Source organism: Duganella sp. Root198D2, assembly GCF_001428585.1.
GTDB lineage: Bacteria > Pseudomonadota > Gammaproteobacteria > Burkholderiales > Burkholderiaceae_D > Rugamonas.
Window position 1 is genome coordinate 1 of record NZ_LMIC01000004.1, and the last position, 56,961, is coordinate 56,961.

A 56,961-nucleotide genomic window follows, 5' to 3' on the forward strand; every position below is an offset into this window, starting at 1 on the left:
TGTCCATAATTGAATTTGTGGGCACAACTGCTGTGCCAAAATTCGATCATGGATGGGGGCGATTCCTACGTCCAGACGGTGCTGGCTTTACGCTTACCCAGGAACAGGATTTTCCGGATTTTCTGCGAGAGGGAGATTCAAATACCTGAATGGCCAGCTTTCGATTACTCAAACGGGCCGGTCAAATCGCTACAACGTTTGGACTTGGTCTGACAGGTTCGTCCATAAGAAATGAAGATTTAGCTTGACCGTCTGCAACGGGGCGGAAGCGGCCATTCGCCTCTCCTTGAACGTGACCTCATGTAAGCCCAGGCATGGCGCAGACATTCGCAGCCATCGTTGAAGTATAACCTGGACGACACCCGAGGCGTGATCTTCACGTCGCGCAAGCAATGCAATATTGCTCTGCCGCAAACCCAAACGAAAGCTACCGCGCGGCCGGGATTCCATGTATAATTCACCGCTTGTGCGCTGCAACACATCAACGCAGCTGAAAATAACAACACAAATAGCAGCTTCGCGAAACTATCTGCCGCATTCCGAAACACTGGATGCCGCCTTAAAAGCCCCCCCGCCCTGCGTGTCGTAGTCCAATGACACCGTCCCGGCGCAAAGCTTTTGTGCCGAAATTTCTATACAAATAGAGTCGTTTCGTTCTGGTTTAGCGTAGCTTTTTTTCGCTTTTTACGAAAGATATACATGACTTTTGAAGCACTTGGTCTCAACACGTCCATCCTCAATGCACTGACCGAATCCGGCTACACCAAGCCGACCGGGGTCCAGGAGCAGGCAATCCCTGCGGCGATTGCGGGCAAGGACCTGTTGGTTTCCTCGCAAACCGGCTCCGGCAAGACCGCGGCCTTCATGCTGCCATCGCTGAACCGCCTGGCCGCAGACAGCTTCTCCGGCAACGCCGGCAAGACCGCAGCGCAGGAAGCGCAGTCGGCGCGCGCACGCGGCGAGCGCCCACGCTTCCGCCCTGCCCAGCCAAAAATGCTGGTGCTGACCCCGACCCGTGAACTGGCCCTGCAAGTCACCACCAACACCGCCAAGTACTGCTCGAACCTGCGCCAGATCCGCGCCGTGTCGATCCTGGGCGGCATGCCTTACCCGAAGCAGATGCAACTGCTGGCGAAGAATCCGGAAGTCCTGGTCGCGACCCCAGGCCGCCTGATCGACCATATGGAACAAGGCAAGATCGACTTCTCCCAACTCCAGATCCTGGTGCTGGACGAAGCCGACCGCATGCTGGACATGGGCTTCATCGACGACATCGAGAAGATCGTTGCCGCCACCCCTGCTTCGCGCCAGACCATGCTGTTCTCGGCAACCCTGGACGGCGTGGTGGGCAATATGGCCCGCCGCATCACCAAGGACCCGCTGACCATCCAGGTTAACAGCACCACCACCAAGCACGAAAACATCTCCCAGCGCGTGCACTTCGTGGACGACCTGTCGCACAAGAACCGCCTGCTGGACCACCTGCTGCGCGACGAAACCATGGACCAGGCAGTGGTCTTCACCGCCACCAAGCGTGACGCCGATACCATCGCCGACCGCCTGAACATCGCCGGCTTCTCCGCCGCCGCGCTGCACGGCGACATGCACCAGGGCGCGCGTAACCGCACCCTGGACGGCCTGCGCCGCGGTAACGTGAAGGTGCTGGTTGCAACCGACGTGGCGGCTCGCGGTATCGACGTGCCGAACATCACCCACGTGTTCAACTACGACCTGCCGAAGTTCCCTGAGGATTACGTGCACCGCATTGGCCGTACCGGCCGCGCAGGCCGCAATGGTGTCGCCGTTTCGCTGGTGAACCACGCGGAAAACATGCTGGTGCGCCGCATCGAGCGCCTGACCCACCAGCCGATCCCGGTCGAAGTGATCGAAGGCTTCGAGCCTAAGCGTGCAGCGCCTTCGCGTTCCGCAGCGCGTCCGGGCTGGAAACCAGGCGACGGCCGCAATGCCAAGCCGGGCCAGCGTTCGTTCTCGAACCCGCGTTCCGAAGGCAGCCACTATCGCAGCGAAGGCAATCCGTTTGCCGGCGAGCGTAAAGAAGGCGGCTTCCGCAACCGCAACGAAGGCGGCCAGCGTGCCGAAGGCGGTTTCCGTACCGAGCGCACCGATGGCGGCTTCCGCAACCGTAATGAAGGCGGCTTCCGCGCCGAGCGTCCAGCCGAAGGCGGTTTCCGCAATCGCGCCGACGGCGGTGGTTTCCGCGCTGAGCGTCCTGCAGAAGGCGGCGTCCGCAAGGAAGGCAGCGGTTTCCGTGAGCGCGGCGAGAGCACCTTCCGCAATCGCGACCGCGATGCCGGCGGTTTCAAAGGCCCACGTACCGATGCACCGCGCCGTCCATGGGGCGACCGCTAATCCTTAGCATGCAATAAGCAAGGCCGCCCGGGCAACCTGGCGGCCTTTTTTCTTTTGTACGTTACCGAACGGAGCCGCCTTGAAAACGGCGCGACACTGCGCCCATGAGAACAACCCTGATCGCCCTGTTAATAGCCAGCACGGGCGCGCATGCGGCCCAGGACTCGCCCTCCCCAACCGTGCGCGCCCAAGTGCTGCTGGACCGGGCCAACTTCTCCGGTGGCCAGATCGATGGCGCGGCTGGCAGCAATATGCGGCAGGCCCTGGCCGGCTTCCAGCGGGCGCATAACTTGCCGCAGACAGGCAAGCCGGATGACGCAACGCTGGCTGCGCTTGACGACGGCCAACCGGTGCTGGCCGAATACACCATCACCGATGCCGATGTCGCCGGGCCGTTCGAGCCGGTGCCCGAGGAAATGGCCGATAAGGCAAAGATGCAGGCGCTGGGCTACTCGAGTGCTGCCGAAGCCTTGGGAGAACGCTTCCACGCCAGCCCCGCCTTGCTGCGCAAGCTAAATCCAGGCAAGGATATCGAACAGGCGGGCACGCGCATCCTGGTGCCGAATATCGGCGGCGAGCGTCCCTTGCCGAAAGCCGCCAGCCTGGTGGTGGACCGCAGCGCCAGCACCGTGACCCTGCTCGATGCGGGCGGCAAGGTGATTGCGCAGGTGCCCGCCAGTACCGGCAGCGAGCATGATCCGCTGCCGATCGGACAGTGGAAAGTGAATGGCGTGGCACGCAACCCGCCCTTCCACTACAACCCGCAATTGTTCTGGGATGCGCGGCCTGGCGAGAGCAAGGCCACCATCCCGCCCGGACCGAACAACCCGGTCGGCGTCGTGTGGATCGACCTGTCGAAAGATCATTACGGCATCCACGGCACACCGGAACCCGCCAAGATCGGCAAAACGCAGTCGCACGGCTGCATCCGGCTCGCCAACTGGGACGCCGCGCGCGTCGCCGATGCCGTGGGGCCCGGGACGCCAGTCGTGCTTCAGGAATAAGGAGGCTGCCATGAGACCCATAGGCGCATTCGGTACCCTGATTGCCGGCATCGTCCTTGGTGCCGCGGGCACGCTGCTGTTGCTTAGCCGCGTGCCGCTCGATAACCGCGAGACCGCGGCCATTACGATTCCCGGCGACCGGCCAGCGCCTGTGACGCCGACGGTACCGGCGGCTAACTCCCCCGTGATCGAACCAGCGGCGACCGGACCCGCACCGGTACTCGCGCCGGCCCAGGCGGCACCTGTCGCTCCGCCGCAAGTGGCCAGCGCCGGCAAGGCGGGCGACTCCCTGGCCGGCATGCGCCCGGCCGATACCAGCGGAACTGGCGGCCTGGTAGCCAGCGGAAGCGGCAGCTCGCTCATGATCCCCGTGGCCGGCGTGAAGCCCGCACAAATCCAGGATACCTATAGCCAGCCGCGCGGTTCCGAACGCATGCATGAAGCGCTGGACATCCTCGCGCCCATCGGCACGCCGGTCTACGCGGTGGCGGACGGCAGGATCGCCAAGCTGTTCACCAGCAAACCCGGCGGCCTGACGATCTACCAGTTTGACCCGAACGAGAAATACTCCTACTACTACGCCCACCTGGACCACTATGCCACCGCGCTAAAAGAAGGCCAGCAGGTAAAGCGCGGGGAACTGATAGGCTATGTGGGCACCACCGGCAATGCCGATCCCGCGGCGCCGCACCTGCATTTCGCCATGTTTGAACTGGGCCAGGAAAAGAACTGGTGGCAGGGCAAACCGGTCAACCCCTACCCTCTGCTTGCTCACCAGTGACGGACGCGACCCGTGTCCATGTGCACGAACTGTGACGTCGGGTAGTAGCCAACGCCACCGCTTTTCAACGCCAGCGCGGCCTTGTGCAGCCGTTCCAGGTCGCGCCCCGGGATGCGCACGTCAATCGCCTTCCCTTCGATATGCATGCTGTGCTTCGCCACGCCGCCACTGGCCTCGGCCAGCTTCTGGTTGGACTCCGGCGAGCGATAGCCCGATATCACGTGGATCACTTCATGGTTACTGAACTGCGCGCTGACACGGTCGAGCAGCAGAATCAGCTCGGGATCGATGGCTGCGATCTTGTCGTTGCGATGGTCGCGCAGCAGGTGGTTGATATCCTGCAGCGCCTCAGGGATGAACTGTCCTTCGGCCCAGAACATGGTGCGCAGGGTTTCGCCGGTATGCGTGTTGTAGAAGCGCAGGCTACGCTCATGCGGCGCCGCAATGGCTGCGCGCGCCATCGCCGGCAACGCCAAGGCCGAAGCCACAGCGACGGAACTCTTGAGGAATGATCTGCGCTGGTTCATGACTGTAGTCTACCGCTGACACCGATATGAATGTTTTTATGGCGCGCGGCAAGAAGTTTCGATATACTTGATTACTCAAGCACTTTTCAATGATCAATCATGGATAACGCACTCGAATTCTGCCTGCGCCTTGCGCGCGCCCACGCCACCATCATTCGCCGCCTCGACACTGTGCTGGGCGGCCACCACGGCCTGAGTTTCAGCGACTTCATGCTGCTGCAAAGCCTCGCCAATGCGCCGGGCGGCCGCCTGCGCCGCGTCGACCTGGCCGACCGCCTGGGACTGACCGCTTCCGGCGTCACGCGCACCCTGCTGCCGCTGGAGAAAACCGGCTGGGTGGCACGCCAGGCCGACGAACGCGACGCGCGCGTCGGTTATGCCGTGATTACGGCCGCAGGGCACGCGCTGCTCGACAACGCCCAGCGCACCGCCAACGAATATGCAGCGGACCTGCTGCGCCACTCAAACGACGAAGAGCTGGCGCCATTGAACGCCGTTCTCGCCAACCTGATCGGACCCCAATAATGACTCCCAGTCCCAGCCTGAAATCCAATGCCAATTTCCGCTGGCTGCTCAGCGGCGGCATCCTGTCCATGCTGGGCGATCAATTCACGCTGATCGCCCTGCCCTGGCTCGTACTGAAACTCACCGGCGACCCGCTGTCGCTTGGCCTGGTGCTTGCCCTGTTGGGCGCACCGCGCGCCATCTTCATCCTGATCGGCGGCGCCGTGGTGGACCGCTATTCACCGAAGCGCGTGCTGATGCTGACCAAGCATGCCAGCGCCTTGCTGGTAGGCGCCCTGGCCGTGCTTGCGCTGACCGGCAACGCGACGCTGCCGCTGGTCTACGCACTGTCGCTCGGCATCGGCCTGGCGCAGGCGTTTGCTTTTCCGTCCGGCAGTTCAATCATGCCGCGCACCATTCCGCCGGAACTGCTGCAGGCCGCCAACGGCGCCACCATGGGCGTGCGCCAGGTCGGCATGCTTGTCGGGCCTTTGCTTGCCGCGCTGCTGCTGGCTATCGGCGATGCAGGCGATGCGACGGGCGGCATGCGCGCGCTCGGCCTGGCTTTCGCGTTCGACAGCCTGAGCTTCATGGCCTCAGCATGGACCTTGTCCCGCGTGGTGCCGCTGGGAGGAGCGAAGCCGCCGGTGCCGCAAAACGTGCTGCATGCGGTCGGCGAAGGCTTGCTGGCAGTATGGCGCGACGCGGAGATGCGCACTTGCTTCGCCTACTGGGGCCTGGTGTCGGTGCTGATCGGCGGCACCATGCAGGTAGCCCTGCCCGTGCTGGCCAAAGAGCGCCTGCATGATGGCTCCGCCTTCGGCCTGCTGATGGCCGCCCACGGCGCCGGCATGCTGGCGGGCATGGCATTCTCCGGCATGACCGCCAAGTACAACGCTGGGAAGCCGGTGCGTATTGGCCTGCTCGCCTTGTCGGTCGATGCCATGGCCGGCCTGTTGATCATGCCGCTGGGCCTGATCACCGCGGCGTGGCAAGGTGGTTTGCTCCTGCTGTCGCTCGGCGCGCTGGTGGGCCTGGTGCAGGTGGCCGTGTTCACCTGGATCCAGAAGCGCGTACAGCCGCAGATGATGGGGCGCATCATGAGCATCTTCATGTTCATCCTGTTCGGCCTGGCGCCATTGTCTTCGGCGGCAACCGGCTGGATCATGCAAAGCGCGACCCTGCCGCAAATGTTCTTCGGCGGTGGCGTAATCCTGGTGGTTTGCGCTACGCTTGCGTTGCTGTTCACGCCGATGCGCCGCATCGCAACCGCTGCTTAGGATCTCGTACATGGAAACAAAATGGCTGGAAGATTTTATCTCGCTGGTTGAAACGAATAGTTTCAGCCGCTCCGCGCAACTGCGCCACGTCACGCAGCCAGCGTTTTCGCGGCGCATCCAGTCGCTGGAAAACTGGCTGGGCATGGACTTGATCGACCGCACTTCCTACCCCACGCGCGTGACGCCGGCGGGTCTGGTGTTCTACGAGCAGGCGCTGGAAATGCTCAGCCAGATCAATGGCGTGCGCGAACTGTTGCGCGGCAAGCGGGCAGCGGCGCAGAACAGCATCGACCTTGCGGTGCCGCACACGCTGTCGCTGACCTTCGTCCCGAAATGGATCACGCAGCTGGAAAAGGAATTCGCGCCGATCAATTCGCGCCTGATGGCCTTGAACGTGCACGATGCGGTGCTGCAGCTGGTGGAAGGCGGCTGCGACCTTCTGCTTTGCTACCACCATCCGCGCCAGCCGGTGCAGCTTGATCCGGGGCGCTACGACATGCTGGTACTGGGGCGCGAGGCTTTGCGCGCTTATGCACGCTGCGACAAGGCGAAGCTGCCGGAGTTCGTGCTGCCGGGGCGGAAGACCTCGCCGCTGCCCTTCCTTTCCTACACCACCAATGCCTATTTGGGGCGCATGGTCGACCTGATCGTAGCGGATGCGAAGCAGGCTTTGCACCTTGAGACCCACTACGAAACCGATATGGCGGAAGGCTTGAAGATGATGGCGCTCGAGGGACGCGGGATCGCCTTCCTGCCTGAATCGGCAGTGACACGCGAGGTGAAACAGAAGCTGCTGGCGCCTGCCGATGGCGGGCGGGCGGAATGGGAAATCGAGATGGAGATCCGGCTTTATCGCGAGCGGCCAAGCACGGCGCGGCCTGGGAAAGCCATCGTGGCGCGTTTGTGGGAGCACTTGGCGGAAAGGCAAAAGCCCGCTTCGGCGAAACGGCGCGTGCCGGCTTCGGACCGCTAAAACCGGTAAACCAGTGTCAGACCCACAGGGTCTGACACTGGTTTACCGGTTTGTAGTTTTGGTTCAGAAACATGCCATTCCGACACGTTATGCAAATTTTGCATAACCGGATGCGCACTCGGCATTGGCTTCGGCTATTGCGCAGGAATAAGATTCGCCGCGTTACCGAACAACCTGAGCGAGTCACACAATGACCAACCACGTCTTGCCGTCTTACCTCAACGCTGAAGATCTCGGCCCTTGGGGCCAGTACCTGAAACAAATTGATCGCGTCACCCCTCACCTGGGCGGCCTGTCCCGCTGGGTTGAAACCCTGAAGCGCCCAAAGCGCATCCTCGTTGTCGACGTTCCGATCGAACGTGACGACGGCTCGATCGCCCACTACGAAGGCTATCGCGTTCAACACAATATGTCGCGCGGCCCTGGCAAGGGTGGCGTACGCTTCCATCAGGATGTAACCCTGTCGGAAGTAATGGCCCTTTCGGCATGGATGACGGTGAAAAACGCCGCCGTCAACGTGCCATACGGTGGCGCAAAAGGTGGTATCCGTGTCGATCCAAAGACCCTGTCCAAAGGTGAACTGCAGCGCCTGACCCGCCGCTACACCAGCGAGATCAGCCTGATCATTGGCCCGACCAAGGATATCCCTGCGCCGGACGTCAACACCAACGAACAGGTGATGGCGTGGATGATGGACTCCTACGCCATGATCGAAGGCAACCTGTCGACCGGCGTCGTAACCGGCAAGCCGATCTCGATGGGCGGCTCGCTGGGCCGTCGTGAAGCAACCGGCCGCGGCGTGTTCGTGACCGGCCGTGAAGCTGCTGCAAAGCGCGGCGTGGCAATCGCCGGCGCACGCATTGCAATCCAGGGCTTCGGCAACGTGGGCGGCATCGCTGCCAACATGTTCGCTGATGCCGGCTCGAAGATCATCGCAGTGCAGGATCACACCGGCACCGTGGTGCACCAGGGCGGCCTGAATGTGGCTGAACTGCACAAGCACGTAGCGGAAACCGGCGGTGTCGCTGGCTTCGCAGGTGCAGAAGCAACCCAGGACCGCGATTCCTTCTGGGGCATCGAGTCCGACATCCTGGTACCGGCAGCACTGGAACAGCAGATCACCGCCAAGAACGCCGGCCAGATCCGCACCAAGATCATCCTGGAAGGCGCCAACGGCCCAACCACCCCTGAAGCGGACGACATCCTGAACGAAAAAGACATCCTGATCGTTCCGGACGTACTGTGTAACGCCGGCGGCGTGACCGTGTCCTACTTCGAATGGGTGCAGGACTTCTCCTCCTTCTTCTGGAGCGAGGAAGAAATCAATGCACGCCTGACCCGCATCATGCAGGACGCGTTCAACTCCGTGTGGGAAGTGTCGCAAGAGAAGAAAGTCTCGCTGCGCACCGCAACCTTCATCCTGGCCTGCACCCGCGTGCTGGCCGCCCGCGAAGTTCGTGGCCTGTACCCTTAATCACACGCAAGCAGGGGCGCCCGCGTAGCGCCCTGCAGCATACGCCCGCACCGGCTAAACTGGCCTGTAGCGGGCGTTTTTCGCAGAACAAAAGGAGAAGTACAGAATGAGCAGTCTTGAACAAAAGGCACTGGAATATCACAAGGCCGGCACGCCCGGCAAAGTGGCCATTGCAGTGACCAAGAGCGTCGCCAGCCAGGAAGACCTGGCCCTGGCCTACTCGCCTGGCGTAGCGGCGCCTTGCGTGGAAATCGCACGCGATCCGGCACTGGCCTATGAATACACGGCCAAAGGCAACCTGGTGGCAGTCATCACCAACGGCACCGCGGTGCTGGGCCTGGGCAATATCGGCGCACTGGCCGGCAAGCCGGTCATGGAAGGCAAGTCCATCCTGTTCAAGAAATTCGCCGGCATCGATTCCTTCGACATCGAACTGGACGAAACCGATCCGGACAAGCTGGTCGATATTATCGCAGCCATGCATCCGACCTTCGGCGGCATCAACCTGGAAGACATCAAGGCGCCGGAGTGCTTCTACATCGAGCGCAAGCTGCGTGAACGCCTGAGCATTCCGGTGTTCCACGACGACCAGCACGGCACCGCGATTGTGGTCGGCGCGGGCATGCTGAACGCCGTTGAAATGACCGGCCGCGATATCGCCGAGGTGAAGATCGTCTGCTCCGGCGCCGGCGCAGCGGCCATCGCCTGCCTGGAACTGCTGGTGGACATCGGTGCACGCCGCGAGAACATCTTCGTATGCGACTCCAAAGGCGTGCTGAGCAGGGCCCGCAACCTGACCGGCGAGAAAGCCGACTGGGCGCAGGACACTAATGCCACCACCCTGTCCGACGTGATGGAAGGCGCAGACGTGTTCCTCGGCGTATCCGGTCCTGGCGTACTGTCGCAAGCCGACGTGCAACGCATGAAGAAGCAGCCGATCGTGTTCACCCTGGCCAACCCGGAGCCGGAACTGCGTCCGGAACTGGTACGCGAAGTGGCACCGGACGCGATCATCGCCACCGGCCGCTCCGACTACCCGAACCAGATCAACAACGCGCTGTGCTTCCCATACCTGTTCCGCGCCGCGCTGGACACCGGCGCCACCACTATCAACCAGGAAATGAAGCGCGCCTGCGTGACCGCCCTGGCCGGCCTGGCGCACAGTGATGCCCGCTTCGGCAAAGACTACGTGGTACCCGGCCTGCTGGACGACCGCCTGCTGCCAACCGTCACCCCGAAGATCGCGCAAGCCGCGATGCGCAGCGGCGTCGCCCGGAAAGAGCTCGACATGACCGCCTACTTCGAACGCCTCGAAGCACTCGGCAAGCACCTTCTGTAATTAAAGTCGGGGTCAGCTCCGGCAATCGGACATTTCGCGCTGCGCGCAGCGCGAAATGTCCGATTGCCGGAGCTGACCCCGACTTTCATTTGTGGTGGGAGGCGATCCAGTCGTCGACTACACGCTCCAGCACCATCATCGGCAAAGCGCCGTGGCTCAGGACTTCATTATGGAAGTCCTTGAGGTCGAACTTGTCGCCCAGTTCGCTGCGCGCCTTCTCGCGTAATCCCAGTATCGACAGCATCCCCACCTTGTAGGCCAGCGCTTGTCCAGGCGAGACGATGTAGCGTTCCACTTCCGCGGTCGCTTCCTGTTCGGACATGCCGGTATTTTCCATCATGTATTCGATGGCTTCCTCATGCTTCCAGCGTTTGTAGTGAATGCCGGTGTCAACTACCAGCCGTGCGGCCCGCATCATGTCGTCGCGCAATCGGCCCAACTGGTCCAGCGGATCGGGGGTCAGGCCCATTTCGGAAGCCAGCCGCTCCGCATACAGTCCCCAACCTTCCTGGTATGCAGAAAAACTGATCACGCGGCGGAAAAACGGCACACCCTTCATCTCCTGCGCCAGCGATACCTGGAAATGGTGGCCCGGCATGACTTCGTGGAAGACCGTGCTGCGCATGCCGAACTTCGGCGTGTCTTTCAGCGAGCGCAAGTTCGCATAGAACACGCCGGGCCGCGAGCCATCCATTGCACCTGGTATGTAATAGGCGCTGGGCGCGGTTGCGGCCGATTCGATGGGGGCAGGACGCACTTCGATCGCAGCCTTGGGGCGCGTAGTAAATGCGCCGGCCAGCTTTTCGTCGGCTTCCTTCATGATGGCGCGATATTCGGCCAGCATTTCCTTGCGGCCTTCGTCGGTATCGGGATAGCGGTACTTCGGATCGCGCTGCAGCTGCTGCATGCGCTCGCCGACGCTCCCCTCCTCCAGCCCGATCTGGCGCAGCAGCCGGTCCATGATGCCGGTGATGCGGTCGACATCGGCCAGCCCCAGTTCATGCACGCGCTGCGGGGTCAGGTTGGTCGAGGTGTGATAGCGCACGCACCAGGCGTAATATTCGTCGCCGTTCGGCAGCGCCCAGGCGCCATCGTTGGAGTGCGCACGTCCTTGCAGGTCGACGAAATGGCGGATCAATCCGGCATAGGCCGGATACACGCTCTTCTGGATTGCGTCAGCCACGCCCTGCAGCAATTCATCGCGCACCTTCTCACTCATGTCGGACAGCGGAATCGCGTCAAGCTTGGACTTGAAGCTGGTGTACAGCATGTTCTCGCGCGCCGGTCGGCCGGCGAAGCCATGCATCTGCAACAGCACTTTCTCGACCAGGAACTGCGGCGGCAGGATACCGGCGGCTTGCTGTGCGCGCAGGCTCTCGATCAATTGTTCGAACTTGCGCGGGAATTTCTGCAGGCGGGCGATATAGCTTTCCGCTTCGCTGCGGTTGCTGACGCGATGTACGTCGTTCATGAATTCAGGCAGCGCGCTTTGCAGGCCGTGCACCTGGTTGACCGGAAATTCATGCAGCTGGAAGCGCTCGCCTTCCACCATGGTGCCCAGATAATAATGCAGCGTGTCGTAGGACAGCTGCGCCTCGCGTCCCAGCTCGTTGCGGTCATAGCGATCGAGCATGGCCAGGTTGTCCTTCATGTCCTGGAAGATCTCGTGCCGGCGCCGGGGCGATTCGTCGTCCAGCCGTGAGCTGGAAAAATCCAGCCAGCCCGGCAGCACGTGCAGGCGGGACATCATCTCCGGGCTCTTCAGCGCGGCCGCGGCAAAGCCGCGCATGTAAAACCACTCGAGCTTGAGCGGTTTCGAATACCACGTTTGCGTCAACAGCACGGCGCCGGCGCACAAGGCGGCAGTAGCACCGGTCAATCCCCAGACCGCGATTTTTTTGGCATTGATCTCCATGCACGAAATATTACAGTATCATGCCGCTTGGCCAGCCATCAGCTGGCGGATTTGATAACAGACCGGAGATCCCGAATGACCTTACGCCTGCTGGTATTGGGCGCCGCCATCGCTGCGGCTACCAATGCCGTTGCCGCCCCGCGCGGCCTGACCATCGAAGACCTGGCGAGCATGGACCGTGTCGGCAGCCCTGTGCTGTCGCCGGATGCAAGCCGCGTGGTGTACACCGTGCGCGCCACCAATATGGAAAAGAACCGCGGCATCACGCAACTGTGGATGATCGACCTGAAGGCCGCCAAGGCGGCACCGGTCCAGCTGACCCAGCACGATGCCAGTAGCAGCCAGCCGCAATGGTCCCCTTCCGGCGATGCCGTGTACTTCGTCAGCGGCCGCTCGGGTTCCGCGCAAGTGTGGCGCCTGCCGATGAACGCCGGCGGCGAAGCCGTTCGGATCACCGATTACCCGCTGGGCGTGGAGAGCTTCCGCCTGTCGCCAAAGGGCGACCGCCTGGCCATGGCCTTTGAAGTGTTCCGCGATTGCGCCGACCTGGCCTGCACCAAAAAACGCCTGGACGACAAGTCCAAGAACAAGGCCACCGGCATGCTGTACAACGAAATGTTCGTGCGCCACTGGGATACCTGGGCCGACGGCCGCCGCAATGTGCTGTACTCGGCGCCGATCGACGCCGCAGGCAAGGCAGGCGCACCGGTCAGCCTGAGCGGCGCGCTGGACGGCGACGTGCACTCCAAGCCTTTCGGCGACAACGCCGACTACCAGTTCTCGCCGGACGGCGAGAAGGTGGTGTTCTCGGCACGCGTGGCCGGCAAGGCCGAATCCTGGTCCACCAACTTCGACCTGTATGAAGTACCTGCCGCCGGCGGCGCTGCCCCGCGCAACCTGACTGCGGAAAATCCGGCATGGGATGCCAAGCCTTCCTTCTCCCCGGATGGCAAGACCATGGCCTACCTGATGATGAAGCGCCCGGGCTTCGAAGCCGACCGCTTCCACCTGGTACTGATGGATGTCGCCACCGGTAAGAAGCGCGTGGTAGCACAGGACTGGGACCGCTCGATCGCCGACTACAAGTGGCGCACCGACGGCAAGGCCCTGCTGGCCAACGCCGACGATATCGGCAACCACCGCCTGTTCTCGATCGATGCCGCATCCGGCAAGGTCACCGCGCTCACCGGCAAAGGCTACGCTGGCGAATTCGATACCCAAAAAGACACCGTGATCTCCGCCGCGGCCTCGCTGGGCGGCGCGGCGCAACTGGTCAAGCTGAAGACCGAGGGCGCCGAGCAGAAAGGCACCCAACTGACCTGGGCCAACGCTGATCGCCTGAAAGACGTCAAGATGGCGGAGTACGAACAGTTCTCCTTCAAAGGTGCGAACGGCGAAACCGTGTACGGCCACGTGATGAAGCCTTGGAACTACGAACCGGGCAAGAAATACCCGGTGGCCTTCCTGGTGCACGGCGGCCCGCAGGGCAGCTTCGGCAATAGCTGGAGCTACCGCTGGAATCCGCAGGTGTATGCCGGCGCCGGCTACGCTTCGGTGTTCATCGACTTCCACGGTTCGACCGGCTACGGCCAGGGCTTCACCGATTCGATCAGCAACGACTGGGGCGGCAAGCCGCTGGAGGACCTGCAGAAAGGCCTGGCGGCAGCCGTCGCCAAGTACGACTTCCTGGACGGCCAGAACGCCTGCGCCCTGGGCGCATCCTACGGCGGCTTCATGATGAACTGGATCGAAGGCAACTGGAGCGACGGCTTCAAGTGCATCGTCAACCACGACGGCGTATTCGACCAGCGCGGCATGGCCTACTCCACCGAAGAGCTGTGGTTCACCGAATGGGACAACGGCGGCACCTACTACGCCAACCCGAACGGCTACGAGAAGTTCAACCCGGTGCACCATGTGGCCAAATGGAAGACCCCGATGCTGGTGGTACAGGGCGACCTGGACTTCCGCATCCCGACCGCACAGGCACTGGGCACCTTCACCGCGCTGCAGCGCCAGGGCATCGAGTCCAAGCTGCTGGTATTCCCCGACGAGAACCACTGGGTGCTGAAGCCTGCCAATTCGATCCTGTGGCACCACACCGTGATCGGCTGGCTGGATGACCACCTGAAGAAGAAATAAAGAACCAGAGCCGCCTCCGGGCGGCTTTTTTCATTCAAAAGCGCAGGTACGGAAGCCGTTGAAGATATCGTCCCGTTCCGGCAGGTAGAAATTGCGGAACTTGGCCGAGCCTAGCCGCGACGGCGTGGCGAACGAAGCACCACGCAGCACCTGGTGGGTGCTGAACCACGGCGCCGAATACTCGCGATAGCGGTCGGCAGTAAAACCGGGATACGGCTCGAACGGCGACGCCGTCCACTCCCACAATTGCCCCCAGCGGAAAGCCGGATGGCCATGCAGGGCAGCATATTCCCATTCCATCTCAGTCGGCAGCCGGCGGTTGGCCCAGGCGCAGTAGGCCTGGGCCTCGTATAAGGACACATGCCGCACCGGTTCATGCGCCGCCAGGGTTGTGAGCCGGCCGAAGCGCATGGTGCGCCACTGCCCATTGTCGCGGCGCCAGTAGCGCGGTGCTGAACGCTCCTGCCGCAGCAGCCAGTCGGTGCCGGAATTGCTCCAGAATTCGCGCCGCTCATAGCCGCCGTCTTCCACGAAGTCGGCGTACTGGGCGTTGGTCACCAGCGTGGAATCCATGCGGAACGGCGCAACGTAGCAGGGATGGGCGAATTTCTCGTTATCGAAGATGAAGCCCCCCGTATCCGCTGCGCTCCCCAGTTGCAGCGTGCCGCCTGGGAAGCCAATGTCGCCCGGCGCACCGGAAGCTCGTTCGTCGTGGGTCAGGTGGGCCGGCGCCTGCAAGCCCAGGGTTTGCAAGGTATAGAGGAAGGCCTCGCCGTGCATATCCTCGTGGGCCAGCGCCAGCCGGTACGGGTACAGCGCTTCGTCCGTATTCGCTTCACGCGACAATTTGTCCAGGACGCGATCAAGCACTTCGTGGCAGTAGGTCTTGACACCGCCGGTAGTCGGCAGGTCGAGGCTCCAGCGGCTGCGGTGCGGCACCATATTGGAATCGAACCAGTCGTCGCCTTTGCGCAGCAAGGACATGTACAGCGCATCCGCCGGATGGCTGGAAATCGCTTCGCGCAACACGAACCATTCGGCAAACCAGGCGGTGTGGCCCAGCTCCCACAACGGCGGATTCACGATGCGAATTTGCGGCACGCGCATCGAGACATCCATGCCGGCGGCGGCAAAGCATTCGAAAAGGCTCAGCGTATAATGGCGCGCAGCCTGTAAGGCATCGGCAAGTTGCTGTGTTCGGGCGGTACGGAACGAGGCGTGGATGGCATTCATGGATCGATTGTAGCGATATTTGGGCAAAATACACCAGTGAGCAAGCAGACAATCTGCATCGTCAGCCCGGCGCTGGCACAAGCCAACAATGGCAACTGGCAAACGGCCCGCCGCTGGGCGCAATTCCTGCGCACGCGCTACCAGGCCGACATCGCTTCCGACTGGCCAGCCGCTGCGGCGCCGGACCTGCTGGTCGCACTCCATGCGCGCCGCTCGGCCGCAGCGCTGGCGCACTTCTGCGCAGCGTATCCCGCCCGTCCCACCATATTGGTGCTGACCGGTACCGACCTGTACCGCGACATCCGCAGCGACGCCGACGCGCAAGCCTCGCTGGAGCGCGCCAGCGCGCTGGTGCTGCTGCAGCCGGCCGGGCTGGACGAACTGCCGCCCCACCTGCGCGCCAAGGCCCACGTCATCTATCAATCGGCGCCGGCACTGCAGCCAGCGGTCCGCGCCGCGGCGCCGCAGCGTCACGAAATCCTGATGGTCGGCCACCTGCGCGAAGAAAAAGACCCGCGCACGTTCATGCTGGCAGCCGCGCACGTGACGGCCCGCACCGCCCGCCTGACACATATCGGCGGCGTTCTCGAACCCGCGCTCGGCGACGCCGCCACCGCGGCCAACGCAGCCTGGCCGGGACGCTACCAGTGGCTCGGTCCCCTGCCCCACGCCGACACCCGCCAGCGCCTGAAGCACGCCCACGCCATGGCCATCTGCTCGCGCATGGAAGGCGGCGCCAACGTCATCATTGAGGCCGTGACCAGCGGCGTTCCCGTGCTGGCCAGCGATATCAGCGGCAACCGCGGCATGCTGGGCGACGACTACCTTGGCTACTTCCCGCTGGGCGACGCGCAAGCACTGGCCAAGCTGATTGACAAAAGCATCAACGTCCCCGGCTGGTATGCAGAGCTGCAAGAACAATGCGCCCGCCGCGCCCGACTTTTCACTCCCGAAGCCGAGCAGGCAGCCCTGCTCGACTTGGTGGATAATCTGCTCCATACGAACTGAAAGACCCCATCATGAGCACTGAACCAATCAAACTCACCTCCTTCTCCCACGGCGGCGGCTGCGGCTGCAAGATCGCGCCGGGCGTGCTGTCCGAGATCCTGAAGAACACCAACGGCTTCCCGCTGCCGAAGGAACTGATGGTCGGCATCGAAACCGCCGATGACGCCGCGGTCTACAAGCTGAATGACGAGCAAGCGCTGATCGCCACCACCGACTTCTTCATGCCGATCGTCGACGATCCGTTCGACTTTGGCCGCATCGCAGCCACCAACGCCATCTCCGACGTGTACGCCATGGGAGGCACCCCGATCATGGCGCTGGCATTGGTCGGCATGCCGGTCAACAAACTGCCGATCGACGTAATCGGGAAGATCATCAAAGGCGGCGAATCGATCTGCAACGAGGCAGGCATCCCGATTGCCGGCGGCCACACCATCGATTCCGTTGAACCGATCTACGGCCTGGTGGTCCTGGGCCTGGTGCACCCGTCGAAAGTGAAGCGCAACGCCGATGCCAAGGCTGGCGACGTGCTGGTGCTGGGCAAGCCGCTGGGCGTGGGCGTGCTGTCCGCCGCCCTGAAGAAAGGCGTGCTGGGCGACGAGGGCTACAAGGCCATGATCGACAACACCACCAAGTTGAACAAGCCGGGCAAAGCTTTGTCCGAGCTGCCAGGCGTGCACGCGCTGACCGACGTTACCGGCTTTGGCCTGCTGGGCCACCTGCTGGAACTGGCGCGCGGCGCCAAGCTGACCGCCAAGCTGAATATGTCGCAAATCCCGCTGCTGCCAGGGGTCGAAAAGCTGGCGCATGACGGCTTCTTCACCGGCGCTTCCGGCCGCAACTGGGACGCCTACGGCAAGGACGTGCTGCTGTCGCCGAACATCAGCCAGCCGCAGCACACGCTGCTGACCGATCCGCAAACTTCCGGCGGCCTGCTGGTGTCCTGCGATCCGTCCAGCGTTGACGAAGTGCTGGACCTGTTCCGCAGCCACGGCTTCGAACACGCCGCCGTCATTGGCGAAATGGCCGCCGGCGAGCCGCGCGTGCAAGTGGCGGCGTAAGCCGCGACTCGCCGGCCGCAGTGCAGATAGCAACGGCCGGCAATCACTTTGACCTGGTTTCATTTTCAAAGTTCTAAAACAGGTTGCTATTTGGCAATTCGCATCCTATGATGGACTCATACCAGTCCCCTATACAAGCGATATGCTGCTCAATGAGCCACATGCCGTACCGATCCGCAAAGGACCTCCGCGGCCACAAGACGCGCTAGCCCCTTTCCTGGCTACCGCAAGCTCGTACGAAATGACGAGCGAGGACGATATTGGCGACGCCCTGACCCTGCTGGCTGCGAGCGGCGACGCGATCTCGATGTATGCGGCCGGCAGCCGCGACGTGGTACTTGGGCGCATCCTGTCGGTCGACCCGGAGTTGCCGCATTTTGTGATCGAGCTCAATGAAGGGGCAGTCCTCCCGCCCGGCAAGATCACTTTTGTCAGCTGGCTGCGCACAGCCAAGGTGCAGTTCCGCCTGTCCAGCCAGGAATGGGGTTCGGTTCCCGGCAAGCCGCAGCTCATCCCACTGACATTCCCGGAAACCTGCGCGATACTGGACCGGCGTGCTTCGGAGCGCATCGAGACGCCGCTGGGCGCCAACTTCATGGCCTCGTTCGTGTTGAACAACCATACCTACCAGCTGCCGATTTACGACCTTTCACTTGGCGGAATCGGCCTGCGCTGCTCGAAGCTCGAGGCGAAAGGCTTGCTCAAGGGCCGCAAGATCCCGGACGTTGTGCTGGAGCTAGGGGAGGATATCGAGATCGCCACCGAGCTGGAAGTGCGCTTCACGCGCGGTTTTCGCTCCTTCCTGCTGGGCGAACAGCTCCATATCGGCTGCATGTTCATCAACGTGGCGGCAGAGACGGCAGCCCAGCTGGCCGCGCAGCTGCCGCTGATTACCGCAAGCGGGAAGTAGCTTATTTCAGGAAGCGGAAGGTGGGCTCGATGTTCTTTGAATGGAGGAAGCTGACGATGTCTTCCAGCGCCGCATCCTTCAGCAGCAAGCCTGCCGCTGCGGACCCAGTTGGCGGCGCCTGGCGCAACGGCGGCAGGGCACCGCCACTGGACCGGCGCAGTTGATCGAGCGCTTGCGCGAACTGCGCAGGCCCGATGCTTTCCAGCCCTTCCAGCAAGGCGACTTGCCCCGCTTCCGGCGGCTGCATATCGAGTCCCTCGTCACCTGCGAATGACGCGCCCATGCCAGGGTGGATGAACGCCGCCCACTTGCCGCTGGCCTGGTCAAGGTATGGCGGCAGCGCGACGGCGCACGCATCGGCGTCAGCGCAAACCAGCTGCGCGAACACCTGCGCTTGCGCCAGCGTTACCGGTTTCTCCAGCGAGAGCCAGAGCCCAAACGCGCCCGCGCCGCAAATACTCACCGCAGGAGCCGGCAGGCCCAGCTCCGCCTGCAACGCATTCGCCACCGCGCACAGGCGTTCCCAATGCCCGGCCTCGCCATCCCCCGCCAGTTTCCTGAACGCCAGGGAAATGCTGCGCGTTCCGCCATCGGCAGGCGCAAGGAAAAGTCGGTTCAATTCTGCATTCAGCTTTTGCATCGGGATTTCGCAATCAAAACATCAAGGCCGTTATTCTGTCACAGACAGCGGAGCGCTGACCGGTGTCTGGTGCAGGATCACGCGGCTGTATGTGTCCTGCACGCCGGCGCGGTCGCGCAAGGTATCGATCAGCCGCAGCAAATGGGCCTGGTCTTTGCAGGCCACACGCAGCAGGCCATCGTAATTCCCCGTCAGCAGCGCCACTTCCAGCACGCCGGGGATGGTTTTCACGATTTCCTCAAACTCGCGGGTATTGCTACCAGACTTCAGTTTGACGTCGATATAGGCTTGCAAGTGCAGGCCAAGGGCGGCGTGGTCAATGCGGGCCTCGAAAGCGAGAATGGCGCCTTCGGCCACCAAACGCCGCACGCGATCCGCCACGGTATTCGCACTGAGGCCTACGCGCTCACCTAAATCCTTAAAACTTATCCTCGCATCATCGCGCAAAAGTCCGATTATTTCTCGATCAATCTTATTCATATTCGATTTATCCTCACTGTGACCGGCATTTTATCAGCATAAAACGCGAAAACATCGCAAATCACTGTCGAGATTTTTTCTTGACAAGGCCAAATCCGGTGCCTTACATTGGTCGACATGACCTCGCATTCGCACATTTCTGCACACCTGCCAGGCGCCCTATCCCTAGGGGCGCTACTACTGGCACGCGCCTGATTTCCCCTAGCAGCACCCTTCGTCGGCCGCCCTTGCGCCGCGTCCCGGTTTCCCAAAATTTGAAAAACACAGGAGTATCACCATGATGTTGAAGAACCCTGCCGCCAAATATCGTCCCTACCCGACCGTCGGCTTGACCGACCGCACCTGGCCAAACACCGTCATTTCCAAGCCGCCGACCTGGATGAGCACCGACCTTCGCGACGGCAACCAGGCGCTGATCGAGCCGATGAGCGTGGAAAAGAAAATCAAGTTCTTCGAGCTGTTGATCAAGGTGGGCCTGAAGGAAATCGAAGTGGGCTTCCCTTCCGCCTCGCAGACCGATTTCGATTTCGTGCGCAAGCTGATCGAAGAAGACCGCATTCCGGACGACGTCACCATCATCGTGCTGACCCAGGCGCGCGAAGAGCTGATCCGCCGCACCGTTGAATCCTGCATCGGCGCCAAGCGCGCGATCGTGCACATGTATAACTCCACTGCACCGGTCTTCCGCAAGGTGGTGTTCGGCGCGACCCGCGAAGAAATCACCGCGATTGCCACCAGCGGCACCAAGCTGGTAAAGGAGTTGCTGGCCCAGCATCCGGAAACCGACTGGACTTACGAATACACGCCGGAGTCCTTCTCCACCACCGAACTGGATTTCGCCAAGCACATCGTGGACGCGGTCTCCGCCATCTGGCAGCCGACCCCGGACAAGAAGATGATCGTCAACCTGCCGGCCACCGTCGAATGCTCGACGCCAAACGTCTACGCCGACCAGATTGAATGGATGTCGCGCAAGCTCGAACGCCGCGATTCCATCATCATCTCCGTGCATCCGCATAACGACCGCGGCACCGGTATCGCCGCCGCCGAATTCGCCGTCATGGCCGGCGCCGAGCGCGTGGAAGGCTGCCTGTTCGGCAACGGCGAGCGCACCGGCAACGTCGACCTGGTGACCCTGGCCCTGAACCTCTACACGCAAGGCGTGCATCCGGGCCTGGACTTCTCCGACATCGACTCCGTGCGCAAAGTAGTCGAGGAATGCAACCAGCTGCCGGTGCATCCGCGCCATCCATACGTGGGCGACCTGGTGTTCACCGCCTTCTCCGGCTCGCACCAGGACGCGATCAAGAAGGGCTTCGCCAAGCAGCAGGAAGGCGCGCCATGGGAGATCCCCTACCTGCCAATCGACCCGCAAGACCTGGGCCGCAGCTACGACGCCGTCATCCGCGTCAACAGCCAGTCCGGCAAGGGCGGCATGGCCTACCTGCTGGAACAGGATTACGGCCTCGAATTGCCGCGCCGCCTGCAGATTGAATTCAGCCGCGCGGTGCAGAAAGTGGCCGACCAGAGCGGCCTGGAAATCACCTCCGAAGGCATCCACCAGATCTTCGAAAGCGAATACCTGAACCAGGCCACGCCGTATGCCTACGTATCGCACAGGATGGTGGAAGACAGCTCCAGCGACGAGCCGGTGCAGATCGACATCAGCCTGCTGCACAACAAGGCTTCGATGTCGCTGCAAGGCGGCGGCAATGGCCCGATCGATGCATTCGTCGATGCGCTCGGCCTGGACGTCACGCTGATGGACTACCACGAACACGCGATCGGGCACGGCGCCAACGCCAAAGCGGCCTGCTACGTTGAACTGCGCCTGGATGGCGGCCCGACCCTGTTCGGCGCTGGCATCGACAGCAATATCGTCACCGCTTCGTTCAAGGCCGTGCTGAGCGCGATCAACCGCCAGATCGCACAGAAATCCGAAACCTCGGCTAGCATCGCACAAGCCGAGGCCTGAGCGGTTTCCCATTCGGGGCGGCCGCCTGCGCCGCCCCGAATTTTGTCTCCTTGCGGCCATTACCTATACTGGTAAATCGTTTTCCACGCCGCCGGAAGGAGCAGTCATGCGCATTGCCAACCTGAAGATCGGGACCCGCCTGGGATTGTGTTTCGCGATTGTCTTCGCCTTGATGGCAATGCTGATCGCCGTCGGCAGCCAGCGCCTCTCCAGCATCGGCGAGCTGAGTTCCACCATTATCGACAAGGACTGGGTCAAGGCGGATGCGGCGGCAACGGTCTCCGCCACCACGCGCGCCAATGCGGCACTGGTGCTGCAACTGCTGCTGGTGACCGACACCGCCCAAGGCGCGCAGCTGCGCGCGCAGGTGGACAGGAACAAGGCCATCATCACCGATGCACTGGCGAAGCTCGACAAGCTGGTGTACCGCCCCGCCGGCCGTGAACTGCTGGCGCAAGTGAGCAGCGACCGCAGCGCCTACGTGCAGTCGTTCACCGGCGTGCTCAAACTGCTCGCGGACGGCCAGCGCGAGCAGGCCACGCAACGCGCACTGTCGGAAACCATGCCGCGCCTGGCGAAGCTGCAGGCAAGCGTGGAAAAACTCGCCGACCTGCAGGACGGCATCGTCACGGCCAACGGCGCCGAAATCAAGCAGCACATCAGCTCCGCCCGCGCCATGATGATTGCCCTCGGCGTGTCGGCACTGGTGCTGGGTGCGGCCTGCGCGCTGTGGGTCACACGCTCCATTACGCGCCCGATCAACTATGCGCTGCAGGTGGCACGCACCGTCGCATCGGGCGACCTGAGCAGCCAGATCAAGGCTCAATCGCAGGACGAAGCCGGCCAGCTGCTGCATGCCCTGCGCGATATGAACGACGCGCTGTCGCAGATCGTCGGCCAGGTACGCAATGGCACGGTGGCGATCGCCTCGGCCTCCGGCGAAATCGCGACCGGCAACATGGACCTGTCGGCACGCACCGAGAACCAGGCCTCCGCGCTGGAAGAAACCGCATCTTCGATGGAAGAACTGACATCGACCGTCAAAGCCAATGCCGACAACGCGCGCGAAGCCGACAAATTGGCCAGCTCCGCCTCCTCCATCGCCCAGCGCGGCGGCGAAGTGGTGTCGCAAGTGGTGACCACCATGGGCTCGATCAACGACTCCTCGCGCAAGGTGGTGGATATTATTGCGGTGATCGACGGTATCGCGTTCCAGACCAATATCCTGGCCTTGAACGCGGCGGTGGAGGCGGCACGGGCCGGCGAGCAAGGCCGCGGCTTTGCCGTTGTGGCCAGCGAGGTGCGCAACCTCGCAGCGCGCTCGGCCAGCGCCGCCAAAGAGATCAAGGCACTGATATCCAGTTCGGTGGAACAGGTCGATGCCGGCGCCAAGCTGGTCGCCCAGGCCGGCGCCACGATGGAAGAAGTGGTGTCGGCGGTGCAGCGCGTGACCGGCATCGTCGCCGAAATCTCGCTTGCCACGCGCGAGCAAACGGACGGCATCGAACAAATGAACACGGCCATCATGCAGATGGACCAGACTACGCAGCAGAATGCCGCCCTGGTGGAGCAAGCCGCAGCGGCCGCCTCGGCCATGAGCGACCAGGCTGGCGAACTGGAAACCCTGGTCAGCCAGTTCCGCCTGGCAGGTGAAACGGCAGGGCGCAAGCGCCCCGCCCTGCCAGCGCAGCAACGCAACACGCCACGCCTGGCCAACGTGCGCGATGCATAAATCATTTCCGCACAGAAACCGACTGATGTATAATCGTGTACTTATAAACTGAGCAACAGGGAAATCACGCTAAACAAGGGTCCAGCAGCGACCCGTGATTTCGCAAGTTGTTGCTCAGGCAATGCCCGAAGCAGCGTGCTTGGCGCTGCAAACAGCCTCGGGTGAGCAACCAGCTTTGCCTCGAAATCAGCCATAATGCCAACACTGTCCGTAATCTGAATGCGGAAGTGTCCGTGCGATTTTTACGAATGATTTATAAAAATGAAACTGTCACTTAATATCTTCCAAAAAGTCCTGATCACCCTGCTCGTGGTCACCCTCGTGCCACTGTTTGCCCTTTGGTACCTGGGCAATTCTTCTGCTGAGCAGGAACTGACCACGAAGATTTCGGAAAACCTGATTGCCACCACCGACACCGTGGCGACCGGCGTCACCGGCTGGGACGACACCAATATGCGCGCAATGCGCCAGGCCGCCCGCCTGGACGACATCATCTCCATGAACACCGCGCGCCAGACCCCGATCCTGATGGCAACCGCCGCCTCCTATGAATGGGTCTACCTGATCCACACCCTGGGCGTGGACGGCATGGACGTGGCGCGTAGCGACGGCAACCCAATGCTCAACTACGGCGACCGCGGCTACTTCAAGGCCATCATGTCCGGCAAGGACGAAGGCCGCCTGGTAGCCATCGGCAAGACCAGCGGCAAGCCTTCGCTGAACATCGGCGTACCGATCCGCAATGAAAACCGCACCATCGTCGGCGTGTTTACCATGGCGATGGACCTGGGTGTGGTGTCCCGCACCGTAACCGACATCCGCATCGGCGAAACCGGCCACGCGATCCTGCTGGACGGCGACAAGAAAGTCATCGCCCACGGCGACGCAAGCAAGATCAAGTCCGCCCTGCAAGACTTCAGCAAGCACCCTGCCCTGCAAGTGCAAGGCATCACCGACGAGCCAAAAGTCTACATGGACGGCGACGTCAAGATGGTGGGCTTCGTACGCAACCTGCCACAAGGCTGGACCGTGCTGGTTGAGCAGCAATACGACGAAGCGTATGCCGCCATGTCGAAGATGCGCAGCGAAGCGCGCCTGCTGATCATCGTCGTTATCGTCCTGGTTGGCGCACTCGCATTCGTGCTGGGCAAGCAACTGACCCGTCCGATCAACCACCTGACCGACATCGCTGAGAGGCTGAGCAAAGGCCAGCTGGACGTGACCATTCCACAGACCAGCCGCGGCGACGAAATCGGCTCGCTGGCCCGTGCGGTGGAACGCCTGGGCGTGAGTATCCAGATGGCGATGGATCGCCTGCGCAAGAAATAATCGATAAAGGCGAACTGATATGGCACAGCCAGAGTTCACTCCTTTCGTAGAGTTACTCGACAAAATCGCCGGCTTCTGCGCCCAGGGCGACACCGCGACCATCATGCTGGTCAGCGATGACAACCGCATGGCGCAGATCCACCTCGATAACGGACGCATCGTGTTCGTCTTGTGCCGCGGCCGCCGCGGCCGTGACGGCCTGGACATCCTGCGCACCATCCAGAACGCACGGATGAGCCTGGATCGCCCGAGCGTTGGCAGCAACGAGCCGCTGCCGTGGTCGACCGAAGCGATTCTCGACTACCTGTACGGCAGCATCACGGAACTGCCGGAAGGCAGTTCGGCGTCGACGCTGCTGGCCGGCGTAGCGCGCCGCCCGGCAGCCGCACCGGAAGCGGCAAGCAAACCGGCTTCCAGCAAGCCGGCACTGTCGGCCGCGCAGCGCACGATTTTCGAAGAAACCCTGGCCACCTACATTGGCCCGATGGCCGCAATTGTGTGCGGGGATTATTTCGACGAGATCAGCGACCTGCGCCAGCTGACATTGAAACTGGCCGGCGAGATTGCCAACGCCGACCAGGCAGCCAAGTTCAAGGCAGAGATCGTACAGGCCCTCGGCATCCGCCTGTAACTCGCATCTAAAAAGTCGGGGTCAGGTCCGGCAATCGGACATTTCGCAAGCGAAATGTCCGATTGCCGGACCTGACCCCGACTTTTATTTTGCGAGGCGGATGCCGGTGAATTGCCAGCGGGCGCTGGCGGGGAAGAAGTTGCGGTAGCTGGCTCGGGCGTGACCTGGCGGGGTGGCCAGGCTGGAGCCGCGCAGCACGTATTGGTTCACCATGAACTTGCCGTTGTACTCGCCAATTGCGCCTTGTGCCGGGCGGAAGCCGGGGTATGGGGCATAGCTGCTGCTGGTCCATTGCCAGCGCTGGCCGAACATTTGCTGCAGCGCGCCGTCGCCGGCTGCATGCTCCCATTCCGCTTCCGTCGGCAGGCGGGCGCCGCACCAGTGGGCGTAGGCGTCAGCCTCGAATAATGAGATATGCATTACCGGGGCATCCATCGCAAGCGGCTGCTGGCCGTGCATTGTGAAGGCGCTCCAGCCTGCCCCCTCCCCGTCGTGCCGCCAGTACAAGGGCGCTTCAATGCCTTGCGCACGAATCCAGTCCCAGCCTTCCGCCAGCCACAGGGCTGGGTCGCGGTAGCCGCCTGCTTCAATGAAGGCGAGGTATTCGGCATTCGTTACCAGCCGCGTGGACAACTCGAACGGGGCAATGCAGGCCTTGTGGCGCGGCAGCTCGTTGTCGAAGCAGAAGCCGTCGCCCTGGTGGCCGATTTCTTGTACGCCGCCATCGAAGCGTTGCCAGGATTGGGCTGCGGCGGCGGGCGCAGCCGGTGCAGCAGCTGCCGGCAGGCAGGCCGGCGCCATCGGGTTCTGCGCCAGCAGGTGCTTGACGTCGGTGAGGATCAGCTCCTGGTGCTGTTGTTCGTGCTGCAGGCCAAGCGTCAACAGCTCGGCCAGGCGGGCATCGGTGGCGGCCAGCCGCGTCGCCAGCACGGCAATCCGGGCATCGACATTGGCGCGGTAGGCGCGCACTTCTGCCATTGAAGGCCGCGTCAGCAGGCCGCGCTGCGGCCGCGGGTGCTTGTCGCCGACGCCGTTGTAGTAGGAGTTGAACAGCACGCGGAACGCGGCATGGAATGGCTGGAATCCGGGTTCGTAACGTTCGAGGATGAAGGTCTCGAAGAACCAGGTGGTATGCGCCAGGTGCCATTTGACCGGGCTGGCATCCGGCATCGACTGCGCGCCGCAATCCTCGTCGGACAGCGGCTCGGCCAGCGCCATCGTCGCAGCACGCACTTGCGCGTAGCGCTCGGTCCAGGGACTGGCGTCACGCATAGGCTGCCGCGGCGTGCATCACTGCGAACCAGTGTGCATCGTCGGTCCAGGTGCCGTCGACGCGGAAGCCCGCCTCCCACAGCAGGCTGCGGAATCCATCGAGCGTGTACTTGTAGCTGTTTTCAGTATGAATGCGCTCGCCCTGGGCGAAACTGCGCTCGCCGCCGCACCAGTGCACGGCAAGTGCGCAGCGTGCTTCGAGGTGCATTTCGATGCGGCTTTCAGCATCATTGAAGAAGGCGACGTGGCGCCACTGCGCGGGATCGAAGTCGGTGCCCGCCAGGAGGTTCAGGTGGCGCAGCAGGTTCAGGTTGAAGGCTGCTGTGACGCCGATCGCGTCATCATAGGCCGCGTCCAGCACCGCCGGGTCCTTGACCAGGTCCACGCCGATCAGCAGGCCGCCATCGGCGCCGACGTTCTCACGCACCTGGCGCAGGAACGTCACCGCGTCGTGCGGCGTGAAATTGCCGATCGATGAACCGGGATAGAAGAACTGGCGGCGCGCGACCGGCACGGAAGGCGGCAACACCAGCGGCTGCGCCAGGTCCATCACCAGCGGCGTGATTTCGATGGCGGGGAAACGCTGGCGCAGTTGCGCCGCTGCCTGCTGCAGGAAATCGCCGGCGATATCGACTGGCACGTACTGGCTTGGCTGCAATAAGGGAAACAGGCTGGCGGCCTTGGCGCAATTGCCTGCGCCCAAGTCGACCAGGGTCATGCCGGGCCCGATGCGGGCTGCCATGTCGGCGCCATGGCGGGCGAAGATTGCCGCTTCGGTGCGGGTCGGATAGTACTCGGGCAGTTCGCAGATCGCTTCGAACAGGTGCGAGCCCAGGCTGTCGTAGAAATATTTTGGCGAGGTGGACGCTTGCGGCGCAAGCAGTCCGGCGCTGATCTCTGCAATAGTGGCCGCGTCACCGTGGGCGGTTCTGGTGGACAACACACTGCTCGTTTCCGGTGCGACCAGGCGAATCGCAGCCGTGCGTGACAAGGTCATGGCTCTGGCTCCAGGGACATTTTTGCTATCATAGCTGAATATCCAAGACCAGGTACCGCACCCACACGTGGCGTGCGGCTCGTCATTAACATAAATAAGGTCCCTCATGTCCATGTTTTCCCTCCGCACCATTCAATCGGCCCTGTTCGCAGCAGGTGTGCTGTTCGCCGCTGCCGGCGCCCAAGCCCAGCAGGTGCTGCGCGTTTCCGCCATTCCTGACGAAGCACCGACCGAGCTGCAGCGCAAGTTCAAGCCCCTCGGCGATTACCTCGAGAAGAAACTGGCGATGAAGGTCGAGTTCACTCCCGTGACCGATTACGCCGCTTCGGTGGAGGGCCTGGTGAACGGCAAGCTGGACATGGTCTGGTTCGGCGGCTTCACTTTCGTGCAAGCCAACCACATGAGCAAAGGCAAGGTCGTGCCGCTGGTGCAGCGCGTGGAAGATGAGAAATTCCGCTCCGTTTTCGTCACCACCAACAAGTCGATCAATTCGCTGGCCGACCTGAAAGGCAAAACCCTGAGTTTCGGATCCGAGTCCTCGACTTCCGGCCACCTGATGCCACGCTCCTTCCTGCTGGCAGCCAAGATCGATCCGGACACCGACCTGAAACGCATTTCCTTCTCCGGCGCGCATGACGCCACCGTGGCTGCCGTAGCCGGCGGCAAGGTCGATGCCGGTGCACTGAATATCTCGGTGTGGGAAAAACTGAACGAACAGAAGAAGGTCGATCCCGCCGTGGTGCGCGTGTTCTACACCACCCCGGCCTACTACGACTACAACTGGACCGTCCGTTCCGACATGCCGGAAGCGCTGAAGAAAAAGATCAGCGACGCCTTCCTGGCGCTGGACAGCGCCAAGCCTGAAGACAAAGCCATCCTGGACCTGCAGCGCGCGTCGAAATTCATCCCGACCAAGGCTGCCAACTACACCAATATCGAAGCGGCAGCCAAGAACGCCGGCCTGCTGAAGTAATCAATGTCTTCTGCCTGGTACGAACTGCAAGGCCTGTCGGTCCGCCACATCGGCGGTTCGCGCGGCCTTGCGCTGCAAGACCTTTCGCTGAACTTCGAGCCTGGCGAGCAGGTGGCGCTGATCGGTCCTTCGGGCGCCGGCAAGACGACCCTGCTCTCCACACTGGCTTGCGCCCACCGTCCCGATGGCGGCGGCTTCAAGGCCTTCGGCACCGATCCCTGGCAACTGACCGACGCCGGACGGCACGCGATGCGGGCGCGCCTTTTCCTGGCGCCGCAAACGCCGCCGCTGCCGCCGCGCCAGCGCGTAGTGACGGCCGTACTGGCTGCGCGACTGCCGCACTGGAGCCTTGGCAAGGCGCTGCTCTCGCTGTTCAAGCCCGCCGATCCGGAAGCGGCTTACCGTGCGCTGACCCGCTTCAACCTTGGCGACAAACTGTATTCCCGCGTCGACCGCTTGTCCGGCGGCGAACGCCAGCGCTGCGGCCTGGCGCGGCTGCTGCTGTCATCGGCGCAGGCATTGCTGGTCGACGAGCCGCTGTCGGCGCTCGATCCGGCGCTGTCGCAGCTGACGCTGAACACCCTGCAGCAGGAAGCGCGCGAGCGCAACGCGTTGCTGGTGTGCAGCCTGCACCAGGTCGACCTGGCGCTGGCCCATTTCCCGCGCATCGTCGCGTTGAAGAATGGCCGCGTCGCTTTCGACCTGCCGCGCGGCCAGGTCACGCAAGCCATGATCGACGAACTCTATCTCGGCGAACTGCCGCCGGCGAATTCGCCGCAGCCGGACGAGATGGCCGCCAAACTGGCCGTTGGGGCATGCCTGTAAGCGATGCATAACGTTCCTGCCGTTCCCCTCTCGCCCCTCCATCCGGATCCCGCATGGCGGCGGCGCCTGGCAACGATCGCCGTCGGCATCTTGCTGCTGTGGCCGCTGGTGGCGGCGACCGAGTTCTACCCCTGGACGCTGTTCGACATGCAAAGCCTGCGCGCCGCATGGCGTTTCCTGTCCGATTTCCTGCAGCCTGCGCATGACGCGGAATTCCTCGCCATGGTCGCGCGCGAAGCATGGAAGACGGTGGCCATTGCCACCTGCGGCCTGACGCTCGCACTGCTTGGCGCCATTCCCGCCACGCTGGTGGTCACCGAGCGCCTGTCGATTTCGCGCATCGGCGCAGGCCGCATCTCGGCCCTCCCACGTATCCTGCGCCAGCTGGTGCGCTGGCTGCTGGTCCTGCTGCGCAGCGTACCGGAACTGGTGTGGGCGCTGCTCTTTGTGCGCATCTTCAGCCTGGGGCCAACCGCCGGCGTGCTGGCCATCGCCCTGACCTACGCCGGCATGCTGGGCAAAGTGTATGCCGAGATCCTGGAGTCCACCGATCATCATGCCAGCGACGTGCTGCTGCAAAACGGCAGCGGGCGCCTGGCTGCCTTGCTGTATGGCGCCCTTCCTGAAGCGGCATCCGAATTGGTGTCGTACACGGTCTATCGCTGGGAATGCGCGATCCGCGGCTCCGTGATCATGGGCTTTGTCGGCGCCGGCGGCCTGGGGCAGCGCATGGATGAATCGACCAAGATGCTGGCCGGCGGCGAAGTATCGACCATGCTGATCGTGTTCGTGCTGCTGGTGGCCCTGGCGGACCTGGTGTCCAAATACCTGCGGCGGAGGCTCGGATGAACCATATGCCTGCGCCACCCGCGCGCAACTGGTCGGGCTGGCTGTTCGCCGCCGCGCTCATCGTCCTGGTGGTGGCCAGTTTCGCGACGCTGTCGCTCAAGCTGGGCGACCTGTTCACAATTGAAGCCATGCACAGCATGGGCGACTTCCTGGCTGGATTCGCCCCGCCGGAAATGGCCGGCGGCTTCCTGCGCAAAACCGGCATCGCCACGATAGAAACGCTGGCCATGTCGGCGCTGGGCACCCTGCTTGCGGTGGCGGGCGGCCTGCTGCTGGCGATCCCCGGCGCCGGACGTTTCGGCCGTGCGCCGCGCGCAGTGGTGCGCGGCATGCTCAACGTGCTGCGCTCGATCCCCGAACTGGTATGGGCCTCGATCCTGCTGGTGGCCGCGGGCCTGGGACCGTTTGCCGGCACGATGGCGCTGGCCGCCCACACGGCAGGCGTATTGGGTCGCCTGTTTGCCGACGCGCTGGAAAACGCGCCGCCGCTGCCGGAACAAAGCCTGCGCCTGAACGGCGCCACGCCGATGGCCGCCTTTTTCTATGCAACGCTGCCGCAGACGCTGCCGCAAATGCTGTCCTACACGCTCTATCGGTGGGAAAACAATATCCGCGCCGCCGCCGTGCTGGGCGTGGTGGGCGCCGGCGGCCTGGGACAAATGCTCAAATTCCACCTCTCCCTGTTCCAGATGGAGCGCGCCGCCACGGTGATCCTGGCCATGCTCCTGCTGGTGGCCGTGGTCGATGCCTTGAGCTTCGCGTTGCGCCGTTCACTGACCCGATAAACCATGCTCCAGCTAAGAAACCTCACCAAGAGTTATTCGAACGAACGACGCGTACTGGACCGGTTGAGCTGGACTTTCGAACCCGGCGAGTTCGTCGCCATCATGGGCGATTCGGGCGTCGGCAAATCCACATTGCTGAATTTGATTGCCGGCCTCGACCAGCCCGACCCCAGCGATGAGCCGGCGATCATCGTTGACGGCACGCCACTGGCATCGCTTGACGACGACGCGGCCACGCGCCTGCGCCGCGCCCGGATGGGTTTTATCTTCCAGGCTTTCCATGTACTGCCCCACCTGACCCTGCAGCAGAACATCGCCCTGCCACTGCTGCTGAACGGCCTGCCGCAAGGCCGGGAACTCGACATGCTCGATGCTGTCGGACTTGGCGGCCGCGGCCACGACTACCCCCATCAACTTTCCGGCGGTGAAATGCAACGGGTTGCAATAGCCCGTGCCTTGGTGCATCGCCCGGCCCTTGTGCTGGCGGACGAACCGACCGGCAACCTCGACCCCGACACTGCAAATTCCGTACTGCAACTGTTGCACCAGGAACTCAAATCCAGCGGTGCAACGACCATCATGGTGACGCATTCGCCGGCCGCCGCTGCGCGGGCCGATAAAGTTCTGCGCCTCACTAAAAATGGACTCAAAGTTACAACAGTCGTCAACCCTGCCACGCAATAAAACTCATTATTTTTCTCACAAATTCTTGGCTTTTTTGGTAAGCGGAGTATTATTTAATTAACTTGCTTCGTTATCAATACAACATGCAAGCCTGCTTTTTCTATCCACGTAGTTAACAACGTCAGGAGGAGCAAAAAATGAGCGTAAGGCAGAAGAAACTCGAACTAATCGAGGCAATGAACAGGGCTCGCGCCCTGGAACCATCCAGCTTCGTACCTAATAAACTGCTCGACACGCTAATCGAGAAGATGCACCTGAAGAATGACGCGGAGCTCTGCAGGGTGCTGGAAGTGCAACCACCTATCATCAGCAAGATCCGTCACCGCAAGCTCGCAGTCGGGGCCACCATCCTGTTGCGTATGCATGAGAAATCTGAGCTTTCTATCCGGGAGCTCAAAGAACTGTCGAATGCCTCAGTACACTGAGCTCAGTTCACGCTGAGATTGATGCCAGGCGCCGGCATCGCATTCACCGGCGCCGCTTCCGCCCTAGCGGTCCAGCCGTTCCCGCAACCGCTTCAACGCCGCCCTGAACGTCGCCGGCCTGTTGAACGCGCGTGACAGCACCAGCGCTCCCTGTATTCCACCTACGACTTCCTCCGCCAGCGCAGTCGCTTCCCTGCCTTTGTGCCCGGCGCGCGCCAATGCCGCCGCCAGCGCGTTGATCCACTCTTCAAAATAATCGCGCACGGCTTCGGCAAAGCGGTCGCGCTCATTGCCAAGCGCGAACACACCCACCAGGCACACGCGTTGCCCGGACAGGAAATAGCGCTCCACCTCCGCAAACATGGCGGCGATGCCCTGCCCTGCATCCGCGTTCTCACGCAGCGGCTCGAAGACATGCAGGCGAAACCACTGGTCGATTTCCTGCAGCACGGCAGCGGCCATCTCGTCCTTCCCGCCCGGGAAGAAGTGGTAGATGCTGCCCTTGCCCAGCTTCGTCCCTTCCGTGATGCGGGACAGGCTGGCGCCTTCAAAACCATAGGTGCGGAACACCTCGGCCACCAGGGGGATCACGTCTTCCCGTTCCGCGACAACGCGTGCCATGCTCAGAGCCCCAGTTCGCTCAGGCCTGGATGGTCGGCAGGACGCGGCCCGCTGCGGTCCCAGAAGAACTTGCGTTCCTCAGGTTTGATCGGGTGCTCGTTGATGCTGGCATGGCGGTGCTGCATCAAGCCGTTTTCGTCGAACTCCCAGTTTTCATTGCCGTAGGCGCGGTACCACTGGCCCGAATCGTCATGGTATTCATAGGCGAAGCGCACACCGATGCGGCTACCGTCGTGGGCCCACAATTCCTTGATCAGGCGGTAATCCAGCTCGCGCGTCCACTTGCGCTTGAGCAGGGCAACGATGGCGGCGCGGCCCTGTGCGAATTCGCTGCGATTGCGCCACCAGCTATCTTCCGTATAAGCGAGGGAGACCTTTTCCGGATCACGGGTATTCCAGCCGTTTTCGGCCAGCCGGACTTTTCCGATGGCGCTGGCGCGGGTGAAGGGTGGTACAGGTGCTCGGACTGACATGGTTTTATCCTTTCAAATGTACCGATCGGATCACTATTTACCGATCGGTACAACAAGGATAGCACGTTTTTCAAACGTTGTAGTGGCGGGCGTAGCGGCCGTCCAGGTTCGCCAGCGGCATCATCACGAACAGGTCGGCGCTTTCGAAATCAGGATCCCAGGCCGGCGCGCCGCAAATCCAGGCGCCGGAGCGCAGGTAGCCTTTCAGTAAAGGCGGCACCTGGGCTACGCGCGCGGACTCGACCTTCTCCACCGGGAACGGCAGGTGTGGCGTGACGCGATATTCCATTGGCGCCAAATGCTTTTCGTGCAATTGCTGGTACACGGCAACCGCGTTGTGGCCGCCGTCGGCCAGGCTGATGCTGGCGCAGCCGATCAGGTATTCGCATTGGTGGCGGCGCATGTATTCGGCCAGGCCGGTCCACAGCAGCATGATCACGCTGCCGCCGCGGTAATCCGGATGGATGCAGGCGCGGCCCGCTTCCACGATACGGCTGCGCAGGTGCTTCAGGCGACCGAGATCGAATTCGTTCTCAGAGTAGTGGCGGCCCAGTTTACGGGCGCCGGCGGGGTTCAGCAGGCGGTAGGTGCCGACCACTTTCAGGGTGGCGGTGTCGCGCACGATCAGGTGGTCGCAGGCGGCGTCGAATTCGTCGCAATCCAGGCCATCCGGTGTCGCCAGGGCGGTCAGCCCCTGGTTTTCGATGAAGACTTTATAGCGCAGGCGTTGGACTTCGCGCACTTCTTCCGGGGTGGCTGCCATGCTCAATGCCAGTCGCGGGGTGGAAACCCGCTGTTCGGCGGTAGCAATCGTCGTAGTTTGCATGCTTCGTCCTTTCTGTAGTGACGAAGCCAGTTTGCTGCTCTATTGCTGCACGAACATGACAACCATGTGTCAGCAATATGACTTGGCCTCCACCCCGCCCTCGGCCGCTGGCCGCCGCATACGCGGAAAGGACGGGGATTCCTACTGCGCCGCAACCAGCGACAGGCTGGTTGAAGTCGCGTCGGAGGCTTCCTGCTTCACAAAGTGGCCCAACTGCACCGGCTCTCCACAGGCTAGCAAGCGGAGTCCCCGCTCAAGTACGTTCATGGCACTAACCACGTCAGCGTGGTTTCGGTAGCTGCATGCAGTGCACTCGAAAGCGGCCTGCGTGCGGCGATTCGCTGACGACACGAAGCCGCAACATGGGCAAGTCTGCCAGTTTATAGGACAGTTGGCGCCTGAATTCGCCCCAGCCCTGGTCCATGATGCTACGGTTCAAGCCACGTTTTTGGATTCTCAACGCACACAATGGCGTGTTCCGTGCTGATTACCTTGCTGGCCTTATGCAGGAAGTCGCGGCGCATATTGGCGATACGCGGGTGCAGCCGCTGCACACGGGCCTTGCCCTTGCGCCAGTTCTTGCTGAACTTTACTTTGCGGCTGATTTGATTTTGATACCTCGCCAGGCGCTGCCGATGGCGTTTGAAACAGTTCGCGGGTTCGATGGGAGTGCCATCGCTCAGCGTCGCAAAGCGGACTATGCCAACGTCGGTCCCCACTGCCGACGTTGTCGCAATAGGCACGATGTCGACCTCGCGCTGCGTCAGGACGGAAACAAACCATTTGCCAGCAACGCGAGTGACCGTCACATTACGTACCGCACCCGGTACCGTTCGGCTTTTCCGGTACCGCAACCAGCCTAGTTTGGGGAGGAAGATCCTATTCTGCCCTTAACGACCGGGTTTGCCGCGCGCCGGATCAAGCCTTCTTCGGACGGCCGGTCTTCAGTTGCGGCAGTGAAGCCAGAACTTGCTTGAGCGTAGCCATATCCAGGCGGCTGATCAGGGCGACGCCAATGCGCAACAACTCGGATTTTTTGACTTCAATGCCGTTTTTCAAGCAGGTCTTCTTGACCTGGCCCAGCACCGCGTACTCGGACTCCGGCATGGTGAAGCTGTCGCGCACGAGTTTTTCCTTGTGCTGCTTGGCCGGTTTTTCCACCTTGGCCGCCTTGGCTGGCTTGGCGACTGGCGCCGTTGCTGCAGCAGGCTTGGCGGCGGCTACGCGTTTGGCGGCAGGCTTGGCGGCTGCAGGCTTGGCTGCTGGCTTGGTAGCAACTGCTGCAGTCTTGGCCGCGGCTGGCGCGCGCTTCGCGGCGGGCTTGGCGGCCGGTTTTGCTGCCGGTTTGGCGGGGGGTTTGGCGGCGGGTTTGGCGGCAGCTTTGGTTGCCGGCTTGGCGGCTGGAGCTTTGGCTTTCGTTGCGTTCATGGATACTCCATTATTGAATAATATAAACAGTATATACGATTATTACGCAACAGTACGAACGCCAAAATCCACGCCGATTTCGTCCCAGAACTCCTGCTCCTTCTCGATCAGGTAGGACAGGGTCGGATGGCTGGTGACGCAATCGCGCTTCAGTTCCAGGTCGATGCGATTCTTCATGCGCAACCGCACGGAGCGGTCGTCAACCTCTATGCGGCAATGCATGAACATGATGGCCAGCCGCAAGGCCACCACCGCCTTGGCGAAATCGCTGTCGGTCAAATGCTCGCTGACCTTGCGCAGGTTGCCTTTCTGGGCCAGGACCAGGCGGCCCATCAGCTTTTGCTCACGGGTGGTAAAGCCCGGCAGGTCGGCATTTTCGATCATGTAGGCGGAGTGCTTGTGGTAGCCGGTCTGCGACACCACCAGCCCTACTTCGTGCAACTGGGCACCCCAGGACAGGTGGCGCAACAAGGCATCGTTGGCAGGCTTCATCTGCTGGAACAGCCTGGTGGCCGCCTCCGACACGCGAACGCCGCGCTCGGATTCGGTGTGGAAGCGCGCCAGGAATGCGCCGACCGACTCGTCGCGCCGGTCGCGGCGGGTGGAACGCAAGTACAAGTCCCACATCACGCCCATGCGCAGGCCGGCATCGATCGGCTCCAGCTTTTCGATGCCCAATTCCTGCACCACCGCGATCAGGATCGCCAGCCCCCCGATGACGGTGCTGGCACGGTCCGGCCGCAGGCCCGGCATGTCGATCTTCGATACCTGGCCGAACTCGATAAAGCGCTTGCGCACCGCATTCAGGGCCGCCAGCGTAATGCCGTCGCCCAGCTTGTTCTTTTCGATGATGTCGCCGATGGCGCGGATAGTGCCCGAGGAGCCGTAAGCCCGCCTCCAGTACTGCGGATGGTAAGGCGGCGCCCCATCCTCGAAATGCGAGCGCGCCGACAGCACGGCTGCCTCAAAAGAACGGGCATCGACCCTGCCGCCTACGAAGAAGGAAAGGCTTTGCTTGACGCTGCCCACGCTGAACGACTCGACGCGCTCGATATCCAGCCCGCGCCCGAGGATCAGCTCCGTCGAGCCGCCGCCGATGTCGACCACCAGCCGGCTCTCATTCGGCTGCCCCAGCGCGTTGGCCACGCCCATGTAGATCAGCCGCCCCTCTTCCTCGCCGGAGATGATCTCGATCGGGTAGCCGATAGCCTGCTCCAGCTGCGGCAGGAAGTCCGCCGCATTGCGCGCCTGGCGCAGGATGGCGGTGGCGACCACGCGCACGCCGTCGAAGTCGTAGGCGGCCAGCGCCACGCGGAAATTCTTCAGGCAGACCAGCGCCCGTTGCAGCGCTTCATCGGTAAGGTTGCCGGCGGCATCCAGGCCGGCAGCAAGGCGGATTGGTTCGCGCATGCTGTTGAGCACGCGGATCCTGCCTCCATCGTGCTGGCCGATGGAGAGTCGAAAACTGTTGGAACCCAGGTCCACTGCGGCGTACATCGAGGAATCCATTTATATCGTTTATAACGAAAATGGTAGCACAGTACGCCCTCAGTGTTACGCAGTCATGACAAGGCCTCCAGGGACTGCGGCTGCTGCGGCTGCGGCGGCTGCGCCACCTGGTTTTCGCCGCGCACTTTCGCCGCTTGCAGGGCTTCGTCGGCGCGTTTGAACAGGCTGACCGTGCTGTCGTCGGCACGGATGGTGGTGACGCCCATGCTGGCCGTCAGCTTGATAATCGCACGCTCGGTCTTGACTGGCGTCGCCTCGATGGCGCGGCGGATGCGCTCCGCCACCATCATCGCGTCCTCCTGCCCCGTGCGCGGGAGCTGGATGGCGAATTCGGCGCCGCCCAGGCGGCCCATCAGGTCGGAATCGCGCAATTGCTTTTTGCAGGTTTCCACCATGGACTTCAGGGCCGCGTCGCCGGCGGCGTGGCCGTAGCTGTCGTTGACGCGCTTGAACTGGTCGAGCGCCAGGATGATCATGGCGGTGGGCAGGCCCGGGCGGCGCGCCAGCGCCATCCAGGTACCCAAAGCCTGGTAGAAGCCGCGCCGGTTCGGCACGTCCGTCAGCGGATCGGTGGTTTCCAGGCGCGCCAGGTCCATCTGCAGTTTCTCGCGCGACAGCAGCAGGTAGCCAAAAGCGTTCACCAGCATCATCAGGTAGAAGCCGCCGAAACCGAAAAGCTGCATCGCATTGGCGCTGATCCATGGCAGGCCGTCGGGGAAGGCCGCTGTCAGCAGGCCGCGCCCGGTGATCACCAGCGCCAGCACGAACATGGCGACCACCAGGTAGCGCCGCAGCATACTGCCGCCGCGCCAGGCGCGCGCCAGCGCCAGCACACCGGCGAGGAAGAAGAAGCCGACACACAGGGAGCCGAACGCAAGGCGCAGCGCCGGCGCGGTATCCAGGATGTGGAAGGCCAGCAGCACACCGACCGCCAGCGACAGCGCCGGGTACAGGTAGTTGCGCCAGCGTGGACGGCCGATACCTTCCCACAGTGCGCCGGCATCGAGCGCGAAGCCGGCCAGCAGCACGGCATTGGCCACCGGGCCGGCCAGCAACTCCGGCACCACGCCGCGGAAATACAACAGGGCCCAGCCCACCGCCTGGCACTGCTTCGCAATGGCCCAAGTGGACAGGGTCAGCGACTTCTTGCTCTCGCACTCGAAGAAAAACAGCGCCGCGCACAGGCTTAGGTTGCCCAGCGCGAGGGCGAGAACCAGGGTTTTGATATCCATTGCTTGGCGGACGGGCCGCGGTCAGACTTCGTGTTCGACGTTGCTACTGCCGTCGCCGATCTTGCTGGCCCAGGCTTTGGCGAAGAACTCTTTTTCATCTTCAGTTGGCATGTCGTGCCAGAACACGATCAGCGTGCCCTTGTGGTCATGCAGCTGGCTGACCTTTTCGATGAACTGCTGCTTGCCTGCGTGGTCGGCCAGTGCGGCCACGTAACCATACACGCGGGTCAGGCGCTCGATGCGATCAGGCTCGGTGAAACTGTTGGTCGCCGTAATGGTTGGATGGTCTAAGAACATTTATCGTCTCCAAGCTGCCTATGTTGGCAATGTACCTATAAAAGTTGCCGATGTAAACGCGAGCGCCCTGCCGCGCGGCTCATCCGGTACACTGGGGTGGAAACCGGAGCCCGGCAGCTTATCAGATCATCACGGCTCATAACAAGTTGACAAATGACTTCCATTCCCGACCACCGCCGCCCCCTGGTTCGCCGCCGGCGCGGCCGCCTGTCGCTGGAATTCACACCCGGCGAAGTGCAGAGCCAGATGGATCCGGCCGATCCGGACGCGCTGGTGCTGGCCTATGCCCGCGCCATGATGTGTTTTGTCCTGTTCAAACCGAACCCCAAGCATATCGTCATGGTAGGCCTGGGCGGCGGCTCGCTGGCCAAATTCTGCTATCGCTACCTGCCCCGCACCCGCATCACAGTACTCGAATTGCGGGCCGATGTCATCGCCCTGCGCGAACGCTTCGCCATCCCGCAGGACAATGAGCGCTTCCGCGTCATCCAATGCGATGCCGCCAAATACATGAAGGAGTTGAAGGACAGTGCCGACGTGCTGCTGGTGGACGGCTTCGACGCCGACGGTTTGCCGAACGTCCTGGCCACCGACCACTTCTACGCCGACTGCCGGCGCGCCCTGCGGCCGGACGGCGTGCTGGCTGCCAATGTCTTCAGCTACGACCCGAAATACCGCAGCGTGCTGGTACGGCTGTCGAATGCCTTCCACGACCGTATCTGCCAGTTCACCGGCATCGCCGGCAACAACCACATCCTGTTTGCGGTTCGACCCGGCCGCGCCCCGGGTGCGCCGGCCAGCGCCATGCAGCGCCGCGTGGCCGCCTGGGGCAGTCCGACGCCGGGGCTGGGTTTCGGCCTGGCCAATCGACTGTTGGCAATTTACACCGTTTCCCGCCTGCGCAAGAGAGTTTTGACGGGAGATTAATGAGTATTGCCCCAAAGCCATGAGAATTATGACAAACTACATTTTTTGAGCAAGGGACACCATGGCAGTTCGGCGCAAGGGACTATCGCACTACGCTGCAGCCGCACTCACGCTGGGCGCAGGCCTGGCGGCCAGCGCCATCCTGTTCGTCTCCGTCAGCGCCCTCGAATTCGGCAAGATGGAACTCGCTTTCCAGCAGCGCGCCAACGCCCGCGTGACGGCCATTGAACGCGGGCTGGCCGATGCCGAAGAAGTACTGAATGTGATCAATGAACTGTTCCGTACCGTGCAACCGGTCAGCCGCGAACAGTTCCATACCTTTTCAGAACCGCTGCTCAAGCGCTACCCCTTCATCCAGGCTTTCAACTATCACCGCGTGCTGGCGCATGCCGAGCGTCCCGCGTTTGAAGCATCGATGCAGGAGCTCTTCCCCGGTTTCCAGCTCACCGAGTTGTCGCCCGAAGGCAAAGCAGTGCCGGCCCCGGTGCGGCCGTATTACAACATCGTCGAATACCTGGAACCGATGGCGGGCAACGAGCCGGCGCTTGGCCTGAACACCGGCAGCAACGTGCAGGTGCGCGGCGCCATCGACCGCATCCTGCACAGCGGCCGGCCTTCCGCCACCGAGCAGCTGCAGCTGGCGCAGGACCCGGCGCAGCACAACAGCTTCATCATGATCATGCCGGTGTACCGGCCCGGCATGCCGACCGGCACACGCGCCGAGCGCCAAGCGGCATGGGCTGGCGATACCGCAGCCGTGATCCGCACACCCCACCTGGTGCACACCATCCTGCAGCAGAACGGCTTGCTGGACGACGCCAGCCTGGGCCTGAGCGTGTATGCCGGCGACCCGTCGGAAACCAGCACCCTGGCTTACCGCCGCGGCCCGGTGCCGGCCGTCCGCAAGGAACACTGGCTGCACCGCTGGCTCGATTTCGACTATCACAGCAGCGAGATGCGCAGCTTCGACGTGCTGGGCCGCACCTGGCATATCCGCAGCGACGACTTGCCGCGCCCTTTCCTGGCCGATCACCTTGGTTCGCTCGGCACCTTGCTGGGCGGCCTGCTGTTCAGCGCCCTGGCGGCAGCCTTCGTGCATACCCTGGTGCAGCGCTCGCGCGGCGTGCAGCTGCTGGTTGAAGCCCGCACTGCCGACCTGCAGCGTTCCAACCAGCGCCTGGCCGAAGACGTGGCTGCACGCAAGCGCACCGAGCGCGCGCTGCAGGAATCCGAGCACCGCTTCCGCCGCTTGCTGGCCCTGTCTTCCGACTGGTACTGGGAACAGGATACGCATTTCCGCTTCACCCACATCACCGGCGGCTTCTTTGAAAAAGGCCATGTGGCCAAGGAAAACTTCCTGGGCCGCACGCGCTGGGAGTGCACCCCGGAGCTGTACACCAGCAGCGCGGGGCGCGACCATATCAACAAGGTGCAGGCCCGCCTGCCCTTCTCCAATTTCGAATATGCCATCGTCGGCCACGACGGTGTCACGCGCTGGTTCAACACCAGCGGCGAACCGGTGTACGACGCGCAGGGCGAATTCAAGGGCTACCGCGGCACCGGCAGCGAGATCACGGAGCGCAAGGAAGCGGAACAGCGCATCCAGCATATCGCCCACCACGACGTGCTGACCGGCCTGCCCAACCGGGTGCTGCTGCAGGACCGCCTGCAGCAAGCCATCGCCTACGCCAACCGCAGCGGCCTGCCGATGTGGGTGATGCTGATCGACCTGGACCGCTTCAAGTTCGTCAACGACAGCCTGGGCCACAAGGCCGGCGACCAGCTCCTGCAAACGGTGGCAACGCGCCTGCAATCAAGCGTGCGCGAAAGCGATACGGTGGCGCGCCTGTCGGGCGACGAATTCGTGGCGATCCTGAGCCAGTACCCGGACGAGCAATTGTCGCCCGCCATCATCGAACGCGTGATGAAGGCGCTGGCGCAGCCGGTGCTATTGGAGGGCAAGGAATTCTTCGTCACCTGCTCCATCGGCGTCGCGGTCTACGATGCCGACGGCACGCCGGCGCAGCACCTGATCGAACACGCCGACATCGCGATGTACTCGGCCAAGAAACTGGGCCGCAACACCTTCCAGTTCTACCAGCCGGAAATGAACGACAAAGCGCAGGAACGCCTGCGCATCGAAAGCGCGCTGCGCAATGCGCTGGAACGCGATGAATTCGTGCTGCATTACCAGCCGCAGGTCGACCTGTCTTCCGGCGCCATCGTCGGCATGGAAGCCTTGCTGCGCTGGCAGCATCCGGAACTTGGCATGGTGCCGCCGGCGCGCTTTATCAGCCTGGCCGAAGAAACGGGCCTGATCGTGCCGATCGGCGCCTGGGTGCTGCGCACCGCCTGCCAGCAGGCGCGCGTACTGCGCGATGCCGGTTTCAAAGACTTGCGCATGGCTGTCAACCTGTCGGCACGCCAGTTTGCGCAGCCCGAACTGGTTTCCACCATTGCCGCCGCGCTGGAGGAAAGCGGCCTGCCGCCGTCCGCGCTGGAACTGGAACTGACCGAAAGCCTGTTCATGCACGACGTGGCGCAAGGCGTGAACCTGCTGCACGAACTGAAAACGCTGGGCGTGGCGCTGTCGATCGACGATTTCGGCACCGGTTACTCCAGCCTGTCCTACCTGCGCAATTTCCCGATCGACGTGCTGAAGATCGACCGCTCCTTCGTCCATGACATCGCCACCGATGCCGACGATGCGGCCATTGTGGTGTCGGTTATCGCACTTGCACACAACCTTGAGTTGCGCGTGATTGCGGAAGGGGTAGAATCTGAAGAGCAGCTTGAGTTCCTGCGCCGCCATGGCTGCGACGAAATCCAGGGTTTTTATTTCAGCCGGCCTGTCGGCGCATCCGAGATGCGCCAGATGTTGCAGGAAGGCAAGCAACTAGCCAGCGCGGCGCCCCGCCGACTGCGAGCCTGAGGAGATAGGAGAGTGGACATGAACAGCGTAGACCTGCATCGACAGCAAGTACGCAGCGACCACCGGACGCGCGACATCATCAACCAGGCTGTAGCCGCCCTGCCCGAAGTGGGTTTGCGCCGCGCCGCCGAATTCCTGTTCGCGATGGGCGTGCCGCAGCCGATTGCGCTGCGGACGCTGGTCTATCCGACCCATCGCCGCGCGCATTAAGCTGCCTGCTTAAGTTTTCCTGACCGCAGCGGCCACTTGCTGGCGTGCGGCCTTGCGCAGCTTCGCCTTTTCCCAGCGTGCGATCTGTTCCGGCGTTTGCGGCACCAGCGGCGGCACCGCCTGCGGCTTGCGGTCCTGGCTCACGGCCACCATTGTGAAATAGCAGCTGTTCGCGTGGCGCACCAGGCGCTTCTGGATGTCTTCCGCCACCACCCGGATGCCCACTTCCATCGAACTGCTGCCGGTGTAGTTGACCGAGGCCAGGAAGGTCACCAGTTCGCCCACATGGATAGGCTGCAGGAACATCACCTGGTCTACCGACAGCGTCACCACATAGCTGCCCGAATAGCGGCTGGCGCAGGCGTAAGCTACGCCGTCCAGCAGCTTGAGGATGGCGCCGCCGTGCACATTCCCAGAGAAGTTCGCCATGTCGGGCGTCATCAAAACCGTCATCGACAGCTCGTGCGCCGACCAGTGCATCGTATTTTCCATCGCCATGCCAAGGTAGTTATAGATGGCTATATGCTACCCGATGGCGCCGCCGTACGCTCATCAACGTCGATGATGCAGCCGCTCCATTCGCGCACCCCGCCCTGTTCATCGAGCAGCGGGGTCGCCACCACGCTGGCCCGCAGCCAGTCGCCGCCAGCTTCATGCAGGCGCACCTTGGCCTCGCCGCTGGTCGAAGTCCGCACTGCATCGCGCCACATGCTGCGGGCGCGCGCCCGGTCGTCGGGATGGATCGATTCCAGCCATGCTTCGCTGCCTTTGCCGCTGGCATCGGCCTCCCAGCTCAGGATTGAGATATCGCGCAGCACATGGCGCAGGCGCGATTCGCTGGCGCGCAAGGCTGCTTGCGAACGCGCGCGTTCAAATTCCACGCCAATGCGCGCCGCAGCCTCCTCGAACAACGCTACTTCGGATGGCTCCCACTTGCGCGCGACAGGCTGGCAGGCCAGGAAGAAGCCGAGCCACACATCGCCCTTGTGGCAAACGGCGCCCAGGATCGCTCCGCGCCCGCCGGCAAGCTGCGACAGCCCTCCCATGCCGACAGCGTCCTCGATGTCATCGTCCACAACCGCCTCACCGTCGCGCCAGCGTGCCAGCGCCGCCGCCCCGAGCTTTTCCACCTCGCCGCTGCCGTGCAGCGCGGGAGCGCCGGCGGCATACCCCGGCATCGTGTCGTAGCGCCCGCCCCGGATACCGGCAAAAGACAGTTGCGGCACAGCGAGCCGCTCGCCCAGCATCCGGCAGCCCAGCGCCAGTAGCGCCATGGGGTCAACCAGCGGCCGCAGGCTGTCGCCCAGCCGCAGCAGGAAGTGCTGGTCGGCGGCGCGGGCACGGACCTCGTCCTCGGCAATACGGCGGCGGCTGATATCGACAAACGTCAGCACCGCGCCGGCAACCTCGTCGTCCCGGGTCCGGTAAGGCCGCACGCGAACGATATAATGGCCGCCATCGAGCGCGTTGACTTCCCGTTCCTGCGGCTGCTGGCTTTCCAGCACCGCGGCCACATCGGACTGCAGCTCGGGGTAATCGAGGCGGTGGGTGATATCGAGCAGGCGGCGGCCGACATCGCGTGGAATCAGGTTGAATATGCCGGCGGCGCGCGGTGTGAAGCGTTTAACTGCGAGGTTGGGACCGACGAAGATGGTAGCCAGGTCCGCCGCTGCAATCAGGTTGACCAGGTCGTCGTTGACACGGCCGGTATCGTCCAGGCGGGCGGCGAGTTCGGCATTGACAGTCGATAGTTCTTCATTGTGCGACTGCAGCTCTTCGCAGCCGCTCTCCGCCATGGCCAGGCGGCTGCACAGTTCGTCGGGCGACAAGTGCTGCGGCACCGCTTTTCCTGCACCAGCCGGAGCATGTGTGAAACTGACGCGCCGCGCAGGCGCCGCGACTTCCGCGCTAGCACCGGCAACGACCCGAGCCTGGTAAATCCTGTGCTCACGGTCCACATGTGAAAATAGCTCGGGCACTGGCGTCGCGGTTTCCGCGTTGCCGAGGAACAGAATACCACCGCGACTGAGGCTGAAATGGAAACGCTGCAGCACCTGCCTTTGCATTGCCCGGTCGAGGTAGATCATGAAGTTGCGGCAAGTGACCAGGTCCAGTTCCGAGAACGGCGGGTCGCGCAGCAGGTTATGGCTGGCAAAGGTAATCAGCTCACGCAGCGGCTGGCGCACGCGGTACTGTTTACCTGCGCGGACAAAATAGCGCTCAAGGCTGGCCGGGGGCACTTCGTCCTGGATCGATTCCGGGTACATGCCGGCACGCGCCACGCCCAGTGCCTGCTCGTCGATATCGGAGGCGAAAATATGGATGCGCGGCGGGTTGTCCATCGCGCGCGCCGCATCGGACAGCAGCATCGCCAGCGTATAGGCTTCCTGCCCCGTCGAGCAGGCTGCAACCCAGGCCCGCAGCTCGCCTTTGGCACGCGCCGCCAGCATGGCCGGCAATACCGCATCACGCAACTGGTCGAACGACAGGCGATCGCGGAAAAAGCCGGTGACACCGATCAGCAAATCCTTCATCAGCTTGCGCGCTTCGCTGTCGTCATTTACCAACAATGTGCGATAGGCGGACACGCTGGGGATGCCACGCAGGTGCAGGCGGCGCTCCAGGCGGCGCAGGATTGTCGGCCGCTTGTAATTACGGAAGTCATGTCCAGTGCTCTCGTGCACCATTGCCAGCACTTCCTGCACGGCCGCATCTTCCGTCTCTACACCATCCACCAGCAAAATGCCGGCATCGTTACTTTCATGCAGCAGCAGGCGCGCTGCGATGTCGGATGCCGGCAGGATAATGTCGGCCTGGCTGGCCTTGATGGCAGTTTCCGGCAAGGTGCCGAACTGGGCGTCCTGCGGCAGCTGGACGACGGTGGTGCCGCCCTGCTCGCGCAACGCCGCCAGGCCGCCGCAGCCATCCTGCCCCATGCCGGACAACAGCACCCCGGTCGCCAGCTGCCGGTGCGACAGGGCCAGGGAGTGGAAGAAGTAATCGATCGCGCCCAGAGAAGTATGGCCGGCATTTGCCTCATCGATGAACAGGAAACGGTCTTCGACTTTCAGCAGCGTGCCGGGGGCAATCACGTAAATGTGGTTGACCAGTACTTCGGTCGGATGCTGCGTCACCTGCGTTACCGGCATCTTGCTAAAACGCTGCAAGGTTTCGGCGGATCTGCTGGAATGGGACGGCAGCAGGTGCAGGATAATAACGATCGAGAACCCAGGCGCCTCCGGCAAGCCAGGCAACATGCGCTCCAGCGCGGCCAGCCCGCCAGCGGACGCGCCGATCCCGACCAGCGGGAACTTCACACTGGCCATGCCCAGCTCAGCTTTACCGAGTGCTTCTGGCGAGTTCATCGTTTAGGGCTCCTGCCCCATTCTAGCCCTTACTTAAAAATTAGCATTTTCGCTATGAATCCAGTATTCTTCCAGCAACTTCTTTCACCCAAAGGAAACCCAATGAAGTTGAAAATTCTGGCGACGGTGCTGGCCTGCGCGGCCGCCTCGACTGCCCAGGCCGCATTGACGGCCGACCAGGTCAAGACCTTTACGCTGAATAACGGCATGAAATTCATCGTGCTGGAAAGTTCGGGCATCCCGAATGCGACCATGTACACCTTCTTCAAGGTCGGCTCGCGCAACGAAGCGCCGGGCACCACCGGCCTGTCGCACTTCTTCGAGCACATGATGTTCAACGGCTCCAAGCACTACGGCCCGAAGATGTTCGACCGCACCATGGAAGCCAATGGCGGCTCCAACAACGCTTACACCAATAGCGACGTCACGGTGTACCAGGACTGGTTCCCGGCCTCCTCGCTGGAAACCATCTTCAAGCTGGAAGGCGACCGCATCGCCCACCTGTCGATCGATCCGAAGATGGTGGACAGCGAACGCGGCGTGGTGCTGTCCGAGCGCAGCACCGGCCTGGAAAACTCCAATGCGCAGATGCTGATGCAGGACCTGGACAGCGTCGCTTTCGTCGCCCACCCCTATGCGATTCCGACCATCGGCTGGGAATCCGACATCAAGGCGTGGACCCAGAACGACCTGGAGAACTACTTCCGCACTTACTATGCGCCGAACAATGCGGTGTCCGTAATCGTCGGCGACGTCAAGGTCGACGAGGTGAAAAAACTGGCCACCAAATACTTGGGCAGCATTCCGAAACGCGCAGCGCCGCCTGCCGTGCGCACCGTGGAGCCTGAACAGAAAGGCGAACGCCGCGTCTTCGTGGCCAAGCCATCGGCCACGTCCGCCAACCTGATCGTCGCCTACAAGATACCGGAGCGCGCCGCCGCCGACACCTACGCGCTGAGCGTGCTGCAAGCCATTCTCACCGACGGCAAGACTTCGCGCCTGTACAAGGCACTGGTGGAGACCCAGCTGGCAACCAGCGTCACCGCCGGCAGCGGCGATGGCTTCGACCCGGGCCTGCTGTACCTCATGACTGTGGCCGCCGCCGGCGTGGCGCCGGCCAAGGTCGAGAAAGCCCTGCTGGAAGCCGTCGACAAGGTTGCCAGGGAGGGCGTGAGCGAAGCGGAATTGCAGAAGGTGAAGAACAGCAAACTGCTGGACATCTACCGCCAGCAGGAAACCATCAATGGCAAGGCGCAGATGCTGGGCAACTATGAAGTCTTCAACGGCGACTACAGGAAAGCCTTTGACGCCCCTGCCGCCTACGAAAAGCTGACGGTGGCCGAGATCCAGGGCGTCGCCGCCAAGTACCTGAAGAAATCGCAGCGCACCATTGGCGTGCTGGACGCAAAGGAGGATTGATTGATGAAGAAACTGATTTCCGTAGCGCTCACCGGCGCGGTCGCAGCCTCCGCGCAAGCCGCCGAATTCAAGCTGCCAGCCTTTGAAACCGCCAAGCTGGCGAACGGCCTGACCGTGTACATGATGGAACGCCACGACGTCCCGCTGGTCGCCGTGCGCGCCGTGGTCAAGGCAGGCGCCGTCAACGACGGCAAGCAAGCCGGCCTGGCCAACCTGACCGGCGACGGCGTGCTGCTCGGCACCTCCAGGCACAGCAAGGCCGAAATCGACCAGGCCTTCGACTTCCGCGGCGCAGTGCTGACCGGCGGCGGCAGTGTCGAACAATCGACCGTCGCGGCCAATTTCGCCCGCAAGGACACCGACACCCTGCTGCCGCTGTTCGCAGAACTGGTACAGTCCCCAAGCTTCGACGCGGCCGAACTGGAGAAGCTGCGTGGCCGCAAGGTCGACGGCCTGAAGCAGGCCAAGGAAAGCCCGCGCCTGGTGGTCGGCAACTACTACCGCGCCATGCTGTTCGGGAACGCCGCCTACGCCAACCCATCCTCCGGCACCGTCAACAGCCTCACCGCGCTGAAACAGGACGACGTGAAATCCTTCCACAAGCAGTACTTCCGCCCGGATAATGCGGCGCTGGTGGTGGTTGGCGACTTCGACCCGGCAGAAATGCGCAAGAAGGTGGAAGCCCTGTTCGGCCAATGGAAAGCCGAAGGCCCTGCGCCGCAACGCACCAGCTACGGCAAGGTGCAGGCGGACAAGGCGCGCGTATGGGTGGTGAACAAATCCGACGCGATCGAAACCACCTTCCTGATCGGCGGTCCAGGCATCGCCCGCAATGATCCGGACTATGTACCGCTGCAGGTGCTGAACACGGTGCTGGGCGGACGTTTCACCTCGTGGCTGAACGACGAGCTGCGCGTGAATTCCGGCCTGACCTATGGTGCCAATTCGGGCTTCAACACCATGTCGCAGACCGGCACGTTCTCGATCTCCAGCTTCACCGCGTTGCCGAAGACGGAAGCCGCGCTCGACCTGGCGTTGAAAACCTACGACCGCCTGTGGAGCAAAGGCATCGACAAGGCAACGCTGGACTCAGCCAAGGCCTACGTAAAAGGCCAGTTCCCGCCGCGCTATGAAACCAGCGAACAGCTGGCGTCCCTGCTCGGCGACATGTACGCCAACGAGGTAAGCCGCAGCCAGATCGACAACTTCATGAAAGACGTCGACAGCCTGACGCCGGAACGCGCCAAGCAACTGGTCGAAAAGCACTTCCCGCGCAAGAACCTGCAGATGGTGCTGGTAGGCAAAGCCTCCGAGATCGGCAAGATCGCCGCCAAATACGGCGAAGTAACGAACCTCGACATCACCGCCGACGGCTTCCAGCCATGATGAAAGTCGGGGTCAGCTCCGGCAATCTGCCATAAAGCGCACGGCTGTGCGCTTTATGGCAGATTGCCGGAGCTGACCCCGACTTCTAAAATGCATGGCGCAGGCGCAGGGCCAGCGTTTCTTTGACCGGCGAGAGGGCTCTTTCGCTGCCGTTCTTTCCTTCCTGGCGCATTGCCGAGAACATCAGGTGCGTGCGTGCGCTGAATGCGTAGTCGGTTTGGACGTGCCATACGCGGCTGCTGTCGTCCAATCCTAAATACACTCCTGCGCCGACGTCCCACGCGCCTGCCGCTTTTGACACTGTCAGGCTGCCGTAGTGCTGTCTTGCGCCCAGGGTGGGCAGGCGGCTCGCCAACTTAGCCAGCATGTGCGGCGGCAGGTTCGATTGCGCTTGCTGCCGCAACGCTTCGTAGCCGTCGTCCGCCATGCCTTGGCCGTTGTAGGCGTATTCCAGTTGCAGCTTGGGTAGCGTGGATGGCGTCAGGACGATGCCTGCGGTGGCGCGGGTGTAGCGCGATGCGCCTCCTGCACGGTAGGCGGAGGCGTACCAGGACAGTGCATCCGCCGGCGCGGCGCTGATGGTGGCGCCGATGCCAGCGTCTTCGCTATGCGCGCGGCGCAGCACCATGCCTGCGCTAATGGCGTCGAATTCGTAGCCGAATTTGAGAATCGATTGCACGCGCCCCCCAGCCTGGCGCGCATGCAGGGCTGCGACACTGGCGCGTGCTCCGCTCCACGCCAGCACCGCCATCGGAATGCCTTCCGAGTTGCCAAGCGTATCCAATGGATCGCTGAGGTCCGTGCGCTTTTGCAGGAAGCCGAGGGGCTGGTTGATATAAGAGGGGTCCAGGGCGTACAGGCGTTTGCCGAGCGAGAGCGAGGCGCCTTCACCCAGCTCGAACACGCGGTTCAATTCCTGCAGCACGGCTTTGCTGCGCGTGCCATCCCGGTCTGTGTTCAGTGCTTCGGTGCGCACGCGCCAGGTGATGTCTTGCTGGCGTCCTTCGAACAGTACGACGGCGCGCGTTCCCTTGCCGGCGATGTCGAGGAAGTTATCGCGGTTGAGCGGTGTGTCCTGCAGGATGGTGCGCTCTTGCGCGCCCAGTACGAAGCCACCCACCCAGTCTTCACCTGCCGACGCGTCGCCCGGTGCGGCTGCCGCGACGGCCGCTGCCAGCGGCAGGCATTGCAATCGCTTCATTGCTCCAGCGTGCGCGGGTTGAACATATTGGCCGGGAATTCAGCTGCCTTTACCTTTTCGAATACGACCCGCGTTTCTTCGCCGGGCAGTTGCGGGTCGGCGTAGCGGGTGGTCGGCGGCAGGCCGCCCTTCGCTGCGTCGAAGGTGGCTACCTTCAGCAACTTGCCGCTGGCGACGTACAGCATGGCTTTCAGCGGTACATAGCGCCCCTCCTGGCGCGCTGCCAGGAGTGTGATCTTCGAGTAGGTGGCCGCTTCGCTGCGGCTGCGCAGCTCAAGCGCGACGCAACTCTTGGCCGGACAGCCGTCGGTCTCGCCTTCCAGTACCGCCGCGTCGTAATCGTGGCTGAAGCGGATGCGCGACAGGTCGCCGATGTTGGCCTTGCCGAGCAGGGTTTGCAATGGCGTCAGGCGAATCGCGCGCCGTGTGCGCGGGGCGTAGAAAAACAGGCCGCTGTCGGTGGTCAGGAATTTCTGGCCGCGCTGGTCGACACTGGTCGCTTCCACCAGCACCTGGTTGTAATTGGCGCCCCGGATGACATATGTGCCGGGTTCCTGGCCATTGCCCGCCTCGATCCGCACGTTCGCCTCGAAGCTGTTGACCGGCATGCGGTACTGGTCCACCTGTTGCAGGATTTCGGTGGCGCTTGGCGCCGACGCCTGGGCCGCGCCGGCGCTCATCATCAGGATCAGGAATCGTTTCAGCATGGTCTAATTGGAAGTCAGGATGGCCTTTACGGGCATGCGGCCGATGCGCCTGCTGGTCAGCCAGGCTGCAATCATGGCAAGCAGGGGCAGGACTGCCACAATCGCCAGGCTCGGCTGGTGCAGCCATAACAGGTGCAGCGGCACACCGACGTTGCGGCCAGGCGGTGGTGCCAGTTCGATGCCGGCGGCATTGATCGCCAGCGTGGCAAGCCAGGCCACCGCGCCGCCGGCCAGCGCACCGAATGCGCCCTGCAGCAAGCCTTCGAACATGAACAGGCGGCGCACCATCGCTTGCGGGATGCCCATCGCGCGCAGCGTGCCGATTTCCTTGCCGCGCTCGTAAATCGTGGCCAGCGTCATCGCCGCCACGCCGAGGAACACGATCAGGCCGATGATGGCGCCGAAGACGATGAACTGGTTGCGGAACAGCGCCATGACTTGCGGGTAAAGCGGTGCCAGGTCCTGCCAGCGCTGCAGGCGTACCTTGCTGCCGATTGCCTGCGCGATGGCTGCCGACTGCGCATCGGCGCCTGCCGTGTCCTGGTACAGCAAGGACAGGTGGGAGATCTTTTTCGTACGCAGCAGCTCCTGCGCGGTTTCAATCGGGATCTGCAGCGTGTAAAGGTCGCGTTCCGGAATGCCGGTGGAGAGCAGGCCGACGACTTCGACATCCATCGCGTTCACACTGCCATGCACCGTCGTTGTCATCAGGGTCAAGGACTGGCCGCTACGCACGCCGAGGCGCCGCGCCATTTCCCTGCCGACCAGGACCTGGTAGCGGCCCTCCTCGCCGGCACGCAGTGGCGCGCCCTGCGCCAGCAACTGGAAAGTGCCGAAAGCCTGCCTTTCGCGCAGCGGGTCCACGCCCTGGGCTTCAAAGGTCAATGTACGCGGACCATTCGAAACCAGCCCGCTGAATTGCAGGCGCGGCGCGATGCGGCGCACGCCGTCCATCGGTGCCAGCAGCGCTTCGATGCGGGTACGCTCGGCATCGTCCAGCCCGTACTGCAGCTGCTGCTCCACGTAGCCGTCCGCAGGCGCCACGGCGCTGATCTGCGCATGTCCAAGCCCGCCGCGTATGGTGCTCTCCCGCAGGCCGTCGAGGGAGGCGGCAATGTAGGCGGCAAACAGCAGCAAGGCCAGGGTGCCGATGGCGATGGTGCCGCCCAGCAGCAGCGAGCGGCGGCCGTTGCGCATCACGTTGCGATGGGCCAGCACCAGCCATTGCATCATGCGGCCACCTTGCCGTCTTCCAGGCGCAGTACCTGGCCCGCCATATCCATCACGCGCTGGTCGTGGGTGGCAATGATGAAGGTCGTGCCAAGGTCGCGGTGCAGGCGGTCGACCAGTTCCAGCATCTGCTGCGCAGTCTTGCTGTCCAGGTTCCCGGTGGGTTCGTCGGCGATCACCAGCTTGGGGCGATTGACCAGGGCGCGCGCAATCGCCACGCGCTGCTGCTGGCCGCCGGACAATTGCGCCGGAGTGTGGCCGAGGCGGTGCTCCATGCCGACCATGGCCAGGGCTTCACTCGCCGCCTGGCGCCGTTCGCGTTTCGGCAGTGCGCACGTAGCCAGTGCGAGTTCGACGTTTTCCTGCGCGGTCAGGGTGCCGACCAGGTTGAAATTCTGGAACACGAAGCCAAGCTTGCGGTTGCGGAAGGCGTCCAGTTCATGCTCCGGCAACGCGTCCAGCGCGGCGCCGTCAAGGTGGATACTGCCGCTGTCCGGCTGTTCAAAGCGCGCCAGCATGCCAAGCAAGGTGCTCTTGCCGCTGCCCGAAGGGCCGGCAATCGCCACCACCGAAGGTTGCGCCACCTGGAAGGAAATCCCATCCAGCGCTGCGATACGTTCATCGCCGCGACGGTAATGCTTGCTCACCTGCCTGACGTCGACGATGGGCGCCATCAGTACACCATGTCCAGCGCGATGTCATTGGCGCCTGCCTTGATGTCGATGCGCGCATCGTCGAAGCTTGGCGGGCCATAGTGGCCGCGCGCATTGCGGGAAAAGCCCCACCCTTCCTGCGGCATGCCGTTGGCTGACTTGTCCAGCCTTCCGTTCAGGTTTTCGTCGTGGTAGACCATGACCGCGTAGCTGCCGGGCGTCACGCCGGGGAACGTCAGTACGTTGCCGGCAACGGCCGGCTGCACCGCAAAGTACTGGCAGGCCTTCAGGAATGAATTCCTGTTGCAGATGGCGCCCATCAGCGCACCCTTCTGCCCTGCGACACCGCCCAGGGTGACGTTTACGGTTGCCGTGCCGGCTACCGCCGGCTGGCGAACGCCGATGGCATAGGCGGCCGCGGCGCCGGCCAGTGCCAGTGCCCCGGCGATCATCAGGATATTCGTGTTCTTCAATCCATGACTCCTTTCAATGCAGGTCGCGCGGCGTCCAGCCGAAGCGGCGTACTGCCAGCAACAGGCAAGCGCACATCATGGCGGCCAGTACGACGATGCTGTAGGCCTCGCCCTGCCAGCTCATGCTGCCGGTCAGCGCGTGGCGGATGCTTGCCATCATTGCATTGAGGGGCAGGTATTCGAGCGCGTCGCGCAGGATCGGCGGCAGGCCGCCCAGCGGAATCATGAGGTTACCGGAAAACAGCAGGGGGAAGTACAGCAGGTTGCTGACCATGGTGACACCTGCCACGCTGCGGCTGACCGCCGCCAGCAATAGTCCCAATGCGAGGAAGGCGGCGCAGCCCAGGGCCAGCATGCCGCTTGCCGCTGCGATGCCGGTCGCGCCGGTATCCAGCTTCACGCCGTACACGGCCCAGGCCACGATAAACATGGCGACGCTGGCCAGCACGATGATGACGAGGCGCGACAGGCACCATGCCAGCACCACCACGCCGGTCGGCATCGGGAACAGCTGGTACAGACGGAACATGCCGCCCTCGCGCGCCGCGACCAGCGGGCCGGCGAAGCCCATCAGGCTGGTCGAAAGGATGACCAGGCCCGCCAGCCCGCTGACCAGGAACAGGCGGTAGTCCAGTGCGCCCGATGCGGGTACAGGCGGCGCAGGCAGCACAACGCGCGGTTCGTCTTGCAGGCCTGCCAGGTTATAGCCATCGCTGAAGCCGCGCAGCATGCCATAGCTGGCCTCCAGCGTGGGACCGGCGCTCAGCGTGGTGGCGAGCTTCATCTCGGTGCTATGGCCGGCGCGTACCGCCTCGGCGAAGCCCTCCGGGATGGTAAGTTCCAGGTCGGCCTTCACTCCGGGCGCCGGCGCGATAACGCGGAATTCGACGCTATTCTGCAGGCGCAGGCCGCGCGCCAGCTTCTGGGCATAACCCGCGCTTTCCGTGCTGCGGTCCATGTCGCGCACCAGCAAAGTGACGGGCCCCAGCTTTGCTTCCTGCCCGAACAGGGCCATCTGCATCATCAGCATCAGCAAGGGGAAGGCAAAGGTCCAGAACAGGGCCAGGCGGCCGCGCAGGAATAGCGCCAGGTCGGCCCGCACCAGGTGCAGCAGGATCTTCAAGCGGTTCCCCCCTTGGTGAGGTCGGCCAGGAAGTCTTCGATGGTCGATGCTTCGAGGCTGAAGTTGGCGATTCCGTGCTGGTCGATGTAGCGGCGGAATCCCGCGTCGAAGCCCGCCGCGCCCTGCAGCTGCCAGCCGCCTTGCGATACATCGGCGCGCAGCAGCGCAGGCAGCCCGTGCAGGGCCTGCTCAGCCTCGCCGGTCAGCGGCTGCAGGATGCGGGCCTTGAAGCGGCCGACGCTGCGTTCCAGCAGTTCGTCGAGCGTGCCGCCGCCGACCAGCCTGCCTTTATCCATGCAGAGGATGCGGTCCATGCCGGCCAGGTCGGCGGGAATATGGGAAATCTGCAGTACCGTGGTCGGCATGCCGGCCAGCAGTTCGCGCAGGGCGCGGGCATGCCATTCGTCGAGCCCGAGCGAGGGTTCGTCGAGCAGGGCCAGTTCCGGTACGTGGGAAAGTGCGAGCCAGAGCATGACACGCTGCTTCTGGCCGCGCGACAGCTGCTGCCAAAGCCTGCTGCGCACCTCTTCCATACCGAGGGCGCGGGTTACGGCCGGCTCGGTGCGGGTGTAGATCGCTTCGTGCATCGTCATGATTCCGCTGACGCGCATCTGGCCCGGCAGGTCGGCGCTTTGCAGCAGGCCGCCTAATTGCTGCCGTACTTTGGCCTCGCGCGGGTCGCCGATCGCCAGCTGGATCTTGCCGCTGTCGGGTTTCCGCAAGCCGAGCAGGGTCTCAAGGAGGACGGTTTTGCCGCTGCCATTGGGTCCGACCACGGCGACGCGCTCGCCCTTGCGCAGCGTCAGGTCGCACGCCATCAGTGCAAAACCCGATGGCAATCGCAGCCCGATGCCGAGTGCTTCGAGAACGACGGCGGCCGCTGCATCGGGTGTCGGCACGGTGCGAACAGGGTCTGCCGGCACCGCTGCTGCCTCGGGTGCAGATGGCGCAATCGCAATCACTTCGTCGCCGGGATCGATGCCGTTATCGATCAGCATTTCACGCGCGTGGGCGCGGTACAGCGGGTGCTGCATCGCTTCGCGCAGCATGCCGGCGCCGCGGTCGCGGTCACCGCCGTAATTGGGCGGGGCGTGCAGCAGCAGCGAGGCGTGGTGGATCAGCAGGTCCGGGTCGCCGGCAATCAACTCCTGCGCCTTGCCGAAAGCGTGCAAGGCATTCTGCCCTGCCGTGGCGACCTTGATGATATTGGGTTGCGCCAGCAGGATTGCCAGGATGGCCCGTACGCCGCGCCACAGCCACTGGCGTCCGGCGGGCAGGATGTCCGCTGCTTTGAGCAAGGCATCGATGCCTGCTTCCTGCTCGGGAGGCAGCCTGGTTCCGCCATGGACATGGAGCAGCGCCTGGTTCAGGCGGGCGCTCAGCAAGGCGTCCAGCAACGCGGGCTGGGCGAATACCGGCTCCGCTTCCAGCAGCGCGATGCTGGCCGCCAGGTCTTCGGCGTGCTTGCTGCTCCAGGCGGTGAAGATGGCTTGCTGCGACAGCGCGACCAAGGCTGCATAGGCGGCGCTGGCGCCGTCCCCGTCCGCCTGCCCTGCGGCTGGCGCACCCGCCGCGGCGATCGGCATGCCGCTGGCTTGCCCTGCCAGCTCGGCGATCCGGGTATCAGATACCGCACGCGAAACGGAACGGAACAGCGAGACAATCGCCGCGGCGCCGCCACGCGCATCGACCGCTTCCAGCAAATCGGCGCCAAGGCGGCAGGCGGCGCGATAAGCGTCGATGCCCGCGCCGGCGGAAGCGCCGAACATGGCATCGCCGTCGCGCGACAGCATGTTCCGCAGCGGTGGCGCCAGTTCCGGGCGCTGCGGCAGCGGCGTGGCGCCGCCGAAACGGTTGGCAAACAGTTGCGCCAGCCCTTCGTCGAGCAGGCGCACGCCGCACGTCAGGAAGCAATGCGCCACTTCATGGAATACAACCGCGCGCAGGCCGTCGGAATATCCTTCAGATTGCGTGGAGAGCCGCACCAGCGCCAGCCCTGGCAAGCTCTCCATCGTCAAATGCATATCGCGCTCGGATGGCACGCATTGCAGCAGGATGCACGGCTGCGGCAGGCCGAGGAAAGCGGCGCAGGCGCTGACAGCTTCGTCGAAATTGCGCAGCAGCGCAGGCGGCAGCTCGGCGTCACCCAGCACGTAGACGCTGCCGCAGGCGCGCCAGGCGCGCCGCCCGGCCAGTAGGTCCTGCAGGATCGGATAGGCATGGAAGCGTCCACGCAACGCGAACAGGCGCTCCAGCGCCTGGCCGGCGCCTTCGCTGTCGCCCGCCGCAGCCAGGCGCAGCACGGCACCTGCCGCGTCGCGCAGCCACAACTCGCTATCCTGCCAGCCCGGCGCGTCGTTCATTCGTCCTCGCCGGCGGCAGGTGCAGGCGGTGCTTCGCGCCCGAGCAGCATGACGGAAGCCACCGTCTCCGTCACGCCGTCGATATCCAGCAGGGCCGCCAGTTCATCGTCGTAATAGGCGCCGTAGACCAGGGAGCCAAGCCCCAGGCCTTGCGCGGCCAGGCACAGGTTCTGCGAAGCGTGCCCCGCCTCCAGCAGCGACATGCGGTAGCCGCGCGCGCCGTACTTGGCGGTGGCGCGCTGCGGCACGCTGGTCATCACGCATACCACCGGCGCCTTGACGCCGGATTCACCCGACTTCACCTCCGCGCTGCCGAAAGCATCGCCCTGTTGCGGCTTCAACACGCGCAACAGATGGTTGCGGGCGTCGTAATGCGCGATGCAAGGCTCGATACCTTCCACGTCGTTGAGGAAGAAATAGAACTCGGTCGGATACAAGCCGCCCGGCGATGGATAGGAACGAAACGCC

Annotated in this window: 53 protein-coding genes (1 of these 53 only partly in view); 27 read left to right on the forward strand and 26 right to left on the reverse strand. The window is 63.1% G+C overall.

Translation table 11 applies throughout. The features are described from left to right. Positions 1-699 precede the first annotated feature (699 nt). From ASE26_RS06170 to ASE26_RS06180, 3 genes are all read left to right on the forward strand, one after another. Positions 700-2,370, forward strand: coding sequence for a DEAD/DEAH box helicase (locus ASE26_RS06170; protein ID WP_055934524.1), 1,671 nt, complete (start codon positions 700-702; stop codon positions 2,368-2,370). A gap of 104 nt (positions 2,371-2,474) precedes the next feature. Beyond that, on the forward strand, positions 2,475-3,374 hold the full coding sequence (locus ASE26_RS06175) for a L,D-transpeptidase (protein WP_055934525.1): 900 nt from the start codon (positions 2,475-2,477) through the stop codon (positions 3,372-3,374). Between the two features lie 10 nt (positions 3,375-3,384). Then, complete coding sequence (locus tag ASE26_RS06180; RefSeq protein ID WP_055934527.1) at positions 3,385-4,155, forward strand: M23 family metallopeptidase; 771 nt, start codon at positions 3,385-3,387, stop codon at positions 4,153-4,155. Here the strand turns inward: ASE26_RS06180 and ASE26_RS06185 are convergent. Next, positions 4,146-4,682: a DUF882 domain-containing protein gene (locus tag ASE26_RS06185; protein ID WP_055934529.1), complete on the reverse strand. Its 537-nt coding sequence runs from the start codon at positions 4,680-4,682 to the stop codon at positions 4,146-4,148. The two genes, ASE26_RS06180 and ASE26_RS06185, sit on opposite strands and share 10 nt — an antisense overlap. Before the next feature lie 99 nt (positions 4,683-4,781). Here ASE26_RS06185 and ASE26_RS06190 point away from each other — a divergent pair, with 99 nt between their 5' ends. From ASE26_RS06190 to ASE26_RS06210, 5 genes are all read left to right on the forward strand, one after another. After that, positions 4,782-5,207 carry a MarR family winged helix-turn-helix transcriptional regulator gene (locus ASE26_RS06190; protein WP_055934531.1) on the forward strand — a complete coding sequence of 142 codons (426 nt, stop codon included), beginning with the start codon at positions 4,782-4,784 and terminating at the stop codon, positions 5,205-5,207. Next, positions 5,207-6,466, forward strand: coding sequence for an MFS transporter (locus ASE26_RS06195; protein ID WP_055934533.1), 1,260 nt, complete (start codon positions 5,207-5,209; stop codon positions 6,464-6,466). The genes ASE26_RS06190 and ASE26_RS06195 overlap by 1 nt, the downstream gene beginning before the upstream one ends. Positions 6,467-6,476: 10 nt before the next feature. Next, a complete protein-coding gene (locus ASE26_RS06200; RefSeq protein ID WP_055934535.1) occupies positions 6,477-7,439 on the forward strand; it encodes a LysR family transcriptional regulator in 963 nt (320 codons plus the stop codon). 190 nt (positions 7,440-7,629) lie between these two features. Further along, complete coding sequence (locus ASE26_RS06205; protein ID WP_055934537.1) at positions 7,630-8,913, forward strand: Glu/Leu/Phe/Val dehydrogenase; 1,284 nt, start codon at positions 7,630-7,632, stop codon at positions 8,911-8,913. A 106-nt stretch (positions 8,914-9,019) separates the two neighbouring features. Beyond that, positions 9,020-10,252, forward strand: a complete 1,233-nt coding sequence (locus ASE26_RS06210) for a malic enzyme-like NAD(P)-binding protein (protein ID WP_055934539.1) — start codon at positions 9,020-9,022, stop codon at positions 10,250-10,252. Between the two features lie 85 nt (positions 10,253-10,337). Here ASE26_RS06210 and ASE26_RS06215 read toward each other — a convergent pair whose 3' ends face one another. Continuing rightward, positions 10,338-12,167: a DUF885 family protein gene (locus ASE26_RS06215; RefSeq protein WP_057245782.1), complete on the reverse strand. Its 1,830-nt coding sequence runs from the start codon at positions 12,165-12,167 to the stop codon at positions 10,338-10,340. A gap of 75 nt (positions 12,168-12,242) precedes the next feature. Between ASE26_RS06215 and ASE26_RS06220 the strand changes: the two genes are divergently transcribed. Further along, positions 12,243-14,309 carry a S9 family peptidase gene (locus ASE26_RS06220; RefSeq protein WP_055934543.1) on the forward strand — a complete coding sequence of 689 codons (2,067 nt, stop codon included), beginning with the start codon at positions 12,243-12,245 and terminating at the stop codon, positions 14,307-14,309. A 30-nt stretch (positions 14,310-14,339) separates the two neighbouring features. Here ASE26_RS06220 and senA read toward each other — a convergent pair whose 3' ends face one another. Then, complete coding sequence (gene senA, locus ASE26_RS06225; RefSeq protein WP_055934545.1) at positions 14,340-15,542, reverse strand: selenoneine synthase SenA; 1,203 nt, start codon at positions 15,540-15,542, stop codon at positions 14,340-14,342. A 36-nt stretch (positions 15,543-15,578) separates the two neighbouring features. On the opposite strand from senA, the gene senB reads away from it, so the two are divergent. The 3 genes from senB (at position 15,579) to ASE26_RS06240 (ending at position 18,521) form a co-directional block, all read left to right on the forward strand. Beyond that, positions 15,579-16,550, forward strand: a complete 972-nt coding sequence (senB, locus tag ASE26_RS06230) for a selenoneine biosynthesis selenosugar synthase SenB (protein ID WP_055934547.1) — start codon at positions 15,579-15,581, stop codon at positions 16,548-16,550. Between the two features lie 11 nt (positions 16,551-16,561). Next, the gene (gene selD, locus ASE26_RS06235) at positions 16,562-17,611 is read left to right on the forward strand and encodes a selenide, water dikinase SelD (RefSeq protein ID WP_055934549.1); all 1,050 of its coding nucleotides are present in this window, start codon (positions 16,562-16,564) and stop codon (positions 17,609-17,611) included. Positions 17,612-17,852: 241 nt separating this feature from the next. Further along, positions 17,853-18,521: a flagellar brake protein gene (locus ASE26_RS06240; RefSeq protein ID WP_229207228.1), complete on the forward strand. Its 669-nt coding sequence runs from the start codon at positions 17,853-17,855 to the stop codon at positions 18,519-18,521. A 1-nt stretch (position 18,522) separates the two neighbouring features. On the opposite strand, the gene ASE26_RS06245 is transcribed toward ASE26_RS06240, so the two are convergent. Next, positions 18,523-19,140: a hypothetical protein gene (locus ASE26_RS06245; protein ID WP_229208121.1), complete on the reverse strand. Its 618-nt coding sequence runs from the start codon at positions 19,138-19,140 to the stop codon at positions 18,523-18,525. A 51-nt stretch (positions 19,141-19,191) separates the two neighbouring features. Further along, positions 19,192-19,641, reverse strand: coding sequence for an Lrp/AsnC family transcriptional regulator (locus ASE26_RS06250; RefSeq protein ID WP_082507469.1), 450 nt, complete (start codon positions 19,639-19,641; stop codon positions 19,192-19,194). A gap of 277 nt (positions 19,642-19,918) precedes the next feature. Here ASE26_RS06250 and leuA point away from each other — a divergent pair, with 277 nt between their 5' ends. From leuA to ASE26_RS06270, 4 genes are all read left to right on the forward strand, one after another. Next, entirely contained in the window at positions 19,919-21,616 is a 1,698-nt protein-coding gene (gene leuA, locus ASE26_RS06255; RefSeq protein WP_055934559.1) for a 2-isopropylmalate synthase, read from the forward strand. 106 nt (positions 21,617-21,722) lie between these two features. Beyond that, on the forward strand, positions 21,723-23,348 hold the full coding sequence (locus ASE26_RS06260) for a methyl-accepting chemotaxis protein (protein ID WP_055934561.1): 1,626 nt from the start codon (positions 21,723-21,725) through the stop codon (positions 23,346-23,348). Positions 23,349-23,609: 261 nt separating this feature from the next. After that, positions 23,610-24,677 carry a cache domain-containing protein gene (locus ASE26_RS06265; protein ID WP_055934563.1) on the forward strand — a complete coding sequence of 356 codons (1,068 nt, stop codon included), beginning with the start codon at positions 23,610-23,612 and terminating at the stop codon, positions 24,675-24,677. Between the two features lie 19 nt (positions 24,678-24,696). Next, positions 24,697-25,308 (forward strand): hypothetical protein, encoded by a 612-nt coding sequence (locus ASE26_RS06270; RefSeq protein ID WP_055934570.1) that lies wholly within the window; start codon positions 24,697-24,699, stop codon positions 25,306-25,308. An 84-nt stretch (positions 25,309-25,392) separates the two neighbouring features. On the opposite strand, the gene egtB is transcribed toward ASE26_RS06270, so the two are convergent. Then, positions 25,393-26,580, reverse strand: a complete 1,188-nt coding sequence (gene egtB / locus ASE26_RS06275) for an ergothioneine biosynthesis protein EgtB (RefSeq protein WP_057245785.1) — start codon at positions 26,578-26,580, stop codon at positions 25,393-25,395. After that, positions 26,573-27,577, reverse strand: coding sequence for an L-histidine N(alpha)-methyltransferase (egtD, locus tag ASE26_RS06280; RefSeq protein ID WP_082591302.1), 1,005 nt, complete (start codon positions 27,575-27,577; stop codon positions 26,573-26,575). Before egtD ends, egtB begins: the two co-directional genes overlap by 8 nt. Before the next feature lie 112 nt (positions 27,578-27,689). On the opposite strand from egtD, the gene ASE26_RS06285 reads away from it, so the two are divergent. The 6 genes from ASE26_RS06285 (at position 27,690) to ASE26_RS06310 (ending at position 32,118) form a co-directional block, all read left to right on the forward strand. Next, positions 27,690-28,550: a putative selenate ABC transporter substrate-binding protein gene (locus tag ASE26_RS06285; RefSeq protein WP_373922095.1), complete on the forward strand. Its 861-nt coding sequence runs from the start codon at positions 27,690-27,692 to the stop codon at positions 28,548-28,550. Between the two features lie 3 nt (positions 28,551-28,553). Continuing rightward, positions 28,554-29,375 (forward strand): phosphonate ABC transporter ATP-binding protein, encoded by an 822-nt coding sequence (locus tag ASE26_RS06290; RefSeq protein WP_055934573.1) that lies wholly within the window; start codon positions 28,554-28,556, stop codon positions 29,373-29,375. Between the two features lie 3 nt (positions 29,376-29,378). Beyond that, complete coding sequence (locus ASE26_RS06295; protein ID WP_055934575.1) at positions 29,379-30,224, forward strand: ABC transporter permease; 846 nt, start codon at positions 29,379-29,381, stop codon at positions 30,222-30,224. Continuing rightward, positions 30,221-31,009, forward strand: coding sequence for a phosphonate ABC transporter, permease protein PhnE (phnE, locus tag ASE26_RS06300; protein WP_055934579.1), 789 nt, complete (start codon positions 30,221-30,223; stop codon positions 31,007-31,009). Before ASE26_RS06295 ends, phnE begins: the two co-directional genes overlap by 4 nt. Positions 31,010-31,012: 3 nt before the next feature. Beyond that, positions 31,013-31,693 carry an ABC transporter ATP-binding protein gene (locus ASE26_RS06305; protein ID WP_055934581.1) on the forward strand — a complete coding sequence of 227 codons (681 nt, stop codon included), beginning with the start codon at positions 31,013-31,015 and terminating at the stop codon, positions 31,691-31,693. A gap of 137 nt (positions 31,694-31,830) precedes the next feature. Beyond that, positions 31,831-32,118 carry a hypothetical protein gene (locus tag ASE26_RS06310; RefSeq protein ID WP_055934583.1) on the forward strand — a complete coding sequence of 96 codons (288 nt, stop codon included), beginning with the start codon at positions 31,831-31,833 and terminating at the stop codon, positions 32,116-32,118. Between the two features lie 63 nt (positions 32,119-32,181). Here the strand turns inward: ASE26_RS06310 and ASE26_RS06315 are convergent, their stop codons facing one another. From ASE26_RS06315 to ASE26_RS06350, 9 genes are all read right to left on the reverse strand, one after another. Beyond that, on the reverse strand, positions 32,182-32,739 hold the full coding sequence (locus ASE26_RS06315) for a TetR/AcrR family transcriptional regulator (protein ID WP_055934584.1): 558 nt from the start codon (positions 32,737-32,739) through the stop codon (positions 32,182-32,184). A 2-nt stretch (positions 32,740-32,741) separates the two neighbouring features. Next, a complete protein-coding gene (locus ASE26_RS06320; protein WP_055934586.1) occupies positions 32,742-33,212 on the reverse strand; it encodes a nuclear transport factor 2 family protein in 471 nt (156 codons plus the stop codon). A gap of 70 nt (positions 33,213-33,282) precedes the next feature. Beyond that, positions 33,283-34,038: a GNAT family N-acetyltransferase gene (locus ASE26_RS06325; protein WP_055934588.1), complete on the reverse strand. Its 756-nt coding sequence runs from the start codon at positions 34,036-34,038 to the stop codon at positions 33,283-33,285. A gap of 141 nt (positions 34,039-34,179) precedes the next feature. Beyond that, positions 34,180-34,389, reverse strand: a complete 210-nt coding sequence (locus ASE26_RS31980) for a transposase (RefSeq protein WP_200953834.1) — start codon at positions 34,387-34,389, stop codon at positions 34,180-34,182. 77 nt (positions 34,390-34,466) lie between these two features. Beyond that, entirely contained in the window at positions 34,467-34,892 is a 426-nt protein-coding gene (locus ASE26_RS31985; protein ID WP_307144975.1) for a transposase, read from the reverse strand. A gap of 64 nt (positions 34,893-34,956) precedes the next feature. Next, entirely contained in the window at positions 34,957-35,466 is a 510-nt protein-coding gene (locus tag ASE26_RS31155) for a hypothetical protein (RefSeq protein ID WP_057245786.1), read from the reverse strand. A 42-nt stretch (positions 35,467-35,508) separates the two neighbouring features. Next, the gene (locus ASE26_RS06340; RefSeq protein ID WP_057245882.1) at positions 35,509-36,963 is read right to left on the reverse strand and encodes a Ppx/GppA phosphatase family protein; all 1,455 of its coding nucleotides are present in this window, start codon (positions 36,961-36,963) and stop codon (positions 35,509-35,511) included. A gap of 65 nt (positions 36,964-37,028) precedes the next feature. Continuing rightward, a complete protein-coding gene (locus tag ASE26_RS06345) occupies positions 37,029-38,207 on the reverse strand; it encodes a GGDEF domain-containing protein (protein WP_055934595.1) in 1,179 nt (392 codons plus the stop codon). A 21-nt stretch (positions 38,208-38,228) separates the two neighbouring features. After that, positions 38,229-38,504 carry a hypothetical protein gene (locus ASE26_RS06350; RefSeq protein ID WP_055934597.1) on the reverse strand — a complete coding sequence of 92 codons (276 nt, stop codon included), beginning with the start codon at positions 38,502-38,504 and terminating at the stop codon, positions 38,229-38,231. A gap of 153 nt (positions 38,505-38,657) precedes the next feature. On the opposite strand from ASE26_RS06350, the gene ASE26_RS06355 reads away from it, so the two are divergent. The 3 genes from ASE26_RS06355 to ASE26_RS06365 all read left to right on the forward strand — a co-directional run bounded on the left by ASE26_RS06355 (position 38,658) and on the right by ASE26_RS06365 (position 42,573). Next, positions 38,658-39,431 carry a methyltransferase domain-containing protein gene (locus ASE26_RS06355; RefSeq protein ID WP_055934599.1) on the forward strand — a complete coding sequence of 258 codons (774 nt, stop codon included), beginning with the start codon at positions 38,658-38,660 and terminating at the stop codon, positions 39,429-39,431. Positions 39,432-39,492: 61 nt separating this feature from the next. Next, positions 39,493-42,363 carry an EAL domain-containing protein gene (locus ASE26_RS06360; RefSeq protein ID WP_055934601.1) on the forward strand — a complete coding sequence of 957 codons (2,871 nt, stop codon included), beginning with the start codon at positions 39,493-39,495 and terminating at the stop codon, positions 42,361-42,363. An 18-nt stretch (positions 42,364-42,381) separates the two neighbouring features. After that, positions 42,382-42,573, forward strand: a complete 192-nt coding sequence (locus ASE26_RS06365) for a hypothetical protein (protein WP_055934603.1) — start codon at positions 42,382-42,384, stop codon at positions 42,571-42,573. Between the two features lie 9 nt (positions 42,574-42,582). Here ASE26_RS06365 and ASE26_RS06370 read toward each other — a convergent pair whose 3' ends face one another. Beyond that, positions 42,583-43,065 carry an acyl-CoA thioesterase gene (locus ASE26_RS06370; RefSeq protein WP_055934605.1) on the reverse strand — a complete coding sequence of 161 codons (483 nt, stop codon included), beginning with the start codon at positions 43,063-43,065 and terminating at the stop codon, positions 42,583-42,585. Between the two features lie 26 nt (positions 43,066-43,091). Beyond that, positions 43,092-45,938, reverse strand: a complete 2,847-nt coding sequence (locus ASE26_RS06375) for a CheR family methyltransferase (protein WP_057245787.1) — start codon at positions 45,936-45,938, stop codon at positions 43,092-43,094. Positions 45,939-46,040: 102 nt separating this feature from the next. On the opposite strand from ASE26_RS06375, the gene ASE26_RS06380 reads away from it, so the two are divergent. After that, complete coding sequence (locus ASE26_RS06380) at positions 46,041-47,357, forward strand: pitrilysin family protein (protein WP_055934609.1); 1,317 nt, start codon at positions 46,041-46,043, stop codon at positions 47,355-47,357. 3 nt (positions 47,358-47,360) lie between these two features. After that, positions 47,361-48,743 (forward strand): pitrilysin family protein, encoded by a 1,383-nt coding sequence (locus ASE26_RS06385; protein ID WP_055935369.1) that lies wholly within the window; start codon positions 47,361-47,363, stop codon positions 48,741-48,743. A gap of 85 nt (positions 48,744-48,828) precedes the next feature. On the opposite strand, the gene ASE26_RS06390 is transcribed toward ASE26_RS06385, so the two are convergent. The 8 genes in view from ASE26_RS06390 to ASE26_RS06425 are tightly spaced (at most 13 nt apart) and all read right to left on the reverse strand, a layout consistent with a single transcriptional unit that may run on beyond the window. Continuing rightward, complete coding sequence (locus tag ASE26_RS06390; RefSeq protein WP_055934611.1) at positions 48,829-49,944, reverse strand: hypothetical protein; 1,116 nt, start codon at positions 49,942-49,944, stop codon at positions 48,829-48,831. Next, complete coding sequence (locus ASE26_RS06395; protein WP_055934613.1) at positions 49,941-50,651, reverse strand: outer membrane lipoprotein-sorting protein; 711 nt, start codon at positions 50,649-50,651, stop codon at positions 49,941-49,943. Before ASE26_RS06395 ends, ASE26_RS06390 begins: the two co-directional genes overlap by 4 nt. A 3-nt stretch (positions 50,652-50,654) precedes the next feature. Next, positions 50,655-51,884 carry an FtsX-like permease family protein gene (locus ASE26_RS06400; RefSeq protein ID WP_055934615.1) on the reverse strand — a complete coding sequence of 410 codons (1,230 nt, stop codon included), beginning with the start codon at positions 51,882-51,884 and terminating at the stop codon, positions 50,655-50,657. Beyond that, positions 51,881-52,555, reverse strand: a complete 675-nt coding sequence (locus ASE26_RS06405; protein ID WP_055934617.1) for an ABC transporter ATP-binding protein — start codon at positions 52,553-52,555, stop codon at positions 51,881-51,883. The genes ASE26_RS06400 and ASE26_RS06405 overlap by 4 nt, the downstream gene beginning before the upstream one ends. Beyond that, the gene (locus ASE26_RS06410; RefSeq protein WP_055934618.1) at positions 52,555-53,007 is read right to left on the reverse strand and encodes a DUF2141 domain-containing protein; all 453 of its coding nucleotides are present in this window, start codon (positions 53,005-53,007) and stop codon (positions 52,555-52,557) included. The genes ASE26_RS06405 and ASE26_RS06410 overlap by 1 nt, the downstream gene beginning before the upstream one ends. A gap of 13 nt (positions 53,008-53,020) precedes the next feature. Next, a complete protein-coding gene (locus ASE26_RS06415; RefSeq protein ID WP_057245788.1) occupies positions 53,021-54,130 on the reverse strand; it encodes an ABC transporter permease in 1,110 nt (369 codons plus the stop codon). Then, positions 54,127-56,493, reverse strand: coding sequence for an ATP-binding cassette domain-containing protein (locus tag ASE26_RS06420; RefSeq protein WP_057245789.1), 2,367 nt, complete (start codon positions 56,491-56,493; stop codon positions 54,127-54,129). The genes ASE26_RS06415 and ASE26_RS06420 overlap by 4 nt, the downstream gene beginning before the upstream one ends. Further along, a protein-coding gene (locus ASE26_RS06425) for a SagB/ThcOx family dehydrogenase (RefSeq protein ID WP_055934624.1) crosses the window boundary here: on the reverse strand, positions 56,490-56,961 show its 3' portion. 386 nt of this gene lie beyond the right edge of the window; the window shows 472 of its 858 coding nt (coding positions 387-858); the start codon falls outside the window, past its right edge; it ends in the stop codon at positions 56,490-56,492. The genes ASE26_RS06420 and ASE26_RS06425 overlap by 4 nt, the downstream gene beginning before the upstream one ends.

Bases quoted from the DNA above. Each gene is read 5' to 3' on its own strand.
- ASE26_RS06200 (WP_055934535.1), top strand. From the start codon at position 6,477: ATGGAAACAAAATGGCTGGAAGATTTTATCTCGCTGGTTGAAACGAAT.
- ASE26_RS06420 (WP_057245789.1), bottom strand. From the start codon at position 56,493: ATGAACGACGCGCCGGGCTGGCAGGATAGCGAGTTGTGGCTGCGCGAC.
- egtB (WP_057245785.1), bottom strand. From the start codon at position 26,580: ATGCGTGACGCCAGTCCCTGGACCGAGCGCTACGCGCAAGTGCGTGCT.
- ASE26_RS06260 (WP_055934561.1), top strand. From the start codon at position 21,723: ATGCGCATTGCCAACCTGAAGATCGGGACCCGCCTGGGATTGTGTTTC.
- ASE26_RS06310 (WP_055934583.1), top strand. From the start codon at position 31,831: ATGAGCGTAAGGCAGAAGAAACTCGAACTAATCGAGGCAATGAACAGG.
- ASE26_RS06240 (WP_229207228.1), top strand. From the start codon at position 17,853: ATGACGAGCGAGGACGATATTGGCGACGCCCTGACCCTGCTGGCTGCG.
- ASE26_RS06325 (WP_055934588.1), bottom strand. From the start codon at position 34,038: ATGCAAACTACGACGATTGCTACCGCCGAACAGCGGGTTTCCACCCCG.
- ASE26_RS06385 (WP_055935369.1), top strand. From the start codon at position 47,361: ATGAAGAAACTGATTTCCGTAGCGCTCACCGGCGCGGTCGCAGCCTCC.
- ASE26_RS06375 (WP_057245787.1), bottom strand. From the start codon at position 45,938: ATGAACTCGCCAGAAGCACTCGGTAAAGCTGAGCTGGGCATGGCCAGT.
- ASE26_RS06355 (WP_055934599.1), top strand. From the start codon at position 38,658: ATGACTTCCATTCCCGACCACCGCCGCCCCCTGGTTCGCCGCCGGCGC.
- ASE26_RS06380 (WP_055934609.1), top strand. From the start codon at position 46,041: ATGAAGTTGAAAATTCTGGCGACGGTGCTGGCCTGCGCGGCCGCCTCG.
- ASE26_RS06320 (WP_055934586.1), bottom strand. From the start codon at position 33,212: ATGTCAGTCCGAGCACCTGTACCACCCTTCACCCGCGCCAGCGCCATC.
- ASE26_RS06360 (WP_055934601.1), top strand. From the start codon at position 39,493: ATGGCAGTTCGGCGCAAGGGACTATCGCACTACGCTGCAGCCGCACTC.
- senA (WP_055934545.1), bottom strand. From the start codon at position 15,542: ATGAATGCCATCCACGCCTCGTTCCGTACCGCCCGAACACAGCAACTT.
- ASE26_RS06350 (WP_055934597.1), bottom strand. From the start codon at position 38,504: ATGTTCTTAGACCATCCAACCATTACGGCGACCAACAGTTTCACCGAG.
- ASE26_RS06215 (WP_057245782.1), bottom strand. From the start codon at position 12,167: ATGGAGATCAATGCCAAAAAAATCGCGGTCTGGGGATTGACCGGTGCT.
- ASE26_RS06180 (WP_055934527.1), top strand. From the start codon at position 3,385: ATGAGACCCATAGGCGCATTCGGTACCCTGATTGCCGGCATCGTCCTT.
- ASE26_RS06345 (WP_055934595.1), bottom strand. From the start codon at position 38,207: ATGGATATCAAAACCCTGGTTCTCGCCCTCGCGCTGGGCAACCTAAGC.
- ASE26_RS06185 (WP_055934529.1), bottom strand. From the start codon at position 4,682: ATGAACCAGCGCAGATCATTCCTCAAGAGTTCCGTCGCTGTGGCTTCG.
- ASE26_RS06170 (WP_055934524.1), top strand. From the start codon at position 700: ATGACTTTTGAAGCACTTGGTCTCAACACGTCCATCCTCAATGCACTG.
- ASE26_RS06175 (WP_055934525.1), top strand. From the start codon at position 2,475: ATGAGAACAACCCTGATCGCCCTGTTAATAGCCAGCACGGGCGCGCAT.
- ASE26_RS06290 (WP_055934573.1), top strand. From the start codon at position 28,554: ATGTCTTCTGCCTGGTACGAACTGCAAGGCCTGTCGGTCCGCCACATC.
- ASE26_RS06285 (WP_373922095.1), top strand. From the start codon at position 27,690: ATGTTTTCCCTCCGCACCATTCAATCGGCCCTGTTCGCAGCAGGTGTG.
- ASE26_RS06305 (WP_055934581.1), top strand. From the start codon at position 31,013: ATGCTCCAGCTAAGAAACCTCACCAAGAGTTATTCGAACGAACGACGC.
- ASE26_RS06250 (WP_082507469.1), bottom strand. From the start codon at position 19,641: ATGAATAAGATTGATCGAGAAATAATCGGACTTTTGCGCGATGATGCG.
- ASE26_RS06270 (WP_055934570.1), top strand. From the start codon at position 24,697: ATGGCACAGCCAGAGTTCACTCCTTTCGTAGAGTTACTCGACAAAATC.
- ASE26_RS06370 (WP_055934605.1), bottom strand. From the start codon at position 43,065: ATGGAAAATACGATGCACTGGTCGGCGCACGAGCTGTCGATGACGGTT.
- ASE26_RS06190 (WP_055934531.1), top strand. From the start codon at position 4,782: ATGGATAACGCACTCGAATTCTGCCTGCGCCTTGCGCGCGCCCACGCC.
- ASE26_RS06400 (WP_055934615.1), bottom strand. From the start codon at position 51,884: ATGATGCAATGGCTGGTGCTGGCCCATCGCAACGTGATGCGCAACGGC.
- ASE26_RS06340 (WP_057245882.1), bottom strand. From the start codon at position 36,963: ATGTACGCCGCAGTGGACCTGGGTTCCAACAGTTTTCGACTCTCCATC.
- ASE26_RS06365 (WP_055934603.1), top strand. From the start codon at position 42,382: ATGAACAGCGTAGACCTGCATCGACAGCAAGTACGCAGCGACCACCGG.
- ASE26_RS06295 (WP_055934575.1), top strand. From the start codon at position 29,379: ATGCATAACGTTCCTGCCGTTCCCCTCTCGCCCCTCCATCCGGATCCC.
- ASE26_RS06315 (WP_055934584.1), bottom strand. From the start codon at position 32,739: ATGGCACGCGTTGTCGCGGAACGGGAAGACGTGATCCCCCTGGTGGCC.
- ASE26_RS06265 (WP_055934563.1), top strand. From the start codon at position 23,610: ATGAAACTGTCACTTAATATCTTCCAAAAAGTCCTGATCACCCTGCTC.
- ASE26_RS06220 (WP_055934543.1), top strand. From the start codon at position 12,243: ATGACCTTACGCCTGCTGGTATTGGGCGCCGCCATCGCTGCGGCTACC.
- ASE26_RS06205 (WP_055934537.1), top strand. From the start codon at position 7,630: ATGACCAACCACGTCTTGCCGTCTTACCTCAACGCTGAAGATCTCGGC.
- ASE26_RS06395 (WP_055934613.1), bottom strand. From the start codon at position 50,651: ATGCTGAAACGATTCCTGATCCTGATGATGAGCGCCGGCGCGGCCCAG.
- ASE26_RS06195 (WP_055934533.1), top strand. From the start codon at position 5,207: ATGACTCCCAGTCCCAGCCTGAAATCCAATGCCAATTTCCGCTGGCTG.
- leuA (WP_055934559.1), top strand. From the start codon at position 19,919: ATGATGTTGAAGAACCCTGCCGCCAAATATCGTCCCTACCCGACCGTC.
- egtD (WP_082591302.1), bottom strand. From the start codon at position 27,577: ATGACCTTGTCACGCACGGCTGCGATTCGCCTGGTCGCACCGGAAACG.
- phnE (WP_055934579.1), top strand. From the start codon at position 30,221: ATGAACCATATGCCTGCGCCACCCGCGCGCAACTGGTCGGGCTGGCTG.
- ASE26_RS06390 (WP_055934611.1), bottom strand. From the start codon at position 49,944: ATGAAGCGATTGCAATGCCTGCCGCTGGCAGCGGCCGTCGCGGCAGCC.
- ASE26_RS06210 (WP_055934539.1), top strand. From the start codon at position 9,020: ATGAGCAGTCTTGAACAAAAGGCACTGGAATATCACAAGGCCGGCACG.
- ASE26_RS06405 (WP_055934617.1), bottom strand. From the start codon at position 52,555: ATGGCGCCCATCGTCGACGTCAGGCAGGTGAGCAAGCATTACCGTCGC.
- selD (WP_055934549.1), top strand. From the start codon at position 16,562: ATGAGCACTGAACCAATCAAACTCACCTCCTTCTCCCACGGCGGCGGC.
- ASE26_RS31155 (WP_057245786.1), bottom strand. From the start codon at position 35,466: ATGAACGCAACGAAAGCCAAAGCTCCAGCCGCCAAGCCGGCAACCAAA.